45 protein-coding genes and 1 riboswitch (1 of these 46 running past the window's edge) are annotated in these 57,671 nt (G+C 47.1%); of the genes, 24 read left to right on the forward strand and 21 right to left on the reverse strand.

The window, feature by feature from the left end; genetic code table 11:
- Positions 1–464: 464 nt before the first annotated feature.
- Genes M2137_RS10560 through M2137_RS10575 form a run of 4 tightly spaced genes read left to right on the forward strand, consistent with a single transcriptional unit; the run spans position 465 to position 4,537 of the window.
- Positions 465–1,337, forward strand: a complete 873-nt coding sequence (locus tag M2137_RS10560) for an electron transfer flavoprotein subunit beta/FixA family protein (RefSeq protein ID WP_280766406.1) — start codon at positions 465–467, stop codon at positions 1,335–1,337.
- Between the two features lie 4 nt (positions 1,338–1,341).
- Complete coding sequence (locus M2137_RS10565) at positions 1,342–2,361, forward strand: electron transfer flavoprotein subunit alpha/FixB family protein (RefSeq protein ID WP_280766407.1); 1,020 nt, start codon at positions 1,342–1,344, stop codon at positions 2,359–2,361.
- Positions 2,362–2,405: 44 nt separating this feature from the next.
- Positions 2,406–2,789 (forward strand): four helix bundle protein, encoded by a 384-nt coding sequence (locus M2137_RS10570; RefSeq protein WP_280766408.1) that lies wholly within the window; start codon positions 2,406–2,408, stop codon positions 2,787–2,789.
- Between the two features lie 38 nt (positions 2,790–2,827).
- Positions 2,828–4,537: an acyl-CoA dehydrogenase family protein gene (locus tag M2137_RS10575; protein ID WP_280766409.1), complete on the forward strand. Its 1,710-nt coding sequence runs from the start codon at positions 2,828–2,830 to the stop codon at positions 4,535–4,537.
- A gap of 42 nt (positions 4,538–4,579) precedes the next feature.
- On the opposite strand, the gene M2137_RS10580 is transcribed toward M2137_RS10575, so the two are convergent.
- Positions 4,580–5,875 carry an MATE family efflux transporter gene (locus tag M2137_RS10580; RefSeq protein ID WP_280766410.1) on the reverse strand — a complete coding sequence of 432 codons (1,296 nt, stop codon included), beginning with the start codon at positions 5,873–5,875 and terminating at the stop codon, positions 4,580–4,582.
- A gap of 276 nt (positions 5,876–6,151) precedes the next feature.
- Between M2137_RS10580 and M2137_RS10585 the strand changes: the two genes are divergently transcribed.
- Both M2137_RS10585 and M2137_RS10590 read left to right on the forward strand, forming a co-directional pair.
- Positions 6,152–7,429, forward strand: coding sequence for a DNA recombination protein RmuC (locus M2137_RS10585; RefSeq protein WP_280766411.1), 1,278 nt, complete (start codon positions 6,152–6,154; stop codon positions 7,427–7,429).
- Between the two features lie 33 nt (positions 7,430–7,462).
- Positions 7,463–8,722 (forward strand): porin, encoded by a 1,260-nt coding sequence (locus M2137_RS10590; protein WP_280766412.1) that lies wholly within the window; start codon positions 7,463–7,465, stop codon positions 8,720–8,722.
- A gap of 196 nt (positions 8,723–8,918) precedes the next feature.
- Here the strand turns inward: M2137_RS10590 and dinB are convergent, their stop codons facing one another.
- From dinB to M2137_RS10605, 3 genes are read right to left on the reverse strand one after another with little or no spacing between them, the layout of a single operon-like run.
- Entirely contained in the window at positions 8,919–9,989 is a 1,071-nt protein-coding gene (gene dinB, locus M2137_RS10595) for a DNA polymerase IV (protein WP_280766413.1), read from the reverse strand.
- Positions 9,990–9,998: 9 nt separating this feature from the next.
- Entirely contained in the window at positions 9,999–11,357 is a 1,359-nt protein-coding gene (locus M2137_RS10600; RefSeq protein ID WP_280766474.1) for a C1 family peptidase, read from the reverse strand.
- A 52-nt stretch (positions 11,358–11,409) separates the two neighbouring features.
- Entirely contained in the window at positions 11,410–12,729 is a 1,320-nt protein-coding gene (locus M2137_RS10605) for a SpoIID/LytB domain-containing protein (protein WP_280766414.1), read from the reverse strand.
- Positions 12,730–13,143: 414 nt separating this feature from the next.
- Here M2137_RS10605 and M2137_RS10610 point away from each other — a divergent pair, with 414 nt between their 5' ends.
- Positions 13,144–13,710, forward strand: coding sequence for a 30S ribosomal protein S16 (locus M2137_RS10610; RefSeq protein ID WP_280766415.1), 567 nt, complete (start codon positions 13,144–13,146; stop codon positions 13,708–13,710).
- 131 nt (positions 13,711–13,841) lie between these two features.
- Here the strand turns inward: M2137_RS10610 and M2137_RS10615 are convergent, their stop codons facing one another.
- The 7 genes from M2137_RS10615 to M2137_RS10645 form a co-directional block, all read right to left on the reverse strand.
- Positions 13,842–15,875 carry a DUF2264 domain-containing protein gene (locus M2137_RS10615; protein ID WP_280766416.1) on the reverse strand — a complete coding sequence of 678 codons (2,034 nt, stop codon included), beginning with the start codon at positions 15,873–15,875 and terminating at the stop codon, positions 13,842–13,844.
- A gap of 78 nt (positions 15,876–15,953) precedes the next feature.
- Positions 15,954–16,649, reverse strand: coding sequence for a porin family protein (locus tag M2137_RS10620; protein ID WP_280766417.1), 696 nt, complete (start codon positions 16,647–16,649; stop codon positions 15,954–15,956).
- The gene (locus M2137_RS10625) at positions 16,646–18,451 is read right to left on the reverse strand and encodes a LysM peptidoglycan-binding domain-containing protein (protein ID WP_280766418.1); all 1,806 of its coding nucleotides are present in this window, start codon (positions 18,449–18,451) and stop codon (positions 16,646–16,648) included. The genes M2137_RS10620 and M2137_RS10625 overlap by 4 nt, the downstream gene beginning before the upstream one ends.
- Positions 18,452–18,608: 157 nt before the next feature.
- Positions 18,609–19,058 (reverse strand): hypothetical protein, encoded by a 450-nt coding sequence (locus tag M2137_RS10630; RefSeq protein ID WP_280766419.1) that lies wholly within the window; start codon positions 19,056–19,058, stop codon positions 18,609–18,611.
- A gap of 3 nt (positions 19,059–19,061) precedes the next feature.
- Entirely contained in the window at positions 19,062–19,460 is a 399-nt protein-coding gene (locus M2137_RS10635; RefSeq protein WP_280766420.1) for a helix-turn-helix transcriptional regulator, read from the reverse strand.
- Positions 19,447–19,938 (reverse strand): hypothetical protein, encoded by a 492-nt coding sequence (locus M2137_RS10640; protein ID WP_280766421.1) that lies wholly within the window; start codon positions 19,936–19,938, stop codon positions 19,447–19,449. The genes M2137_RS10635 and M2137_RS10640 overlap by 14 nt, the downstream gene beginning before the upstream one ends.
- A 171-nt stretch (positions 19,939–20,109) precedes the next feature.
- The gene (locus M2137_RS10645; protein WP_280766422.1) at positions 20,110–20,724 is read right to left on the reverse strand and encodes an HU family DNA-binding protein; all 615 of its coding nucleotides are present in this window, start codon (positions 20,722–20,724) and stop codon (positions 20,110–20,112) included.
- A gap of 288 nt (positions 20,725–21,012) precedes the next feature.
- Between M2137_RS10645 and M2137_RS10650 the strand changes: the two genes are divergently transcribed.
- From M2137_RS10650 to priA, 4 genes are read left to right on the forward strand one after another with little or no spacing between them, the layout of a single operon-like run.
- Positions 21,013–22,374, forward strand: a complete 1,362-nt coding sequence (locus M2137_RS10650) for a gliding motility-associated C-terminal domain-containing protein (protein ID WP_280766423.1) — start codon at positions 21,013–21,015, stop codon at positions 22,372–22,374.
- A gap of 8 nt (positions 22,375–22,382) precedes the next feature.
- The gene (locus tag M2137_RS10655) at positions 22,383–23,342 is read left to right on the forward strand and encodes a lytic transglycosylase domain-containing protein (RefSeq protein ID WP_280766475.1); all 960 of its coding nucleotides are present in this window, start codon (positions 22,383–22,385) and stop codon (positions 23,340–23,342) included.
- Positions 23,343–23,372: 30 nt separating this feature from the next.
- Positions 23,373–26,210, forward strand: coding sequence for an excinuclease ABC subunit UvrA (uvrA, locus tag M2137_RS10660; protein WP_280766424.1), 2,838 nt, complete (start codon positions 23,373–23,375; stop codon positions 26,208–26,210).
- Between the two features lie 4 nt (positions 26,211–26,214).
- Positions 26,215–28,680 (forward strand): primosomal protein N', encoded by a 2,466-nt coding sequence (priA, locus tag M2137_RS10665; protein WP_280766425.1) that lies wholly within the window; start codon positions 26,215–26,217, stop codon positions 28,678–28,680.
- Between the two features lie 7 nt (positions 28,681–28,687).
- On the opposite strand, the gene M2137_RS10670 is transcribed toward priA, so the two are convergent.
- Complete coding sequence (locus M2137_RS10670) at positions 28,688–29,425, reverse strand: hypothetical protein (RefSeq protein WP_280766426.1); 738 nt, start codon at positions 29,423–29,425, stop codon at positions 28,688–28,690.
- 123 nt (positions 29,426–29,548) lie between these two features.
- Between M2137_RS10670 and M2137_RS10675 the strand changes: the two genes are divergently transcribed.
- From M2137_RS10675 to M2137_RS10690, 4 genes are all read left to right on the forward strand, one after another.
- Positions 29,549–30,034 carry a low molecular weight protein-tyrosine-phosphatase gene (locus M2137_RS10675; RefSeq protein WP_280766427.1) on the forward strand — a complete coding sequence of 162 codons (486 nt, stop codon included), beginning with the start codon at positions 29,549–29,551 and terminating at the stop codon, positions 30,032–30,034.
- Positions 30,035–30,158: 124 nt separating this feature from the next.
- Positions 30,159–30,431, forward strand: a riboswitch (cobalamin riboswitch).
- A 35-nt stretch (positions 30,432–30,466) separates the two neighbouring features.
- On the forward strand, positions 30,467–32,473 hold the full coding sequence (locus M2137_RS10680) for a TonB-dependent receptor (RefSeq protein ID WP_280766428.1): 2,007 nt from the start codon (positions 30,467–30,469) through the stop codon (positions 32,471–32,473).
- Between the two features lie 29 nt (positions 32,474–32,502).
- Positions 32,503–34,164: a DUF5074 domain-containing protein gene (locus M2137_RS10685; RefSeq protein ID WP_280766429.1), complete on the forward strand. Its 1,662-nt coding sequence runs from the start codon at positions 32,503–32,505 to the stop codon at positions 34,162–34,164.
- A gap of 7 nt (positions 34,165–34,171) precedes the next feature.
- The gene (locus M2137_RS10690) at positions 34,172–35,290 is read left to right on the forward strand and encodes an ABC transporter substrate-binding protein (protein ID WP_280766430.1); all 1,119 of its coding nucleotides are present in this window, start codon (positions 34,172–34,174) and stop codon (positions 35,288–35,290) included.
- A gap of 6 nt (positions 35,291–35,296) precedes the next feature.
- Here M2137_RS10690 and lpxB read toward each other — a convergent pair whose 3' ends face one another.
- Together lpxB and surE are read right to left on the reverse strand one after the other, a co-directional pair.
- Entirely contained in the window at positions 35,297–36,436 is a 1,140-nt protein-coding gene (lpxB, locus tag M2137_RS10695; protein ID WP_280766431.1) for a lipid-A-disaccharide synthase, read from the reverse strand.
- 33 nt (positions 36,437–36,469) lie between these two features.
- Complete coding sequence (surE, locus tag M2137_RS10700; RefSeq protein WP_280766432.1) at positions 36,470–37,234, reverse strand: 5'/3'-nucleotidase SurE; 765 nt, start codon at positions 37,232–37,234, stop codon at positions 36,470–36,472.
- A gap of 370 nt (positions 37,235–37,604) precedes the next feature.
- Between surE and M2137_RS10705 the strand changes: the two genes are divergently transcribed.
- The 7 genes from M2137_RS10705 (at position 37,605) to M2137_RS10735 (ending at position 47,742) form a co-directional block, all read left to right on the forward strand.
- Entirely contained in the window at positions 37,605–37,952 is a 348-nt protein-coding gene (locus M2137_RS10705) for a helix-turn-helix domain-containing protein (protein WP_280766433.1), read from the forward strand.
- 493 nt (positions 37,953–38,445) lie between these two features.
- Positions 38,446–39,699 carry a 6-bladed beta-propeller gene (locus M2137_RS10710; protein ID WP_280766434.1) on the forward strand — a complete coding sequence of 418 codons (1,254 nt, stop codon included), beginning with the start codon at positions 38,446–38,448 and terminating at the stop codon, positions 39,697–39,699.
- Positions 39,700–39,869: 170 nt separating this feature from the next.
- The gene (locus tag M2137_RS10715; RefSeq protein ID WP_280766435.1) at positions 39,870–40,856 is read left to right on the forward strand and encodes a DUF4221 family protein; all 987 of its coding nucleotides are present in this window, start codon (positions 39,870–39,872) and stop codon (positions 40,854–40,856) included.
- Positions 40,857–41,029: 173 nt separating this feature from the next.
- On the forward strand, positions 41,030–42,046 hold the full coding sequence (locus M2137_RS10720; protein WP_280766436.1) for a 6-bladed beta-propeller: 1,017 nt from the start codon (positions 41,030–41,032) through the stop codon (positions 42,044–42,046).
- 24 nt (positions 42,047–42,070) lie between these two features.
- Positions 42,071–43,261 (forward strand): 6-bladed beta-propeller, encoded by a 1,191-nt coding sequence (locus M2137_RS10725; RefSeq protein WP_280766437.1) that lies wholly within the window; start codon positions 42,071–42,073, stop codon positions 43,259–43,261.
- A gap of 774 nt (positions 43,262–44,035) precedes the next feature.
- Entirely contained in the window at positions 44,036–45,229 is a 1,194-nt protein-coding gene (locus tag M2137_RS10730; RefSeq protein ID WP_280766438.1) for a 6-bladed beta-propeller, read from the forward strand.
- A gap of 323 nt (positions 45,230–45,552) precedes the next feature.
- Positions 45,553–47,742, forward strand: a complete 2,190-nt coding sequence (locus M2137_RS10735) for a glutamine synthetase III (protein ID WP_280766439.1) — start codon at positions 45,553–45,555, stop codon at positions 47,740–47,742.
- 1 nt (position 47,743) lies between these two features.
- Here the strand turns inward: M2137_RS10735 and M2137_RS10740 are convergent, their stop codons facing one another.
- Both M2137_RS10740 and M2137_RS10745 read right to left on the reverse strand, forming a co-directional pair.
- Positions 47,744–48,691, reverse strand: coding sequence for a TPM domain-containing protein (locus tag M2137_RS10740; RefSeq protein ID WP_280766440.1), 948 nt, complete (start codon positions 48,689–48,691; stop codon positions 47,744–47,746).
- Between the two features lie 8 nt (positions 48,692–48,699).
- Complete coding sequence (locus M2137_RS10745; protein WP_280766441.1) at positions 48,700–49,290, reverse strand: LemA family protein; 591 nt, start codon at positions 49,288–49,290, stop codon at positions 48,700–48,702.
- A 119-nt stretch (positions 49,291–49,409) separates the two neighbouring features.
- Between M2137_RS10745 and trmB the strand changes: the two genes are divergently transcribed.
- Positions 49,410–50,171 carry a tRNA (guanosine(46)-N7)-methyltransferase TrmB gene (gene trmB / locus M2137_RS10750; protein ID WP_280766442.1) on the forward strand — a complete coding sequence of 254 codons (762 nt, stop codon included), beginning with the start codon at positions 49,410–49,412 and terminating at the stop codon, positions 50,169–50,171.
- A gap of 30 nt (positions 50,172–50,201) precedes the next feature.
- Complete coding sequence (locus tag M2137_RS10755; RefSeq protein WP_280766443.1) at positions 50,202–51,308, forward strand: Mrp/NBP35 family ATP-binding protein; 1,107 nt, start codon at positions 50,202–50,204, stop codon at positions 51,306–51,308.
- Between the two features lie 86 nt (positions 51,309–51,394).
- Here the strand turns inward: M2137_RS10755 and M2137_RS10760 are convergent, their stop codons facing one another.
- From M2137_RS10760 to M2137_RS10780, 5 genes are all read right to left on the reverse strand, one after another.
- A complete protein-coding gene (locus tag M2137_RS10760) occupies positions 51,395–52,735 on the reverse strand; it encodes an MATE family efflux transporter (protein WP_280766444.1) in 1,341 nt (446 codons plus the stop codon).
- Between the two features lie 30 nt (positions 52,736–52,765).
- A complete protein-coding gene (locus tag M2137_RS10765; RefSeq protein ID WP_280766445.1) occupies positions 52,766–53,782 on the reverse strand; it encodes an ABC transporter ATP-binding protein in 1,017 nt (338 codons plus the stop codon).
- A gap of 5 nt (positions 53,783–53,787) precedes the next feature.
- Positions 53,788–54,822, reverse strand: coding sequence for an iron ABC transporter permease (locus M2137_RS10770; RefSeq protein ID WP_280766446.1), 1,035 nt, complete (start codon positions 54,820–54,822; stop codon positions 53,788–53,790).
- A gap of 40 nt (positions 54,823–54,862) precedes the next feature.
- Positions 54,863–55,417: a DUF4468 domain-containing protein gene (locus M2137_RS10775; protein WP_280766447.1), complete on the reverse strand. Its 555-nt coding sequence runs from the start codon at positions 55,415–55,417 to the stop codon at positions 54,863–54,865.
- A gap of 92 nt (positions 55,418–55,509) precedes the next feature.
- On the reverse strand, positions 55,510–57,671 hold the 3' portion of the coding sequence (locus M2137_RS10780) for a glycoside hydrolase family 95 protein (protein WP_280766448.1). The gene runs 271 nt beyond the window's last position; the window shows 2,162 of its 2,433 coding nt (coding positions 272–2,433); its start codon lies off the right edge, out of view — the gene reads right to left on this strand; it ends in the stop codon at positions 55,510–55,512.

Consider the following 57,671-nt stretch of genomic DNA (forward strand, 5'->3'; position numbering starts at 1 on the left):
TACAAGTTCAAGTCCGTTGACTCAGAAAATATCTGTAACTAACTATATTTCAAATGTTTCAAAGAACGATTGCGAGTTTTTAGTGGACACTAATGTTATCTAATATAAAAAAGACCCCCAACTTACGATTTGTAATTTTCGCGGGAGTTTGCGCGCAAAAAGGCGGGACTTTTTTCACAAACTCCCGGGAGAAACACTTTTTAACGTATGGATTTGTTACAAAAACGGCCATTTTGCTTACAATCCACTTTTTGAGATTTCCCGTTATCTCTATTTAACAAATAGCCGGAATAGCCTCAAATGGCGATTGTCTGCTCAAAAAAGCTAAAAGTGTGCAGAAACTGTTTAAAAGCTCTTTTGATTCTTGGAATGTTTGATTACTTTTGCACGCGAACTAAATGAAAAGAATCATCATAACCAATAGGTGAAAAACACGTGATGACAACTACTTTAAAATAATTTATATGAGTTTAAAAATTATTGTACTTGCAAAACAGGTTCCAGACACACGTAATGTGGGAAAGGATGCGATGAAGGCCGACGGTACGGTAAACCGTGCAGCTCTGCCCGCTATTTTCAATCCGGAAGACCTGAATGCATTGGAACAGGCTCTACGCTTGAAAGATGCTTACCCCGGGACAACGATCACCCTGTTAACCATGGGGCCGGGACGTGCTGCTGAAATTATCCGTGAGGGGTTATACCGCGGAGCTGACGGCGGTTATTTGTTGACAGACCGCGCCTTTGCCGGAGCAGACACCCTGGCAACCTCTTACGCGCTGTCTATGGCCATCCGTAAGATCGGCGATTACGATCTGATCATCTGCGGCCGCCAGGCTATCGATGGCGACACGGCTCAGGTAGGCCCTCAGGTGGCTGAAAAGCTGGGATTGACACAGATCACCTATGCAGAAGAGATACAGAAGGCGGAAAAGGGCATGATCACCATCAAACGTCGTTTGGAACGCGGTGTAGAGATTGTCGAAGGTAAACTGCCATTGGTAGTGACCGTAAACGGTTCGGCTCCCGATTGTCGTCCGCGTAATGCCAAATTCGTACAGCAATTCAAGCATGCGAAAACAGTGACCGAGAAACAGGAAGCCGATGCCGACTACCTGAACTTGTACGACAGTCGTCCTTACCTGAATCTGACGGAATGGGGTGTGGCCGATGTGAATGCAGACACAACGCTTTGTGGTCTATCTGGATCACCGACGAAGGTAAAGAAGATCGAGAGTGTTGTTTTCCAGGCAAAAGAAAACATGACGCTTGAACCTACTGACGAGGCGATCGACGGATTGATGAGAGAATTAATATTGAACCACACGATTGGATAATAATATGAATAATTTATTTGTATACTGTGAAATAGAAGACGGCATCGTTGCCGACGTAAGTTTGGAGTTATTGACCAAAGGACGTGGTTTGGCAACGACACTGGGCTGCCAGCTGGAAGCGGTAGCCGTAGGTCATCAATTAGACGGAATAGCCGCGCAGGTATTCCCTTACGGTGTGGATGTGTTGCATCTGTTTGATGATGCGCGTTTGGCACCCTATACTTCTCTGCCGCATACTTCCGTATTGGTTACTCTTTTCAAAGAAGAAAAGCCGCAAATAGCCCTGATGGGCGCTACCAGCATCGGTCGCGACCTCGGCCCACGCGTCTCTTCTGCCCTGGGTAGCGGATTGACTGCCGACTGCACCTCACTCGAGATCGGTGATCACGAGGAGAAGAAAGAAAACAAAGTGTATAAAGACCTGTTGTATCAGATACGTCCTGCTTTCGGTGGGAATATCGTAGCGACGATCATCAACCCGGAATGTCGCCCGCAGATGGCAACCGTGCGCGAAGGGGTGATGAAGAAAGAGATCGTCAGCGCGGACTACAAAGGCGAAGTAAAGAAACACGAAGTGGCCAAGTATGTTAGCGATACGGACTTTGTTGTGGCTGTAATCGATCGTCAGATGGAGAAAAGCAAGACAAACATCAAAGGCTCTCCGATCATTGTAGCCGGAGGATATGGTGTGGGTTCAAAAGAAAACTTCCAGTTGCTTTACGACCTGGCTGCGACTATCGGTGGCGAAGTAGGTGCTTCGCGTGCGGCTGTCGATGCCGGATACTCGGAACATGAGCGTCAGATCGGACAGACAGGGGTAACCGTTCGTCCGAAACTCTATATCGCCTGTGGTATCTCAGGCCAGATTCAACACATCGCAGGAATGCAGGAAAGCTCGATCATTATCTCTGTAAACAATGATCCGAACGCTCCGATCAACGCCATCGCCGATTATGTTATCACCGGCACAGTCGAAGAGGTGCTTCCTAAGATGATTAAGTATTATAAGAAAAACAGTAAATAAACCAGTAGTCAGAGTAGTCAAAGAAGTTAAGTAGTCAAGTAGAAATGTACACACAGTCTTTCGAACATGTTGTAGCCTGGCAGAAAGCACATGAATATGTACTTGCCATTTATCGAATAACAAGAAAATATCCAAAAGAAGAGATATTTTGCCTTGTTAATCAGATGAGACGTGCTGCAGCATCCATTACAGCAAATTTCGCTGAAGGCTATGCTCGAATTGGCCATAAAGAAAAGCTACGTTTCTACAATATATCACAAGGCTCTTTAGAAGAAACTCGGAACTTCGTTATCCTGTCAAAGGATTTAGGATATATATCAAGCGAAGAAAAAGAAACCCTAAGCAAACAAGCGGCAGAAGTTAGCCGTTTACTTAATGCTTACTGCCAGGGACTAATAAACAGCAAAGAGGATACGCAAACTACTTAACTACTTTGACTCCTTTAACTACTATAACTACTAAAAAAATGGCTAACTATTTTCAAGATACTCCTGGATATAAGCATCACCTTCATCACCCGTTGATGAAGCGGATCGTAGAGTTGAAAGAACGCAACTATACGGATAAAGATAAATTTGACTACGCGCCTTTCGATTTCGAGGATGCGATGGACAGCTACGAAAAGGTATTGGAGATTGTCGGAGAGATCTGCGACGAGATTGTTGCTCCTAACGCGGAAGGTGTCGACCACGAAGGGCCTACGGTAAATAATGGGCGCGTAACATACGCCTCCGGCACACAGCGCAACCTGGATGCCGTACGCAAAGCCGGCCTGATGGGTATGGCTATGCCTCGCCGTTATGGCGGTTTGAACTTCCCGATCGTTCCTTACATCATGGCTGCCGATATGGTTTCCCGGGCGGATGCCGGGTTCGAAAACCTCTGGGGTTTGCAGGATTGTGCCGAAACGCTTTATGAATTCGGTAACGACGACCAGCGCGAACGCTATATCCCCCGTATCTGCGGTGGCGAAACGATGTCGATGGACCTGACCGAACCGGATGCCGGTTCCGACCTCCAGTCGGTGATGCTGAAAGCTACTTATAGTGAAAAGGATCAATGCTGGTACCTGAACGGTGTGAAACGCTTTATCACCAACGGCGATGCCGATGTACATCTGGTACTGGCTCGTTCGGAAGATGGCACACGCGATGGCCGTGGCCTTTCTATGTTTATCTATGATAAACGTAATGGTGGCGTGAACGTACGTCGTATCGAGAACAAGATGGGGATCAAAGGATCGCCTACCTGCGAACTCGTCTACAAGAATGCAAAAGCAGAACTCTGCGGCGAACGCAAATTGGGGCTTATCAAATATGTAATGGCGTTGATGAACGGTGCCCGCCTGGGTATCATGGCGCAATCGGTAGGTCTTTGCGAAGCCGCTTACCGCGAAGGATATAACTATGCGATCGAACGCAAACAGTTCGGCAAAGCAATTATCGAATTCCCGGCTGTTTACGAAATGGTGGCTCTGATGCGTGCGAAAGCCGATGCTTCCCGCTCTATGTTATACGAGACTGCCCGTTTCGTGGATGTATACAAAGCATTGGAAGACATTGCCCGCGAACGCAAATTGGAACCGGAAGAACGTCAGGAACTGAAGAAATACAGCAAACTGGCGGATGCCTTCACCCCGATGGGTAAAGGCATGACTTCGGAATATGCCAACCAGAATGCCTACGATGCCATCCAGATACATGGTGGTTCCGGCTTCATGAAAGACTATGCCTGCGAACGTTTATACCGCGACGCACGTATCACCAATATATACGAAGGAACAACCCAGTTGCAGGTGGTAGCGGCTATTCGCTACGTGACCACCGGTCTTTACCTGCAGCAACTTCGCGAATACGAAGGATTGGAATACAAGCCTGAACTGGAAATGATGCGTCAGAAGCTGATCGACATGACCAACAAATACGAAGAACTGGTGAAGATGATTACGGAGATGAAAGACCAGGAGGTATTGGATTTCCATGCGCGTCGTCTGGTTGAAACAGCCGCACATTGTGTATTTGGTTATTTGTTATTGCAAGACACGCAGAAAGACGAATCGTTCCGCCGCTCGGCTGAAGTGTATATCACCTACGGACAGGCTGAAGTAAATAAGGCTTATTCGTATATTACCAACTTCGATTGCGGTAGCTTAGGCTATTTCAAGCCAAGTATGTAAAGAAGACCTGAAAGAAGAGACTCCATAAAGGCCTCAAAGAGATCAAACTCTTTGGGGCTTTTTCTTTTTCCACATAAAGGTCTGCATGATTCCCCGGAGAGAAAGATAAACAAGGAAGGCCAGCCAAAGCGCATGATTACCCAGCTGCGGAGCAAGCAGGTAATATAAAAGAAAGAAACTCACCGACGCAACCAGCATGGCATAGAGCATCAACCGCGATTCCGTCGCGCCAATCAATATGCCATCCCACAGGAAAGCAGCAAAGCCGGCAAGCGGAACAGCCAATACCCAATAGAAATAATCCATCGATGCATCGATCACCACCTTTTCATTGGTGAGCAATCCAAGGAAACCCCTGCCCCCTACTCCATACAAGAAGGTAAACAAGAGCGACAAAGAGATGCCCCAGACAAACAGCTGACGGATCATTTTCTGCAACGCAATCCGGTTCTTCGCACCGATATAAAGCCCCGTAAGCGCCTCGCCCGCGTAGGCGAAGCCATCCATAAAATAGGAGAAGAGCGTAAACAATTGCATCAATAAGGTATTCACCGCCAAGACTACATCGCCCTGCCGGGCGCCCGTCGAGGTAAAGAAGGTGGTCACAGCAATCAGGCAAAGCGTACGGAAAAAGATATCACTGTTCAGTTTAAAGAAGCGTTTCATTTCCGATCGCTGCCAGATCTGGCGCCATTGTATGCGCAAGCGCAAACGCTTATAATAGTGAAGCCACAATCCAATCGCCATAACGAAACCGCTATATTGAGCAATCAACGTACCCAGAGCCACCCCTTCGATCCCCATCTCCAGGCCAAAAACGAGCCAGAGGCTCACCAAGATATTGACCACATTCTGCGTAATGGCAATGATCATCGGGAAACGCGCGTTCTGCATACCGATAAACCAACCGGACAATCCGTACAATCCCAAGACCGCCGGGGCGCCCCACACACAGATACGGAAATAGAGTGAAGCCATCCGCTCCACCTCCTCGCTGGTGGTCAACAAAGCGAAAGCAGCCTTTTGTATCGGATATTGCAACAGAATCAGCGCAAGGGCAATCAGCATCCCAACACCCACCGCACGCAACAATACGCGAACCACCTCATCCAGGTCGCGCTTTCCCAACGCCTGCGAGGTCAATCCGCTTGTGCCCATCCGCAGAAAACCAAACATCCAGTAGATAATATTAAACAGCATCCCCCCTACGGCAATAGCGCCAATATAGGAAGCTGCCCCCAGATGGCCGACAATAGCCACATCGATCAGCCCCAGGAGCGGAACCGTAATGTTCGACACAATGGCCGGTAATGCCAGATTTAGTATTTTCTTGTTCATTTTTTGTCTGCGTTCTGTTTCAATAAAAAAAGCAAAGGTCGCCGGATTCACATCCAACGACCTTTTTAACACTAACCCTTAACTTTAACCAATGAAAAACAATAATTTTTATTTTCGTTTTGTGAAAATTCAAATCGTCTAAATTAGACTATGCAAACATAAGGATTCTTTTGAGAATATCCAAAACAGCCTGCTCCAAAAGGCTCTATTTAACTTATTTTAATAAGTCCGAAGCCACACAAAAAGCCTATCTTTACAAACAAAAATAAGTAATTCATGGATGGCATCATAATCGGACTATTGGCTATCGCTATTGTCCTTTTGGTGGTTTTAATTATCAGGTCTTTCAGATCCAACCGCACCGATATGGATCGGATATTCCGGGAAATTCAAGTTTCTTTCGACCGCATCGAAAAGAATTTCCGGGAAGATTTCAGCCTGAATCGCGAAGAGAGCCGCCTCTCCGGCAAAGAAAACCGTGAGGAACTGGCTCGTTCGTTGCATGCGTTCCAGGAAACATTCGAGAAAGGCATTGCCTCATTCAATAACCTCCAACGGGAGAAGTTCAGCTCATTAGACGAGCGCCAACGACAATTGATTGAGAACACAGAGAAACGCCTGGAAGAGATACGCGTCACGGTGGATGAGAAACTGCAGAAGACCCTGAACGAACGTATCACCCAATCCTTCCAATTGGTAACCGAACAGCTCGAAAGCGTACAGAAAGGGCTCGGCGAAATGCAGACACTGGCGCAGGATGTCGGCGGTTTAAAGCGAGTACTTAGTAATGTCAAGACCCGCGGCAACATCGGAGAGATACAGCTGAGCTTGTTGCTCGAACAGCTTCTCGCACCCGAACAATACGAAGCCAACGTGCGCACACGCAAAGGATCGGACACCGTGGTTGAATTTGCCGTGAAGCTTCCCGGTCGCGACGATGGGCAATCGTTCGTTTACCTTCCGATCGATGCGAAGTTTCCGAAAGAGGTGTACGAACAACTGCAGGACGCCTACGACCTGGGCGACGCGAAGGCCATCGAAACAGCCGGTAAACAATTGGAGACGACCATCAAGAAGATGGCCAAAGATATTTCCGAAAAATACCTGGAGCCGCCGGTCACCACCGATTTCGGCATCATGTTCCTCCCGTTTGAAGGCATCTATGCCGAAGTGATCCGCCGCTCCTCCCTTATGGAAGAGCTGCAACGCAAACATAAGATCGTCGTGACAGGCCCGACAACGCTGGCCGCCATCCTCAACAGCCTGCAAATGGGCTTCCGCACCTTAGCCATCGAACGCCATTCGGGAGAGGTATGGCGCATACTGGGTGCCGTGAAGAAAGAATTTGAAAACTTCGGCGGTATGTTGCAAAGTGCCCAAAAGAAGATCACCTCCGCCAGCGGCGACCTGGAAAAGGTATTGGGCGTACGCACCCGGGCGATCCAACGTACCCTACGCGATGTCGATACCTTGAGCGCACAGGAAGCCCGCCTGATCCTGCCGGAAATAAACACCCTCGATACGGAAGAGGAAGAAGAATTCCCCGAAACATAATTTTTCTGACAACTAACAACAAATGATTATCCTATGAAACAGATACTTACAGCCTTTCTATATTTTTGCTTCCTTGGTGGATTACAGGCACAGGAGCAATCAACCGGGGAGATCACCGCCCTGAAACAGAAAGTAGCCTCTTTGGAAAAAGAGGCGGCTCAGAAGAAAAAACTATCGGTTTCTGGTTATATCCAGGGACAATTCCAGTGGGGCGAAGAGGCCGCTTCGCTGAAAGTCGGCTCAGCCAACGAGAACAAAGACGAATCGTTTAACCGGATCGGTATTCGCCGCGGACGCGTGAAGCTGACCTATACGGAAGGCATTGCCTCCGGTGTTTTTCATATCGACGTGACAGAGAAGGGCTTTGCATTTAAGGATCTATACCTAAATCTAACAGATCCCTGGTGGCAGAGCAATCAATTGCGCGTCGGAGTGTTCGACCAACCATTTGGTTATGAAATTGGCTATTCATCGTCGCGCCGTGAATCGCCGGAACGTTCTACGGTGTTTCAACGCCTGTTCCCCGATGCACGCGACCTGGGGGTGATGCTTTCGTTGCAACCGGAGAAGACATCCCCACTCGCATTTCTGAAACTCGATGCCGGATTGTTTGCCGGCAACGGTGTCAAATTAGATACCGACAGTCGGAAAGACTTCATTGCCCACCTGTCGGCCAATCAATACATCACGATGAATCTCTCGGTCGGTCTGGGAGTTTCTCTGTATGAAGGCTCTGTTTATCAGGGGACAGAGAATGTTTACACCATGGAAGAAGAGGCTTTTGTATTGTCTGCCGCCCCATCCAACAAAGGGAAGTATGCCCGCCGCGAATATGTCGGGCTGGATGCGCAACTGGCTCTATTGACCACCCTGGGAACCACCTCCCTGCGGGCAGAATATCTCTGGGGAAAACAGCCGGGAACCGAGGCCAGTTCAAAAAGTCCCAATGCTTCCTCGCTACCTCAAACCGATACCTACATCCGTCCGTTCAGCGGATGGTACCTGATGTTCGTGCAAAAAATAGGTATTTCGCCTTTCTCTTTCGTCCTGAAATACGACGCCTATGACCCGAACACCCGGATATCGGGGGATGCTATCGGCCAACATTATACCGGGATTGCCGACCTGAAGCAAAGCACATGGGGCATTGGCGGGATTTGGGATATCACCTCCGCTTTACGCCTGCAGGCCTATCATGAGTTCAACCGCAACGAAACCTCTTCGCAATTAGCCGATTGGCGCGAGCAGGTAGCCGACGATGTGTTTACACTCCGCCTGCAATATAAGTTTTAATCGTACCACCTTTTCGAGGCCGAATTTTAAATGCAAACATTATTTTAACACGTTGATTTTCCACAAAATCGCTGGGTTTCAAAACGGTTGACAATTGTCGTTTAATCGGTTGATAATTATCGTTCAATTGATTGACAATTGTCAACCAATTAAACGACAATTGTCAATCAGTGGAAAACCCAGCGATTTTTTGTCACTATTCCTCGAAGTTTATTTCTAATTGCAACGGATCCTCCTTCTCGGGATCTTCTATATTGCTGACGGAAAGACCCATCAGGCGGATATTCTTTTCGCCTATATCGGTTTGGTTCAGGATCTCTTTGGCGCTGTCTAAGAAGAAACGGAAGTTGTTGATGCGCTGCGGGAAGGTGCGGCTGCGGGTGATAATCTCGAAATCGGCAAATTTGATCTTCAGGGTGATGGTGCGACCAAAGAACTCTTTGGCTTCGATGCGTTCCCACACACGGCGGGCAATATGATACAGCTCGATCGTCAGGCGGGTGGATTTGCCCAGATCTGTTTCGAAGGTGTTCTCGGCTCCGACCGATTTGCGTATGCGTTCGGGCGTAACCGGCCGCTCATCAATCGCTCTCGCATTTAGGTAATAAAAGCTACCGGCCTTTCCGAAATGACGGATCAGTTCGGCTTCGGAATGTCGTTTCAGGTCGGCTCCCGTATGGATGCCTAAGCGGTGCATTTTGTCCGCCGTGATACGACCTACGCCAAAGAAACGTTCGACATTGAGCTTCTCCACAAAACTCTCCGCCTCTGCCGGGGTGATGACAAACAAGCCGTCCGGCTTATTATAATCGGAAGCGATCTTCACCAGAAACTTATTGAAAGAAACACCGGCTGAGGCTGTCAGTCCGGTGGTTTCTTTGATTTTTTGTTTGATCTCTTTCGCGATAAATGTGGCGGAGGGGATAAGCGGATGATCGGTCACATCCAGGAAGGCCTCGTCTAAGGAGAGCGGTTCAACCAGATCGGTATAGGTGAGAAACACCTCCATGATCTGCTGGGAGACCTCTTGGTAGGTCTCAAAGTGAGGCTCGACAAAGATCAGGTCGGGGCATTTGCGTTTGGCTGTGACCGAAGGCAGAGCGGAACGGACACCGAAAGCGCGTGCTTCATAACTGGCGGCGGCCACTACACCACGCGCCTCCGCATGCCCTACCGCAATAGGTTTCCCCCTGAGCGAAGGGTTATCCCGTTGTTCTATGGAGGCATAAAATGCATCCATATCAATATGGATAATCTTCCGGATCACAAAAGGGATTTACATTTCATCGGCAAACATCGGATCCCAGGCAGGCAGACGTACCGGTTTCTGTTGCATCACCTCTTTTACCTTTTCGGTGATGTATTTCTTGTCGACTACCAGGCGGAACATATATTCGTCGAACCATTCATCAGTCATGATCACATGGCCATTGTTGGCGCCCGGTCCCCAACTGTTTTCCACCATCCATTTGCGGGGAACACCATTTTCGTCGAGGTCGACCGCCATCAGGGTCATCGCGTGCGACGAACCGCTGGCAAAGGTTTCGATGCGTTGTTTCTTATCCATACCGAAGGTGGTACCCATCAAAGAGCCGTAGTCGAAATAGTTTACATCCAACAGGCCTCGGTCACGGTCGAAAAACTTACCCACATCGCAGGAGAAGTACATCATGGTGCTGTCCTTGATCGATGCGATCGCCATCTGTTTGATATCTTCGATCGGCAGGTTCACGTATGTCCAGTTCTTACCGTCGTAGCGGTGGCGGTCATAATCTATTTCATACAGTTTGTAGAACTCCCGCGTCGGATCGTTCATCAGCATCACATACTTATCGGCGATATCGTCGCCAATGTATTCCTGAAAGAAAGAGAGCGGCGTATACTGTTTCGTTTCCACCGGTTCACCTTTCGCATTGCGGCGCGTCCAGGTAAATTCCGTAGGCGGTTCACCCAGGTTCAGGGCCAGCATGCGATAGATTGTTTTCAACATCCCGGTTTTCTCTTTTTCCAAAGCAGTCTCTTTGCCTCCTTTGGCGGCCTGGTCGCGCAGTTGTAATCCGAACTCTTTCAGTTTCAAACCGATCAGGTTCGACATGCGACTGGTACTTTCGCTGCTGTTGGTCTCCACCATTACCTCCTGGGGCACCGCGCCATATTTGGTCAGGATATCGAATACGCCGGTGAATTGCCCGCCGTCGCTGAGCACGTTTTTAAACAACCACTCCACCTTGCGGTCATCCATCGGAAGCGTACGCGTATCAATCACGCCTTGCAGGAAGAGGTTCGATTTCTCCAACTGATCCCAGAAGAAAGAGTAGTTCGTTGAGAAGGTGAAAGCACCCATATTGTATTGGGCAATCATCTCCGCGCGGAACACATTTAATCCGGTAAACAACCAGCAACGGCCGGATGATTTCTGGTTCGTGATGCCTTTGCTGTTCACGCGATGCGAGAAATAGGTGTCGAAATTATTTTTACTGTCGTTGTTGATAGCCAGCCGGTTGATATCATTATTGCTGATTGCATTACGAATCGCCTTGTCGGAAGGTGTCTCCACATACGACTGTTGGATCTCTTTCAGCATCTCCGGTGTGATCGCTCCTTTTGTGTTCTGGGCAGAAACGGTTGCCCCCATTGTCAAAGCCAGGAATAACAGCCCGGCATTTCTTGTTACTTTGTTCATCTTTTCAATAGCGTTTAGTAAGTCTTATTCCTTTATAATAGTGTTTTAATATCTCGACATACGTGAATCCCTGTGCGCTCATCATCGCCGCCCCGATCTGACAAAGCCCCACGCCATGCCCCCAACCGGCTCCTTTCAGACGGAATCGTCCGGGAGCACCATCGGTCACCTCCAGGCGGTCGACCACAAAGGCAGAGCTATACAAATGGCTTTCGGACAATACACGGCGGATCTCTAATTCTTTTCCGATAACGACAGAACGGTCGCTCCCAACAATTTTCAATTCTTCTATCCGTCCCGACGCCCCTCGCTTCAGCGGGATCAGGTCGAGTATGGCACCCAATTGGAAGTCATTGCCCTTTTCAGCCAATAAACGGCTTATTTCTTCTTGTGTATAGGTTACCTCCCAACGGTAAAAGTCGGAGGTTTCCTGGTCGTAATCATTGAGCACCTCCCGCAGAATCTTTTTGTCTGTCGTATGACAAAAAGCCTCCGGACTGCTTTCGATCCACTGCCGGGCCGCCTCTTCGAGGCGAAGATCAGGTATTTTTTCTTCCGGAATTGTGTCACGCACAGCCGCCAGATAGGGATAGGCAACCGGCTCCCAACAGGTTTCAAACACTTCGGTCACCCCGCCACAGCATTTAGAGAAGCGAGCATCGCAGAGTAGTCCGTTGTGGGCAAGTACCTCGCCACGCGTCTCCCGTACGGCCGTTTCCGCCAAAGGGGTCGAGGCGCGGGTGATTCCCTGGTAACGTTGACAATGATCGTCGGCACAAACGTCGAACAATAGATGATCCTCCCGGTCATACCAGCGAATGAAACGATCCTGATCCTGAAGCGTATTTTGATAAGGCGCTGCGGATTCCTGCAGGGCGGCGTTCTTTTGCAGTTGCGCCAACAGCCAGCTGCGCGAGATAACGGCATGGGCCTTCAATAATTCTTTGGAGCTGGTCGCACTCATCTCCGAAGAGATCACGCAGACAAGGTATTCTTCTATGTTGATCTCATTGATCACGACGATCCCCTCATCGGTGGCAACCAGATCTAATCCGCCCCGGAACCGCTGGTTTTCCCTACGTTCCCAATGGAAATCTTTGCCAATAACCACGTCATTCAGTTCAAAAAAGGCCTCCGGCGAAGCCGGTTCGAAGTAAATATCCGTGTGTTTCCTGCCCTGGTAAAATATGCGGTTATCGATAAACAACACCCGCTGTTCTCCGGTCAGGAATTCACCCGTCACTGTGTTGATATAAGAAGAATGGAAAGAAAAGGAGATCTCTTTTCCGATGAGTAATCCCACATTGATACTTGGCGCTTTCATTACTTCGTTTTTTTATGGTTTTCAACTTCGCCTTACATTCGCTCCAACTATCAAAATGTCAGGATATTCAGCCCGTCCCTCACTTAAAATAGCATAGCGAATGACAAACTTACGCAAAAACTTCGAAAAAAACAAGATAAATGTCAGTACGATTTAAACACGGAGACACGAAAAAGACAGAATACGGAGGGCATAGAGAAGCGATATAGTGCTTCCCCTCTGTGAGCTCTGTCTTTCAACTACATTCTCCGCGTTCTTTGTGTTTAATTAGAATTTAGGATAAGCGTAAGGGGAAGAAAAATAGGCTCATTCCTTTATTTTCAGATAAAAAACTAAAAGTAAAGAGATTATCTAATAACTTTTTTCTTATCTTTGCACCCGCTAATACAAACAGCGTAAATTAATTATTCAAACATGGCAACAAAATTAAGATTGCAAAGACGCGGTCGTAAAAACTATGCTTTTTACCAGATCGTTGTCGCAGACAGCAGGGCTCCACGTGATGGAAAGTTTATTGAAAGGGTAGGTTCTTATAATCCGAACACTAATCCTGCTACAATAGATTTGAATTTCGAAAGAGCTTTGTATTGGTTACAAGTAGGGGCACAACCTACTGACACAGTTCGTAATATTCTTTCTAACGAAGGTGTATTGCTGAAAAAACATCTTTTGGAAGGAGTGAAAAAAGGTGCGTTCGACGAAGCGGCTGCAGAACAGAAGTTCCAGGCTTGGTTACGCGACAAACAATCTGCTACTCAGGCTATCAAAGACAAAGAGCGCGAAGCTGCGAAAGCAGATGCAAAAGCTCGTTTGCAAGCTGAGCAGGAGGTAAACAAAGCAAAAGCAGAAGAAGTAGCTAAGAAGAAAGCCGAATTAGCGGCTGCAGCTGCTGAAGCGGAGGCTGAAGCAACCGAAGAAGAGGCTCCGGCTGAAGCAGAGGTTGTAGCAGAAGAAGCTCCTGCTGCAGAAGGCGCAGAGTAATTCTCCGGCTTTCCTTCAAAAGAAAAGATAAAAGGGATGGTATCGCACGATACCATCCCTTTTTGTTTTGAACAGGGAAACAACGTTCGCTTCCGAAAGGGAGCAATTCGCTGATTTAGAGATTTCCCGGTTCAGAACACAACTCGTTTCGTTGTCCCATCACGAAAGACAATATCCACCTGTTTCTTGTCGGAAGAGACAGTCACCTGCTTCACCGGATTCAATTCTTTGGTTGAGAATTTCTTATCACCTTTCTTCCATAATTGCAGCGTCACGTAGATAGCCTCCTGTTCGATCCGATCGGTAGCCATCAGGGTGGCGCAGCGGTCGCTCACCGGATGCAGTCCTTCGGGATAAACAGCTACGGTCTCCTGCCATCCCGACAGGGGGACCAATGCCAGCTGATAGGCACCATTCGCAATGATATGCGCATCGTGTTCCTTCACCTTTTGATTCTTCTCCGTAATTGTCTCTCCCAATTCGGGCAGGGAGTAATGCCCCAAACGAATATCGGTTGCCACAGGAGTCGTCACCTTATCCACACGCAACACACCATCCGGAAGCGGGATATCCGCCAGCTGGAAACGTATTTCCCTGTTCGTTTCCAATACAGCATCCCGACGGTATATGCCGTCTTCAAAGCTCTTGAATGTATACAGACGAAGCACTTCCCATGCCCCTTTGCCGTTTCGGATAGCATAATTCATCGATACCTCACCGTCTTTGCCATCGGCCATCCAGGGAAATTCCGTGTTGTAGGCCAGTTTATTATAATTTTCGCTGCTGCGGAATTTCTGCCAGTCGCGCGCCACCGTTTCATGACACCAGGAGCGCATCTCCGCGCCACCCGAGTTAGGATAGTTGGTAATCATCAGGTTGGTAGCCGGTTGGAACTTATTATACACCTCGCCCGATTTCAGTTCGTCTTCCCAAGCGCCGTTGTTTTCCTTCGCAGTCCAGAAAATATTATCCTCCGGCAGAAGAAGTGCCAGAAACACCTTGCCACACCAGTACACACTTCCGCGACAGCTATAGATCTGGGTTGCCGGCTCAAATGCCTTATAAAAGCCCAGGGTCGGCACATGATCCTCCATCATATCCGGGTTTTGCAGGAATTGCAATAGGGTACTCGAAGCAATGCGGCGCATCCAACCATAGTTGATCGTGACAGGATCGTCGAAATAACCCAACAGAGCAAGGGGAACTACCGAGGCAAAGCGGTAGGGAATGCTGCGCCCCCACATATTCATCTGCCCATCGCAGTTGAACATATAGGGATAGTTATCAACAATATCCCTCAGGTTCGACATAAATCGCCGGGCGTATTCGGGATAATACTTCTTGCCATACAGTTTCGACCATACCGGACCATACATCTGAAAAGCCCACATACTATAATAATCGTACGCCGGCGCATCGTTATACCATCCTTCGCCCCGATAAAAAGCCAATGCCTTATCCAAGTTTTCGATCAATCGCTCTTCGTTCACCTCATAGCCCTGGTCTTTGAAGAAGCTTAGGACAAAGATGTTGAAAAAGCGCCAGTTGGAATCGACCGTTGGTCCATCGCCATAGCTGATCATCGTAGCGGCAAGCGCGTCTTTCTGCTCACGGGTCAACGGCTCCCATAATATATCGGGGATCACCGAGAGCGAAATAGCCAACGCACCGAACTCAACCAGTATCTGGCTCGGACCTCCGTTGGGTGCCCGATGACGGATAAAGCTCGGACTATCCGGATCGATCAGGTTCAACAGCTGATGACGATAATAATCGGCTACCTTGACATTGTTCAAAACCAGATCGGGTCTCTCCCGCAAAAGCGGGGCAGCCACAAACAGGGTTCGGCAGAGTCCTTCCAATTTCTCGGTCGCCACCTGCCCTTCGTTTTGCGGATAGGTCTTGTCGTGTTGCTTGGGAAATTTCATCGGATCATCCAAGTTATGGATATAGCCAAACGCCCCTTCCAAGAGATATTCCGCCGCATCGACCCAGTGCCGACGCGTCATGCCTGTCTCTGGACTAAGGGTATAGTCCGGCTGTTGTAACTGAAACGTGTTTTCAACGTTTGGAGATTGAAGCGCAGCCGGTTTGTTGTTACAGGAGGTAACACAAACAGCGAGAGCAAAGCCCGTGAGGGCTGCCATAAATGATTTAGAGTTCATAAAAATAAGTTATTAGAGTAATATGTCACTCCCAACGGAGCATATAAAAAGAAAAATAACAGTCTTCAGCCTATTTCGCTATTTTTTCTTGAAATTGAACAGATAGCTCATCTTCACAGAGATGGTTTGCATATTGGATTTACTGAAATAATCGGCTTTCGAGTTGCCGTACATATTCCATAACCCGAAATAATAACGCCCTTCCAACAGGAAAGAACCGATAGGCGTGCGAAACTCGACACCGGGACCGGCGCATATTCCCCAATCAAATTTGTTTTCAAGAGGCATATCATGCTGAGCATTTGCCCCGCCATTGGGTTTTTGTCCTTTCAGCCTGCGACAGGTGGTTTCGCTGATAGCATAACCAAATTTAGGTCCCAGATTAAGTATAAACCGAACATTTTTACCGCCGAAATAGATATGTGTCAGGAGGGGCAATTCAACGTAGTTGATCGTACGCGCGTAATGATAGCGAAGCGAACTCTCCGAATCCGGATTAATCAGAGGCAATTCCTCCTGCCAACCCTGTTGGGCATAATTGACTTCAATGATCAGTCCGAGGTTTTTCTCCGTGATCCACCGCATCGTAAGCCCGCCATGCAGACCCAGAAGCATCGTCTGGTCGACCCGCGGAACAAAACCAACATTGGAAAGGCTGGCTCCTCCGCCCACACCCAGGGAAAACTCCCGACGGAAAGGCTCCTGAGCCTCAACAGTTAAAGCAAGGAGTAATCCTATTATGCTTATCAACAGATATCTGTATTTCTTCATCATCGTATGTTGTTGCGAACAACTGTGTAGTCGTCGCGGTATTGCACAATAAAGACATTGGTATTGATAAATCCTCCCCAGTTGTTTACCCGCTCGAAATTGAATCCGGTCTGCAGGCTCTTATGATCGAATTTATCCAGATTGGTCTCGAAGTTGGCTCCGTATTGACGCAAGGCATCAAAGAAGAACATCGCCGTATCAAAGCCCAATATACCATATTTGGGAAAAGAATTTATTAAGTTTTTGCTAAACTTATTCTTATAATTGGAATAGAACGATTGCACATCCTGCGACAGATTGTCGGCATAAAAGAAGCTATATATATAGGTATTCAAGGCATATAAGTCATCCAACGCATGCTGCGTATAGGTTTGCCATTCCGGATAACCAAACAGGTTGATGCTATAAGGAGGATGATCGTTATAGGGTATTTCCGACAACATACGCAAATGGGAACGAACATTGTTCAGCGCCTCCAACGAAGAAGAGGTCGGCAATACAATATTCCGGCGTTCGGAATCGAGTAGAGACTGAATATCATCCACAAAAGTCTCCCGTGTGAAGCTCAACTCTTTGTGCGGAATATTACGTTGCTCCATCTCACCTTTAAAGGCCTGTATGAATTCCGTTTTCTCGTCTTTGTCGCCTATTTTCAAAATAATAATATTGTCATTGGTAAACAGGTCGCACCCTGCTTTCGCCGCATTGGCATACAGATAGGAATGAGGTGTGTTTACCTGGTAGGCATAGGCATTAGAAAGCACATCGTCGTTGCGTGAGGTAAAAGGAATAACATATTTGATTTGCTTTTCCTGTGCAAACTCCGAAATACGGTGTATCTGATCATTCTGCACGGCACCGATAATAAGATTCGCCTCCTGCAAGGCCGGTTCATTCAGAATCTGATTAACCTTCACCAAGCCGTCGCCCGTATCATACACAGATAATTCCAGCGAACAACCTCTGTTCTTCAAGCTGTCGACAGCAAGCAACAAGCCTTCATAATATTCCACAAAACGGGGAATAGCCTGCCGGTCGGTGGTTGAGAAAGGAAGCAACAGGGCTACTTTCATCAGATCAACCCGTTCCACCGGCTTTGTTTCAGTCAACAAGGCATTGACCTCGCGCTCGCTCATGGGACGACTCACCTCTTCGGTCACTATCTCCTCAGACTGCATCGGGATCTTAAGCACCATACCCTCCTTTAATCCATCTTTTAGCTGTGGGTTCAAGCGGATAAGTTCCGCCGAAGAGATATTGAATTTGCGGGAAATGCGGTAAATGGTTTGCCAGCGCTCTACCTTATATTCAAGCTCTTTCCGCACGGTTTTCACCTCCGTTGTCGGCAGTTCTTCGATACGTGTAGCCGGAATACGAATGGTTTGCCCATACTTAAGTACAGTCAATCCCGGGTTAGCCCGAACGATATCCGGCGCCTGCACTTTGTAGCGTTTGGACAAAGAATAAAGCGTCTCTTTCGGTTGGATCGTATGGTAGATATACATGTCGGAATCATCGGCCTCAACAGGATTGACTGCCACATCGCGCTGGGGAACTTTCAACACATCTCCCGCGCGGATGCCCTCTTTGCTTCCCGGGTTCAATCGGTATATATCATCCTGACTCACACCATACATCGTTGCTATGGAATAAACGGTTTGCCCACGCTCAATGGTATGATAGAATATATCATCTCCCTGCACGTTCGACGCGATAGCTTGTCCGTTATTGTTGACCTGTGCCTGTAGCCCGGATAGAGCCGTAATAAGTAGAATTATACATAAAAAAAGACTATGCCTGTTCATCTGCAGATTGGAATAATTTGCAGGCAAAGATAGTGTATGTCGGTATAAAATGCTAATCTTTCCGGGTGAAAATAGAGTGTCTCGAACAATCTATAAAGCTGTATTTTAACAAATCCAACACCAAGAAACCACCCAAAAGAATCCACTTATAACCTCCTTAATCAGCTTCTTTTATTTTTGATTGAATTTCCATAAAAGGGATTATAGCACTCCTATATGGTGTATCTTTTAGTTTTTCAAATAAAAGTCCTCGTATCGTGTCAAAATTACTTTGCATCAAATAGAGTCTTATATCTTCAATATATGGTTCCACCTTTTCCAAGTCAACAGCCTTTTCTTGAAATACTATTTTAAAAATTATTTCAAACCTGGCTTTTGCCAATAAAGAATCAATCTCCTGACCACGTATAGCCACATCAGTTCGCAAGTTTAAAAGACTATCCTTTTTCGACAATAGTAAAGAATTCTCCAAAGAGAAATTGTACCTCTTTATTTTGTTTTCATCTTCTGTATCAGACAATTTCACAATACAACTTTTTATATCAACAATCTGATAAGAATGATCTTTAAATACATCAAGCCTGTTTTCAAATGTATTATTAGTCATAATTTAGTTGTTAAAATTTAAGCGGATACTATTTGATCTGGGTTCAAATTTGTTCAAATTCTTTACTCTATACGTAGGGTTAACCGAAGTTATAATAATCGGAGGTGCAACATCCTTTTGGAGCGTATCCGATGATTTGTTTATGATATTTATACCTAAAGCATCTTCTATATCAAACAATGTCTCCGTCTCAAAATTGTGATCTCCGCTCAACCACCTCGTTATAGTGGAAGGTGTTTTATGCATAAGCCTGGCAAGATCCTTTTTGCCTAAGCCTTTTTGATCCATCCCTTCAACAATCATATTCACAATCTGAATACGCTTAGCTACTCTTTTTACATCTCTTTCGGGTATGTTTTCCACAATCTCCTTCAGAGATATTTTTTTCTTATTCGTCTGCATAATCATCAATAATCAGGTCTCCTTCAAAACCGTTATCAGTAAAACTCAAATATCCATCTCTCATCGCCTTAGTGATCATTCCGGATATTTTTATCAATAGTTTCGCATGATAGGACAAAGTCAAATCTTCCTGCCACGTGACAGTATTTTTGGAGCCTCCACCTCCTAAAACGACAGCAACCTTTCCGTAACTAATGCAAAACAAACGAAGTCTTTTCCCGGGAAGGTCAAAAAATTCCGCCACACCATCACCGGGTTTACCTTCTTTATCCTTAAACGGAATCTTATTCCATGAAACTTCTGTATTTATGGCCTTCAACTTACTCACAATATACTTGACCTCAGAAGTAAACGCTTCATAATATTCGGATACAAATTGTTCAAACACAGTATCCTCCTCCCCTTCCAGTTTTATCGTATATATTTGAGTGTATTGCCCACTGAATACATCATCTAACTTCACAATCTCAAATCTCATGAAACAAAGTTTGGTTTTAGGTATAAATCATGTCAAATTTCGCTTATAAGTGAAATACAAGGCAAATATACAGCCAAATTCGCCTACAAGCAACTATTTTAAGTTAAATATTCAAATCATCCCCTACCGAATCGTTCTTCATAAAAACCAATCCACCGTTCAATCCAAAGCCTATTCCTCTGCCAACACATACATTTTATGGGTTCCACTACCTTTTCGGACGACTAAGCCTTCCTGTTCGAAGACAGACAGATCTTTGCGACTCTGATAGCGGGAGCAGTTATTGAGCCCGGCATATTTCCTTTCACTGATGAAACCGGTTTTTTTCAGGTGATTCAATAGGCGTTGCTTACGATAAACAAAGGATGGAACTGCTTGATTCGGAGTTATTTTCATCAACTCCATATTCCGGTTGATCTGTTCCAACAGCCGCCTGTTACTTTTGAAATTGATCCGATCGACTGTCAATCGGGTAGTTTTCTTCACCTCTTCCGCTTCTTCCTCATGCTCTTCTTCCATGAGCTGGCTCCGCAAGGATAGGGAAAAAGTACCTATTCCATCCAATTCAACATTATACCCGTCGGTCAGCGACTGTCGAATAAACCGGCCGGTTGCATCCAGTACCGCTTTCACCTGGGCGGAATTAACACCTAATTCACGCAGGTTATCACACAGATCCGATAACCGAAATGTTCCTTTACTGATTATTCTTCCATGTAATTGATAAGATGTTTCTTCACCACCCGGAGCAGGTGGGTTTTCGTAGACTCCAAATTTGATTTTCATAATTAATTCTATTTCTCATAGTTAGTAATTTCCTCATCGTTAAGCTGGTGGTCGACCATGCTCGACCAGTTGGCTCACCATGCTCAGCCAATTGGCTCACCATGGTCGACCAGTTGGTCGAGCATGGTCAGCCAACAAATACCCGGTAAACATACAAAAATAAATTCAGACATTTAACAGGATCTATATACAAATACACGAAAAAATTACGTTTACATTCTACCCGCCTTTCTTTGTGAGGCATGGGATTTTAGTTATTGAAATGTGTTGATAAAAGGTTATCTTTGTATGGTTTTAAGAAGAACACTCACTTTGAAAGCGAATAAAGCGCATATGCGGATGAAAGAATATCGGAAGTGGACAACCATGGTCTGTTTTCTGTTGATTGCATGGGGTCTGTCGGCTCAATACGCGGTGCAGGGAGGCAAAGGCAGTCCGTTGATGGCAAAAAACGATACATCGAATGATATACAGGTTTGGATGGTCTATAGCATGGAGGGAGTAGAGATTAGTTATACCTCGTCGTCGGCCTCTCACCAGTGGTATCGCTACAAGACAAAAGCGCTCGAAGCAGAACCCGTCAACAGTACGCAGCAAGGCAACACCTCCGTGATTACAAACCTCGAAGAGGGATGGGGATATTATGTGGATGATCCGGGAACGATGAAGAAATATGTATGGCTGATCGATTATAGCAGGTATGAATTCACCCTGGATGCCTTGATTGTAACCGGGGGCGTCGATCCCTGCCGCAACATATCTTTGAACACAACCACCGAAGTGCCCCTGATGGCCTACACCACCCCTACCGGCGGAAGGCAGTGGCTGGATCGCTCGTTTGACATATCCTACCAGACCCTGCAATGGGACGGTGGAAGTAAGATGTTTAGCCACCGGCTGGTCGACACAACGGTGGTAAACAGTGTTCCTTTTCCGATCACGCTGAAAGCGCCCCTGGTGGATACCGATTATGTGTTGCGTGGCGATCAGTATGCCCGCCATTTCGACCGGGAGAAACAGATGCATTCGGAAGTGTACACAACAGTTGCTGTCGAAGCACATGCCGATACGACACTGATTGTCGATCCCTTCTCCACAGGCGGCAGCGGGCTATCGGCTCCGGCCACCATTCTTTTCCGCGGATATGCCAACGAACCGGTGGCTGCCGGTTATACCTGGATCATTTATCGCGCCGATGACACGAATGGGGCAGAGAATCCGCTGGTGCGCTACCGGGGAGAAGAGATGGAATATACCTTTACGCAGGCCGGCCGATATATGGTTGAATTGGAAGTAGTCGACCGGCAGGTGGCTTGCATTAATAAAGAGGTGAGCTTCGATATTCAGATATCCGATTCCTACCTGACCGTACCCAATGCCTTTTCACCGGGCACAACGCCGGGCATCAATGATATTTTCAAGGTTTCCTATCGCTCCCTGATACGGTTCAACGGATGGATCTATAACCGTTGGGGCGTGGAGCAGTTCCGCTGGTCTGATCCTTCGCAGGGATGGGACGGCAAGAAGGGTGGCAAGTATGTGCCTCCCGGTGTTTATTTTTATGTAATCGAAGCCGAAGGATCGGATGGTATCAAATATAAAAGGGCCGGCGATATCAATATCCTCCGCTCCAAAACAACGCAAGAATAAAGAAAATGATGAAAAGAATATATATACTGGGGCTTATATTGGTAACAGGGCTACTCGTTTGGTTCAGCCTTGGCAACCATGATGCCCAACAGGTGAGAGAAGACCGACCTGTTGTTTCGTCGATGACCGTTACGCCGGAGGTACCCACTTCCGTGCATTTTTGTGAGAAAGAATACGACCTGACGCGCTACGACCGGCACGAAGGGATCGACCGGGAGTTGTCGAGCTTCACCTATTTCCACTCCACTACCCTATTGCTTTTCAAACGGGCTAACCGCTATTTCCCGGTGATCGAACCGATTCTGAAGGCGCAGGGTGTGCCCGATGATTTCAAATACCTGGCAGTGATCGAAAGCAGTCTGGATCCGCGCGTGTCGTCACCTGCAAGAGCCGTTGGCATGTGGCAGTTTCTGGAAACGACCGGAAAGCAGTATGGATTGACCATTACAACGACGGTCGACGAACGATGCCATGTGGAAAAGGCAACTCTGGCCGCTTGCAAATACCTGAAAGATGCCTACGCGAAATATGGAGACTGGGCAACCGTGGCCTCTTCCTATAATGCGGGCATGGGGCGTATCACAGGTGAACTGCAGAAACAGTTCGTCGATCATTCCATGGATCTCTGGGTGGTGGAAGAGACCACCCGCTATGCCTACCGGATCATGGCCATCAAACTGATCTTTGAGAATCCCTACCGGTATGGGTTTGTACTTCGCGCGCAGGATCTCTACAAGCCGATCGAATGTGAAGAGGTTGCAGTCACAGCCGATATCCTGGACCTGGCGGACTGGGCAAAGAAGCGTGGGGTGACATACGCCGACCTGAAACGCTTTAACCCCTGGCTGCGCGACCGCAAATTGCAAACCGGAGGCCGGAAATATACGCTGCAGGTTCCGAAACAGGAAGAGATGTATTACCATACGCCCAATACCATTGTACATAACCCGAAATGGGTGGTGCGATAGCGTCTGATTGTAAAAATAGTATAAAGATTAATGGATAACAAAGAGCAAATCGAAGGCGGCCAGATCGTGGTGCTTGGCGCCCGTGTGCATAACCTGAAAAATATCGATATAGAAATCCCCCGCAACCGGCTGACGGTGATTACCGGTATGAGCGGTAGCGGCAAGTCTTCCCTGGCTTTCGACACCATCTTTGCCGAAGGACAGCGGCGCTATGTGGAGACCTTCTCCGCCTATGCCCGCAATTTCCTGGGAAACATCGAACGGCCGGATGTGGATAAGATATCCGGATTGAGTCCGGTGATCTCCATCGAACAGAAGACAACCAACCGTAATCCGCGCTCTACCGTAGGCACAACGACCGAAGTGTACGACTTTTTTCGCTTGTTGTATGCCCGCGCCGGAGAGGCCTACTCCTATCTGAGCGGCGAGAAAATGGTGAAATATACCGAAGAGCAGATCCTACAGCTTATACTCGACGAATACGAAGGCGAAAAGATTTATCTGTTGGCGCCGCTGGTGCGCAACCGCAAAGGGCATTACAAAGAGGTGTTCGAGCAGGTGCGCAAGAAGGGCTACCTGAATGTGCGGGTCGACGGCGAACTGAAAGAGGTGTATCACGGCATGAAACTCGACCGATACAAAATGCACAGTATAGAGGTCGTTATCGACAAGATGAAAGTCACCCAGTCAGACGAACGCCGCCTGAAAGAGAGTCTTCGGATCGCCATGAAGCAGGGCGACGGACTGATTATGATATTGGATGGCGAAGTAGGCGAAGTACGCCATTACAGCCGACGACTGATGGATCCGACCACCGGGCTATCCTATACGGAACCGGCGCCGCATAACTTCTCTTTCAACTCGCCGCAGGGCGCCTGCCCGCGCTGCAAAGGGCTGGGACAGGTGAATATCCTCGATATGGACAAGATCGTTCCGGACAAAAACGTCAGCATCTACAACGGTGGTATATCGGCTTTGGGCAAATACCGCAACGCGCTTATCTTTTGGCAGATCGAGGCTTTGTGTGAGAAACATGGCGTAACCATCAAGACGCCGGTGAAAGATATCCCGGAAGAGGCATTGGAGGAGATCATGAACGGAACTGATGAGCGATTGACCATCAAGAATGCGTCGCTGGGCAGTTCCAACTATTTCCTCACCTACGAAGGGGTAGCCAAATATATCATGATGCAACAGGAGAGCGAAGCCTCCGCCACGGCGCAGAAATGGGCCGGACAATTCATCAAACTATCCACCTGCCCCGAGTGCGACGGGCAACGATTGAACCAGGAGGCACGGCATTACCGCATCGCCGGCAAGAATATTGCCGAACTGGCGGAGATGGATATTTCCGAACTCTACGAATGGCTCGATGGCGTAGAGGAGAAATTAGATGATAAACAACGGGCTATTGCCGTAGAGATACTGAAAGAAATACGTTCCCGCCTAAGCTTCCTGTTGGATGTGGGCTTGGATTACCTGGCGATGAACCGTGCATCAGCCACCCTATCGGGCGGCGAAAGCCAGCGCATCCGCTTAGCCACTCAGATCGGAAGCCAACTAGTCAATGTACTTTATATATTGGATGAGCCCAGCATCGGGCTGCATCAGCGCGACAATATGCGCCTGATCCACTCCCTGAAGCAATTGCGTGACACGGGAAATACTGTGGTGGTCGTAGAGCATGATAAAGAAATGATGCTTCATTCCGACTACGTGGTGGATATGGGACCTTTTGCCGGACGCAAAGGGGGCGAGGTGGTTTTCGCGGGTACTCCCCAAGAGATGCTTCAGGCCGATACGCTCACCTCCGCCTATCTGAACGGGAAACAGGAGATTATTGTTCCCACGGAGCGACGGAAAGGGAACGGGAAGTGTATTAAAATCAAAGGGGCATCGGGCAATAACCTGCAACATGTCGACGTTTCTTTCCCTTTGGGCACGTTTATCTGTGTGACTGGCGTGTCGGGAAGTGGTAAGTCTTCCCTGATCAATCATACCCTGCAACCGATACTCAGCCAGCACTTTTACCGCTCATTAGAGGATCCTCTCCCTTATGATTCCATCGAAGGCATTGATTATGTCGATAAGATAGTCAACGTCGACCAGTCGCCTATCGGGCGTTCGCCGCGCAGCAATCCCGCCACCTATACGGGTGTGTTCTCGGATATCCGCAACCTGTTTGTCGAATTACCGGAGTCGAAGATACGGGGATATAAACCCGGCCGCTTCTCTTTCAATGTATCCGGCGGGCGTTGTGAAACATGTAAGGGCAACGGCTACAAAGCGATCGAGATGAATTTCCTGCCCGATGTATTGGTGCCTTGCGAGGATTGTCACGGCAAGCGCTATAACCGCGAGACACTGGAGGTTCGTTTCCGCGGCAAATCGATTGCCGACATTTTGGATATGACCATCAATATGGCGGTGGAGTTCTTCGAAAATCAGCCCAATATTCTGAATAAGATCAAGGTATTGCAGGATGTAGGCCTGGGATATATCAAGCTTGGACAGCCATCGACCACCCTGTCGGGCGGCGAAAGCCAGCGTGTCAAATTGGCCACCGAACTGGCGAAACGCGATACCGGCAAGACCTTGTATGTATTAGACGAGCCGACGACCGGTCTTCACTTCGAAGATATCCGCGTATTGCTTGGCGTATTGAACCGTCTGGTCGAGAAGGGAAATACCATCCTGGTGATTGAACACAACCTGGATGTAATAAAAAGCGCCGATTGGCTCATCGATATGGGACCGGAAGGCGGACGCCGCGGAGGAAAACTATTGTTTGCCGGGACGCCCGAAGAGCTGGCGGCAAGCGGTGTTGGCTTTACCTCCGGTTTTCTGAAAGACGAATTGAAAGGATAATAACATGAAGTTCGCGGATGTCATCCTGCCTCTTCCCCTGGAACAAAAATACACCTACCGGATACCGCCCGACCTGGAAAAGGCGGTGGTGCCGGGAAGCCGGGTCATTGTTCACTTCGGACGCAAGCGCTATTATACCGCGATCGTATTAGAGATACATACCCGCCAACCCGATTCGGCCTACGAAACCAAAGAGATCTTTGCCCTGTTGGATCCGACGCCCATCCTGCGCCGCCCGCAACTGCGCTTCTGGCAATGGGTTTCCTCCTACTATCTCTGTGCGTTAGGCGATGTATACAAAGCGGCGCTTCCTTCGGGATTGAAGTTAGAGAGCGAGACCGCCGTGACCTATAATGAAGATTTTGAAGCCGATGCCCCTTTGCGTCCGAACGAACAATCGGTATTGGATGCCTTTGCCGGCGTAATCAAACTAACCGTTTCCGAACTGGAACGAAAGACGGGATTGCGGAATATCATGCCGGTCATCACCACCCTGATCTCGAAAGGTGCGGTGATGGTCAATGAAGAGCTTAAAAAGAAATTCGTTCCGAAGAAGCAGGCTTTCATTCGCTTAGCAGCCGACTACAAAGAGGAAGAGCGCCTGAAAGCCGCCTTTGACGAACTGAAACGGGCCAAAAAGCAGGAGATGTTATTGATTGCCTTCCTGGAACTCAGCCATACGCTTCACCCTACCCTGGCAAAAGAGGTGTCGCGCAAGGAATTATTGGCATACACCCACTCCTCTCCCGCCCTATTGGACGGGCTTATCAAGCGGTGCATCCTGGAGAGTTATGAGAAAGAGGTGGGGCGCCTGCAGGCATCGGTCACGAGAACTCACCCTCTTTCCGCCCTCTCTCCGAAACAAGAACTGGCTTACGATGCCATTCATCAATGTTTCAAAGAAAAGGATGTCTGCCTGTTACATGGAGTCACCTCGAGCGGCAAGACGGAGATCTACGTACACATGATCAAAGACGCGTTGGCGTTGGGGCGGCAGGTGCTCTATCTGTTGCCGGAGATAGCCATTACGACGCAGATAACAGAACGGCTGGCACGGCTTTTCGGCGACAAATTGGTGGTGTATCATTCGAAATTCACCGACAACGAACGGGTAGAGATATGGAATCGTCTATTGCATAACAAAGAACCGATCGTGGTGCTTGGTGTCCGTTCCTCGCTTTTCCTGCCCTTCCACGACCTGGGCTTGGTGATTGTCGACGAGGAACACGAGCCCAGCTACAAGCAGCAGGAACCGGCTCCCCGCTACCATGCCCGCAACGCAGCGATGGTGCTTGCCGGTATGCACGGAGGCAAAACCCTTTTAGGGTCGGCGACTCCTTCGATCGACTCCTACTTCAACGCCACAACAGGCAAATATGGTCTGGTGGAACTGACCGAACGCTTTGGCGATTGCCGGATGCCCGATATCCTCACCGCCGACCTGAAAGAGTTGCGTCGCAAGAAGATAATGCCGAAAGAATCCCTTTTCTCTCCATTATTGATAAAACAGATCGAAACGGCCTTGGGCGATGGCGAGCAGGCAATCTTGTTCCAAAACCGCCGAGGATTCGCACCGCAGATTGAGTGTAAGGATTGTGGCTGGGTGCCCCATTGCGAACATTGCGACGTAAGCCTTACTTATCATAAGTTCAGAAATGTATTGGTTTGCCATTATTGTGGATTTACGCAGTATGCTCCTTCGGAGTGTCCCGCCTGCAAAGGCAAAGATTTGCGCATGCTGGGATTTGGCACCGAAAAGGTAGAAGAGGAGATTGCGGCGCTGTTTCCGGCAGCCCATGTAGAGCGTCTGGATACCGATACGGCACGCACCCGTTCGGCCTACGAGCGTATCCTGGGTGATTTCGAGAAAGGGAAGACGCAAATACTGATCGGAACGCAGATGATATCCAAAGGATTAGATTTTGGCAATGTGAGCGTGGTCGGCATACTGAACGCAGACAACCTGATGAACTTCCCCGATTTCCGAGCCCACGAACGCGCCTTCCAATTGATGCTCCAGGTGAGTGGTCGTGCCGGGCGCCGCGAGAAACAGGGAACGGTCGTCTTGCAAACCTCCCAACCCGAACATCCGATTATCCGGATGGTGCAACAAAACGACTACAAAGGCATGGTCGACCTGCAACAGGCCGAACGGAGTATGTTCCGCTATCCGCCTTATTACCGCCTGATTGTGATGGTATTGCGTTCACGCAACGAGCAGGTATTGCGCGAGCTCTCCACCCTCTATGCCGACAAACTGCGCACCTACCTGGGCGAACGCGTACTCGGCCCCGTCACCCCCGTCATTACCCGCATACAGACACTGCACATCCGGCAGATCGTGCTGAAATTGGAGGTGACAGCCGCCGTTGCCCCTGTGCGCGAATTGCTGGCCAAGGTACATAAAGAAATGGAGGATCAACCGGCTTTTCGCCAGCTCATCCTCCACTATGATGTCGATCCGCTGTAGAAACGGATTAGAATTCGATCCCGAATTTAAAGGTTAATCCGCCGATGTTTTTGGTATCATACCAGGAACTGCTACCTGTATAGAAATAAAACTCCGCCATTTGCAGATTGTATCCGGTCGACAGATAGAGCGCCAGGTTGCGTCTGAGGGCAAATCGCGCACCAACCGTAGGAGAAAAATAGAAACCTCCCGGCTCATCATCATCAACAATAGCGGAGACCCCTATACGAACGCTGGCAAAGGGAGCTATCCGTCCCTTGATAATATTCGCCCTTCCTTCGACAAAAACCGGTACGGTCGCTACATCATAATCACCATGGAAGTGAATACCCATTCCTCCACCGACAAAGAAATGTTCATTGAACTGATATCCATGACTGGTATTGATTTCTATACCATCCGACCCGTAATCGCCTAAACCGGCAATATAACCCATATCCACAAAGCCGCGATATCCCCGGATATCACTAACCGGTTTCTTCGTAGAAACGCGCACGGTGCGCTCTCTTCGGGCAGTAGTAGGCAGAATTTCTTTGGTGATTTTTTCTACTTCGTCCATCTTGTAGACGAAAATGCTTCCGTCAGCCGTTTGGATTTTCAAGGACTCATCAGGCACCTGTTCAATCACAATGCCTTTGATGATGCTTCCATTTTTCAGGTAAACGGTTTCTCTTACTGTTTGTTGGGAAAAGGCTGTAGTCACGCATGCTATAAGCAATGCAAACACAAAAAATACTTTTTTCATACGTTAGTTTATTAAGATGTGTAGCTAATTCGATCTGAAATTTCGCGTAAAGATAAGAAAAGGAAGGAGAAAGCGGGTATCCACAGAAAATAATTACTTTTGCAGCCAATAAACGTGTGCATCATGAAACAAGAAAAAATAAGACTCCTATTTGTGTGTATGGGTAATATCTGCCGGTCGCCATCGGCAGAGGCGGTGATGAAAAAGATGGTGGAAGACAAGCGGTTGGATGATCGGATCGAGATCGACTCGGCCGGCATCATCGGCTATCATGCCGGGGAACGGGCCGATTCGCGGATGCGGGCGCATGCTTCCCGCCGGGGTTATCGCCTGGAGTCCCTTTCACGCCCGGTGGTGACGGATGATTTTTATAACTTCGATATGATTATCGGGATGGATGACCAAAATATTTCCGACCTCAAACGGAAAGCGCCCGATTGGGAGTCGGTTGAGAAAATTCATAAAATGACCGATTTCTCCCGTAACAAAACCTACGACCATGTTCCCGACCCCTATTATGGCGGAGATGCCGGTTTCGAACTGGTGCTCGACCTATTGGAAGATGCCTGCGAAGGCTTATTGGAATACATCCTGTCGGAGAAAAAGTAAACCCTCCTCAAAAAGCAGGTGATAAAAGGATATACTACGCCAAATACGGAAATGCTTTGTTGAATATTTTGAAATCTCTTTGGAATAATCTTCAGGAAATAGATTCACAGATCAGAAAATTTGTATCTTTGCCACCGATTATGGTGTAACGCCTTCCATCCGGGAGGTGTTAGTAAAAGGGAATCCGGTGCAAATCCGGAGCTGTACCCGTAGCTGTAAGTTCTTAAATACCCCGGCAAATCTTTTGCCACTGATCTTTATTTAATAGAAAAGTGAAAATGGAAAATGGAAAATAATTTTCAATTTTCAACTATCAATTTTCAATTAAACAAAGGTTGGGAAGGCGCCGGTGAAGGTAGAACGAGCCAGAAAACCTGCCATGGTTGGAATTATGCAATACCTCGGGTGAAGGTGTTGGTAAACCAAAAAAGTATGCTTCATTTATTTACACGTCGTGTGTTTTGCCTGTTGGCTTGTGGCCTGGGGAGTATTTACGGATTGTACGCGCAGCAAACCGACACAACCGTTGTGCGAAATCTTTCCGAAGTGGAAGTAGTAGAAAAGCTACGTCCTTCGGTAACTCGTCAGGGGGCGCCTTTGCAGATCATAAATCGCACGGATATCGAGCGGCTGGGCATGCAGGATCTTTCGGAAGCCGTGAAGCGCTTCTCCGGAGTGACGCTCAACGATTATGGCGGCATCGGCGGATTGAAGACCGTTTCGGTACGCAGTCTCGGCGCCAAACATACGGCGGTGAGCTACGACGGGGTGACCGTTACGGACGCGCAAAACGGGCAGATTGACATCGGGCGTTATTCCTTAGATAATGTCGATGCCGTTTCCATCTCGATCGGTCAGACCGATGATATGTTCCAAACCGCCCGTATCTATGCCTCTGCCGGAGCTTTAAACATTCAAACAGCCAAACCAAAGTTCGACAAGAAGCCTTTCCGTCTGGAGGGAATCGTCAAAGGAGGTTCGTTCGGTTTGTTTAATCCGGTGCTTCGTTACGACCAGAAGTTGTCAGACACCTATTCCGCTTCGCTCTATGCCGACTGGCTGCGGGCGGATGGACAGTATCCCTACACCTTCACAAACGGCGATATCGTGACCGAAGAGAAGCGAAGAAACAGCGACATCAGAAGCTGGCGAACGGAGTTAAACCTCTATGCCGACTGGAAAACGAAAGGGAACCTGCGACTGAAAGGGTATTGGTTCGACTCCCGACGGGGTTTGCCCGGTTCGGTCATCCTTTACAATGATTATCACAAAGAGCGATTGCAGGAGCGTAACGGTTTTCTCCAGGCATTATACGAAAACAATTTCACCGATAAGCTGTCATTGAAAGCGCAAGCGAAGTTCGATTATTCCCGGACGCGCTACCAGGATTTCCATAGCAAATATATCGATGGAGAGCAAAGGGATGTGTATACCCAACGGGAATATTACGCATCTGCCGCCTTATTATACAAGCCGATAGAGAACCTCTCCTTTTCGCTGGCGGAAGACGCCTTCTTTAATACGTTGGACGCCACCACGCCCAAATGCGTTTTCCCGGAAAGAATCTCCTCCTTGACGGCCCTGGCGGCACAATACAAAGACAATCGATTGACCGCTACGGCGAGCCTCCTGGGGACTTTTATCACGGAAGAGATCACCGAAGGCGATCCGGCCGACGACCGCAAGCGGCTCTCCCCGGCTTTCAGCCTCTCCTACCGACTATTCAGCGATCAGAATCTGCGCCTGCGCCTTTCTTATAAAGATATATTCCGGATGCCGACCTTCAATGATCTCTATTACGACCGCATCGGCAACCGCGACCTCGACCCGGAAAAGGCACAGCAATACAATGTCGGATTGACCTGGAGCCATCGCTTTCCCTCGCTCGGACTGGACTATATAAGCCTGACGGCCGACGGCTATTACAATCGGGTGAAAGACAAAATCGTCGCCATTCCAACCATGTTCATCTGGAAGATGATGAATATGGGAGAGGTTGAGATCAAAGGACTGGATGTAAACCTCTCCACCCGTTTCGCCTTGCCACTTGCGATGTTCTTCCAGGTCGACGGTTCCTATTCCTGGCAATATGCCATTGATGTGACCGATAAGCAATCGAAAACCTACAAAAGCCAATTGCCTTACACGCCAAAGCATGCCGGTTCGGCTTCTGTTTCGTTGGAAAACAGGTGGGTCAATGTGAGCTGGACGCTTACCGCCGTGGGGGAACGCTACGCACTTCCACAGAATATGGAGAGTAACCGGATGGAAAAATATACCGAACAGCAATTATCTTTCAACCGAACGTTCACCTTTGCCAAATCCTCTTTGCGGTTGCAAGCGGAGGTGGTCAATCTGACGGATATCACATACGATGTGATCCGCTATTATCCCATGCCGGGGCGTTCGTTCAGAGCCAGTATAAAATATATCTACTAACAAATACATTTACTTAAAACAACAAAGAAATGAAAAGATTTTTTTATGTCTTTACAGTCTGCCTATTTGCGGCAGTATCTTTTACATCATGTGATGAAGATGATGAGATTTTTATTCCAACCGAAGTGGTTTCCAATCTGACGTTTACAGATGAGGATATGGATCCGTATAAAATTGGCGGTACATTGATCTGGGATCTTCCGGCTTCGGAAGAGAATATCACTGACTATGTGATCTACCTGAGCGAAACAGCTACCGGCAGAGACCAGAAGATCGGTGAGGTAATGTTTGGGGCAAGTTCTTTAGCGGGAAAGGCTTCATTAAAGATACCCAACGGCACAGACCTGAAAGCCTATCTGGTGGTAGTGACTAAAAATACGATGGGTGAGTCGGCCAATGTGGCAAGTATGGAGATAACGGATAATACCGGAGACCTGATTGTGAATGAATTAGCTTTCACCGATTCCGATCCGCTATCGAAAACCATGGGTGGAACCCTGACATGGAAATTGCCTAATCCGGAGGCGTATGTAACAGGATACGCGATCTATGTCGCTGATGAAGCAGCCCGGAAAGGTACGAAAATCGGTGAAGTGGCAGCAGGGATTTCTTCTTTTGAAGTGCCTGTTGGAACACCTTACAAGCCTTTCATACAGGTCATTGTTATAAAGAATAATGTTGAGTCAGCCCTGTTTGCCGCCTTGCCTGTAGCAGATTACGCGAAGCTTTCTACCGGTTTGTTTATTTTGAACGGCGGAAACCAGAATGAAAATAATGCTTGTATTAGTTATTATGACATTGCGACAGGCAAGTTGACCCAAGAGGTTTATAAAACAGCTAACGGAAGTGGCTTAGGTGATTCCGCAGAACAGCTATTGATTTACGGCGGTAAGATGTATGTAACTGTGACCGGATCCAATCGTATTGCCATATTAAACCTGGATGGGAAACTGATCAAAAGCATCGAACCCAAAGAAGACGGAGCACCCATGAACCCGCGTGCTATGGTAGCCGATAACGGGAAGGTATACATCAGCTACTATTATGGACATGCCGTAGCGGCCTTGGATACGCTTTCGTTGGAAGTGACAGAGAAAGTGGGCGTAGGACGTTATCCGGAACATCTGGCTGTGGCAAACGGAAAGATCTATGTATCAAACTCCGGCGGATTGGATTATCCCAATTACGGTAAGACCGTATCGGTTATCGACCAAAGTAGTTTCAAGGTAGATAAAGAGATAGAGGTATTGATCAATCCGGGAAAAATCGTTGCCGATAGCCAGGGTGATGTGTATGTGATCTCATTAGGCAACTATGGTGATATCAAGAATACCCTGCAGCGTATCGATGGCAAAACCGGCGAAGTGACGGTAGTTGATAAAGCCACCTATATGACGTTGGTAAACGATAACCTGTACACAGCTTACGCACAATGGGGAGATGCGAATATCACCTATAAGAAATATGACGCATTGACGGAAAAGTTTGTTGATGAGAATATCATTAAAGATGGAACAAATATCACCTCTCCTTATGCCATAGCGGTTGATCCATTGACGGAAGATTTCTATATTGCAGAATCAAGCTGGGGAAGCACCAGCTCCCTCTATGTTTTCTCTGCGGACGGAAAACTGAAAGGTCAGGCGATCGAAACCGGCGGTTACGGCGCCAAATGTTTATTCTTTAATTAATAATAAGATGAAAAACCTTCTTCCATTCTTTTTTATACTGTTATTAGCCTCGTGTCATACCGGCAATAGGCGATCGGCATTGCCCGAAGTATTGGCCACCGATTCGATCCGTTATGCACGTGGCATAGAGATCAACCGCTATGAAGAGTTTACAACCGTAGAGGTAAACGATCCGTGGGAGAAGGGACATCTGTTGCAACGATATATACTGGTAGGACGCGACAAACCACTTCCCGGCAATCTGCCCGCCGGGACAGTGGTCCGCGTTCCAATCCAACGGGTGGTGGTCTACACCTCCGTGCATGCTTCTATCCTGGATATGCTGGGGGAAACCCACCGTATTGTTGGGGTTTGTGAACCTCGTTACATGGATACGCCCGCCATTCAGGAGGGATTGCGCCGGGGAAGGATTGCCGACCTGGGTGAGTCGTCTGCTCCCAATGTGGAGAAAATGATTGAGATAGGAACGGAACTTGTGATTGCCTCCCCTTTTCAGAATGGCAGCTATGGCGCTGTCGAAAAGATGGGAATCCCTATTATCGAAGGCGCTGACTATATGGAATCGCTCCCGCTCGGACGGACGGAGTGGATCCGTTTCTATGGCCTTCTTTGTGATAAAGAGGCATTGGCCGACTCGCTCTTCGAGGCCACCGAGAAACGCTACCTCGACCTGAAAGCATTGACAGCATCTGTTGCCCATCGACCCTCCGTGATTTCCGAAAAACGCTTCGGCTCGACCTGGCACATGCCGGCGGGCGATAGCTACATAGCCCACCTCTTTGCCGACGCGGGAGCCGACTATCTCTTCAAAGAACTGCCCGGAGCGGGAAGCAGGCCGTTGGCCTTCGAAACGGTATTGGAACAGGGGATGCATGCTGATTTCTGGCTACTCAAATACAACCAACCAACCGATATGACCTATAGCGAGCTGCGCTCGGAATATACGCCATACGAGCAATTCGATGCGTTCAGTAAAAAGAATGTGTATGGCTGCAATACCGGCCGGGTGCCTTACTATGAAGAATTCCCTCTACATCCCGATTACCTTTTAGCCGACTATGTAAGTATTTTCCATCCCGAATTGCTTCCGGGACACGAACGACGCTATTATTTCCAAATGAAGTAGGAAAGATTAGTTTTTCTCCAGCGATTCGACGATCAGCTTGGCTGCCCGTTGAGAAGCACCGGGAGCGCCCAGAGCGCGAACCACCTCTTCGTAGTCGAAGATCATCTGGTTGCGGTAATCCGTGTCATTGATCAAACGGTCGAGTTCCTGACGGATCCGCTCCAGTTTGAAGCCCTTGCCAAACAGCTCTTTTACGACCGTCTTCCCGGCAATCAGGTTGACCAATGAGATATAATCGACACCAAAGAAACGATGGAATACGAAACTGACCAGATGACCTACCGGCGTATAATAGCATACCACCTGGGGAACCAAGAATAAAGCGGTCTCCAATGTAGCCGTTCCGGAGGTTACCAGGGTGGCACAACTGTGTTGGAGCAAGGTGTAGGTCTGGTTGAATAGGATTTTTACATTCGGATAACTCCTTGTGTATTGCAGATAATAGTCCGGAGAGATGCCCGGCGCACCGGCGATCAACACCTGGTGATCGGGATAATTGGCAGCCACCTTCAGCATGGTTGGCAGATTATCTTTGATCTCCTGCTTACGGCTACCCGCCAAAAGGGCGATGATCTTTTTATCGGATAGTTGCTCTTTCTGCAGGAATTCCTCTTTGCCGATCGATTCATTTTCGATATATCGGGCAATCTCGTCCACTGAAGGATTGCCAACATAGTCGATCGCATAATTCAATGATTGATAGAATTCGGTCTCAAAAGGCAGGATGCAAAACATACGGTCGATATAACGGCGAATATCTTTGATCCGGTATTTCTTCCAGGCCCATATCTTGGGAGAGATATAATAGTAGACAGGGATGTTGAGTTTCTTCTTGACATATTTAGCTATCTTCAGGTTGAATCCAGGATAATCGATCAAAATAACCACATCGGGACGGTAGGCAGCGATATCTTCCCGGCACATCTTCATATTGTTCAGTATGGTTCGCGCATGCAGTAATACGGGAATGAAGCCCATATAGGCCATTTCCCGGTAATGTTTCACCAACGTTCCGCCAACAGCCTGCATTCGATCGCCTCCAAAGAAGCGGAATTCAGCTTCGGAATCATTGTCCTTCAACGCGGCCATTAGATTGGCTGCATGTATGTCTCCGGATGCTTCGCCTGCTATTAAATAGTATTTCATAAGCCATAATCAATGGAAACCCTACACCGGATACTATCCGAAAAGCTCCCGTAAACGGTTCATATAATCGTAATCAGTCACATCTATTTTACATGGAACAAGAGAAGCATACCCACTATCCAACGCCAAGGTGTCGTTTTCGGGATGTATGGGCTTACGATTCTCAAAGTCACCCGTCAGCCAAAATACGGTTTCGCCACGCGGTGCTTCGCTTCGCATAAATTCTTTTCCCCATTTACCGTCGGCCTGACGACATATTTTCAACCCATGTACCTGAGGCATTTTCGGCACATTCAGGTTGAGATAAGTGCCCTGCGGCAATCCCTCTTTCAGGATCCGGCGGGCAACCATGCGTGCCAGGCGGCAAGATTCCGTGAAATCAGCATCATCCGAATGATCGAGCAAAGAGACACCCAAAGAGGGCACATCGAATATACATCCTTCGATGGCTGCGCCCATCGTGCCTGAATAGTTCACCGCAATAGCCATATTCCCACCGTGATTGATGCCGGAGACAAGCAGATCGGGCTTGCGTTCGGCCACCTCGTTGATGGCCAACTTCACACAGTCGACCGGCGTGCCCGAGCAGCTGTAAACTGTTAGTCCGTTTTCTTTCTTTACCAGTTTGTATTTGAGCGGGAAATGAGCCGTAATAGCGCTACTCATGCCTGAACGCGGACTATCCGGTGCAAAAACAAGGATATCTCCCAAATCCCTGAGGCATTCAATTAATTCATTGATCCCTTTCGCACTAACACCATCATCATTTGTCACTAAAATAAGCGGTCGCACATTCATCTTTTTAATCTTCTTTTTATAAACAACAGGAAAACGCTTTTGTTTGCCAATGCTGTCACAAATGTAATTAAAAGTTTTAGCAACTCCGGCTATTATCACTAAATCTTACTATTGAAGCACTCTTAATGTGAATCCAAGACAAATTACTTTGCACTGCAAATCATTTTGTTCTGCGTATCGGTTTTGCTGCATGGCGTACCATTTCACATAATAACCGGTAAAACAGGGCTTCGTCAGATCGAGGAAGAGACTGATTCACAAATTCATTGCACATTGTCCATTGTATTGTCTACATGTAAAAAAAAGTAAAAAATCAGATCGTACCTATCTTAGAGAATGTTTAACAAAAAGGGTATATATCATGAGCGAAATGTTACAAGTAAAAAAACTGCGTCATTGGCTGGAAAATGACAAAGCCTATCTTAGAAAAGATTTGCGTCTGACAGATGCCTCGGAAGTAATTCCCGTCAACCGGACCTACCTGTCACGTATATTCAATAACCACTTTAAATGTTCCTTTAGCGCCTGCCTGTTAAAATACAGGTTGGAAGAGAGCAAACGTTTATTGGTTGAGCATCCGGAAATGATGGTACGGGAAGTGGCTCTCCAATCCGGGTTCCGCACCCAGGCAACCTTCTTTCACGCCTTCCGTCAATACGAACAAACCACACCGGCTCAATACCGCCGAAGCCATTTCCAACGCATGAATCGAATTTGACGCTTCATTATTAGTCTAAACACACACAAAAGCTATTAAAAACAGGGGATTCACGAGAGAAAGCACAAATAGAGCTTCTCTCTATCCTCTGTTTTTTTGCATCCATTATGCATTACATTTAGCCCTGCTACAAAAGAAATCCTTCCTCACCTCCTCCTCTTTGATTTGAAAGAGCCATTTTGATTCAACATAAATAACCTCAGTCAATTACATTTTTTTCGTATATCCTTTGTTTATAATCTAAAAGTATATATATTGCGAAAGGCTGTTATTGTAATGCAATTGACAGGCAGCATTTAAACTTGTACGATTGAAATTTATGATCAATACGGGCAAAAATACTCTTACAGAAGAAATGTGCTGGGGCAAAGTGGCTTTGCTGGAGAATAATGATACAGTGCCTGTTCCCATATTTGAGACTGCCCGATTCATGCATTTTAAAGAGCCGGGCGGTTTCCACATATGAAAATCAGGTATAACAAACAGAAAGATAATGCAAAATAAATGCGTGTACATATTCCTTTCTATCTTCTTTTTGTTTTCATGTGCAGAAAAGGGAAAAGATTTTTCGAGAGATAAGAATGTGATCCGACTTCCTGAAAAGGTAACGATTCAGGAGGTTAATCTCAGCAGTGTTGCGTCTGGATTGAAATATGTGGCTTTAGAAACGAATGATTCTGTTTTAGTTTCTTCAATAACAAAAATCATGTATGAGAATGGGCGAATTGTACTTGTCGACAAAGATCATAACTGTTTTCTTTTTGATGAGGATGGACGTTTTGTTTCAAAAGTAGGCAGAAAGGGGAATGGTCCTAACGAATATATGTATATACGAAGTATAGATATTATTCCTGATAGAAATGTTCTGTTTACATACGATCATATGTTACAAAAATTGTTGTTTTATGACCTGGAAAAGGGGGATGTTGTAAATGTTTATAAAATGCCTAATATCCAAGAAAAAGACGAGGAGAGAGGTGTTGATATAAGAAGTATTCTCTATTTATTTAATGGTTATTACTATGTGGATGTCGTTTCTTGGTTTGATTTGTCATTTAAAGGAATTGTTTTTAAAATAGAGGATGATATTGATATCGATAAACAATACCATCTGGATGTGAAATATCCCAAGACGCCAAAATCTTTATCACTTACACACGAAGTTGGAATCATGTTCCGTGGCGAGAGTGAACTCAGATGTTATAAACATATATCTGATACTATTTTCTCCATAGATAACAATTTGAACCTTTATTCTGCATACGTTTTCAAAATGGGCAAATACAAAGCAACTTATTCTTATATGTTTGATAAGGTACATAATATGGAGATGAAGTATGTTTTCCCAGTAAATATAATGGAATCATCCAATTATCTTTTTATTGAGTACTTTTTTGGCAACCATGCTCCGGAGCCATTTGAATACATACATGTAAACGACCGGGGTGAAAAAGGAATTGCAATAAATCGTAAGGGGTATTGTTTGTGGGATAAATCAACAGGCGAATCCATTTTTTTGAAACAACCCATTAAAGGTAAGCCGGGCTTTAAGAATGATTTGGACGGAGGCGCTATTATCTGGCCACATTATATTTCGCGGAATAAAGAAATAGTTGCTTTTTGTGATGCAGATAAATTCCAGGAAACTTTGACCGACCCATCAAATTCTCCTCCTTTCGTATCTGCTTTAATACAAAAAGTTCAACCAGACGACAACCCGGTAGTGATCATTGGTAAATTGAAATAATAACAATATAGAATCATGAAACAGGCTATCTTATTAACTAATTTGCTATTGCTTTTCATTTTTACAGGGTGTGTATCCAAAGGGAATGTTAAAGGAAAAGAACTTGAAGTCAACACTGTTGTTATTCCCTTACCCGAGGATGTACTGTTTCTCCCGGCTATTTGCAGAATATGACTCAACCCTTTTTGTTTCATGAAAACAAGAAAGACTATATGCTTGTTTATAATCATAAAATACACGCGTTGGATCTGTTTAATATAACTGACAAAAAAGTAGAACAGATTACTTTAGAGCGAGAGGGACCTAATGGAATCACATCACCAAGAAGTATAGCCTATTTCAAAGGAAGATTCCTTGTTGGAACAATGAGTGACAAATATTACCTTGTAAATAGAAAAGGAGAAGTCATGTCGACCCATACACTTCCTTCTTTTTCCTCCATTTATGCAAAAGAATACAATCGCATGAAAAGCCCCGGGATAATTATGAATTTGTTTACATTTCATGCTTTTAACCCGGAATCCGGTGAGGTTGCTATCGTATTTTATCCTACAGAAATGAACGAGTCCCCTGTTAAACGTCCCTATATCATCGTTGTCTATTCTCTTGAAACAGAAAAAATAGAAGAGATAGAAATACCTTATTCGAAAGAGTTCTCGTCAAAAACGAAGTGGGGAATATTAAACGATCTGAATATTTGTTTCCATCAGGATTTATTGATCCTGAATAATCCGGCTTCATCCAACATCTATACTTACAACCGAAAGACAAAAGAGTATATGGAACATTCTGTTCCTTCCAGCTATGTTGACAACAAAATAACGTTGACCGAAAGACCTTCAGAAGAGGAAAACGCATTCCCTAATAAAGGCTTCTATTATCCGGTACAATATGATTCTTTCCGAAATATTTATTGGCGGGTACAAGCTGGTCCGGCAGAACGTCCGACAAGTTTTGACCGTATATTCAGTATTTCCCAAATCTCGACAGATTTCAATACACACAAAGAGGTAAAATTGCCCGACGAGCGTGAAGAGACTCACTCTATCCTACTCATCGGAAAAGATAATCTGTATTTGAACTATGCATTCGAAATGGCAGATGAAGAACTCTGGTTGTTTGAGATTCCTTTGAAGAGTTTTGATAGAAATAAATAGATTTGATGTATTTAAAATCGTAACCATTAAAAGCCACATACCATAAGTATTAGAACGATACGAAAGGTGAGGTGATTTTAATATTATCTAACATGATGAAGTATATTCTGAGTATATCTCTTATTCTCCTTTTTCTCGGTTTGTTTTCATGTAAGCAAACACCAAGTGACGACATGATAACAATTGATCCGGGAAAATTCACACATAGCAATCTTAAACTTTCTGACTATGTGGATGAAATTAACTATATAAAGTTGTCTTCAGATGTGATTTTCGGTTCGATATACAACGTGGAATTGTCTAACGAATTCGTCTTTGTCGGTACGGATCAGGGACTTTTGGTTTTTGATTATAGCGGAGATTATATAAAGAAGATAGGCGGTATTGGAAATGGCCCGTCTGAATACAACAACAGTATCGACTTTACAACTGACAATCAGACAAAAAGGATCTATTTGAGAGATTTTCCATATATCAAAATATTTTCTTTTGAAGGAGAATATATGGGCTCCATAAAAACAGAAGGAGGACACATTAAAACTATTTACAGAGAGGGCAATTTGTTTTTAATACCTCTTGTGGCTGCATCCAGGCAAAAAATACCTCATTTGTGGACAGTGATCGATTTAAATGGGAATGTATTGTTTGAAAAAGAAAACACTGAAATTCACTTTGAAGGAGAAGGATTTAACTACCGAGGGAATTATGCTTACAGGAATAGTGATTTTGTCGGTTATTGGAATCATTACAGCGATACGATTTATCGGATCAGCGACAGAAACAACTTACCTCATTTTGTCTGGTCTAAAGGGAGCTACCGCCTAACTACTGAAAAAAACATCATTGAAAGAGACGCCAATTGTATACGGATGCATACCGTGTTTGAAACAAAAAACATTCTATACATATACTACAAGAAAGACACAAAATCATATATATGCATCTACGATAAAGTAAACGGTCTGTTCTTGAATGAAGAAATGGGTAGTTCCATAAAAGCAGGAATCCATAATGACATTGATGGAGGCATCCCTTTTTTGCCGCAATATTTGGCAAGCATCAATCAGGACGATTATTTTATTGAATCTGTTTATCCTGAGGAAGTCACTGAACAGGGATCAGCAGGAGAGTTGAAAGATATATCTCCGGATGACAATCAGGTATTAGTTTTGACAAAACTAAAAAAATGAACAATTAATAAATCCATAATAAATATGAAATTGTTTTTGTTTTCCATCATTTTGTCCGTGTTGTCTTTCCCTTTACAGGCACAAGATCTGATTCACATAAGCTTGGCGAAGGCAAAGTTTGGACAGGTAAAGGCAGAAAATATCTTCGAAGAGATTGAAATTATTCCCTTGGAAACACATAAAGATGCCCTTTTAAACACACAGAAAACAGCCTATTATGTGACTGATAAATATATCATTGCCACAGCTTTCCTGCAGAAGACCTATCTGTTTGACAGAAAGACAGGTGCTTTTATCCGTGAAGTGAGTGGATTGGGACAGGGACCTGATGAATATGCCGGCTGGATATATCACAGTTACGGCCTTGACGAGGAACATAATATATTATTTGCAACCGATAGCCCCCAGGCAGAAGTATGGAAATGTATCGATATAGAAACAAATAAGGTGGCATCAACCATCAGGAGACCCTTGCCGGGGAATAATGAAGAAAGTTTCGTAGCCTATGCTCCTTGGCTTTTACAGGAAGGGATGTATATGAGTTACTGCAACAACCGAAGCGGGAAGGATAAAACCCGGCTCGTTCTCTACGACAAGGAAGGGAATGTCCTTAAAAAATATCCTAACTACATGGAGTATAAGAGAGAAGGCTCTACTTCATATCCCTATAATAACGGGCTGTTTTATTCTTTCAACGGACAGAACTTTTTTAAAGAATACAATTACAACGATACCGTTTTTTGCGTCACTGAAGAAAATATGTCGCCTCATATTGTTTTTGACTTAGGCAACAAACAACCCTCTTATTATCATCAGAATGATGCTGATTACAACAAAGAGAAGTACCTTATAAATTTTGTGAATGAATCTGATTCGTTTGTGTTCTTTTGCTTTTCCTATTTCACGGAAACAACCGGGTTGTCGGGATTTGTGACTGGGAAAAACGTATCTGTTCATACCGGCTATTATGATAAAAAGAGCAAGCAGGCGTATATCTCATCAACTTCCGACTTTAAGAAGCCCAGATATCTGATCGATGGCATTCCTGTAGGTTTTTACCCCAAATACATAAACAAGAATAAAGAGGTTATCGCTCAGATTGACCCGGAAGAATTAGTCGAATATCGTGACAAGATTGCGCCCAAATACAAAGGTCGATTGCAAGATATCCAGGAAGATGATAACCCTATCATCATTATTGCCCAAATAAAGTAGAGCAATATAAAACAAAGTGGTTCATATAACTACTATCTCCTAAAATAATGAATTTCTAAGTGTTTGCGAAGATCTGCGAATAATGTAATAATTGAAGGTCTGTAGAGATAAATGGCCGAAGGCCACCCTGGGCTAAGTCTTCGTTCCTCCGGAACTCGGCCTTGCAGGCCTACGGTAGCCTTCAGCCACATAAATGAAAATCTTCAATTTCTTTCCTCTTTGAAGAAATCACTAACTATTCCCCTCTTTTGTGGAGAGGGGGCAGGGGGAGAGGTGCTCTTCCTCCCGAATTGTTAAAAACTCGATTGTAAGCAAACACCCCCTTTTGCTTACAAATCCATACGTTAAAAAGTGTTTCTCCCGGGAGTTTCTCTCCAAAGTCCCGCTTTTTTGCGCGCAAAGTCCTGTCGAAATTACAAATCGTAAATTGAGGGTTTCATCGAAAACGAGCAGTTTAACATTCGTTCACGCACTCTGCTTTACAAAAACGGCTCAAGGGATTGACTCAAATTAAACTCCTCCTGGACTTTGGATAAACCGAAGGTCGCCGTTCACGGCAATAGCCACGAAAGAGACATGCAAAAAAGGGGAAACATCCCCACGACTTCGTCATTTCGTCACTCTAATTACCTGATTTTCTTGTTTTATTTCTATAATTATATAATATGTAGATACAAAATTGCTATATTCGCCATAGGAGAGTATACGAGTTGCTAAGAGCAACAAAGAGTAGTATTGAAAAATGTTTAATATTTTAAACGATAAAAAATAAAAATGGTTTCAACTACAATAAAACGAGTATTTTTCTTCATTTTTTGTACACTTTTAATCGGCTGTGTAATAGAAAAGGGAGAAAAAAATGTGATATCGATCGACATTAGCAAAGATTATTCAGCAAAAGAGATCGATTTGCGTGAGATAGCCGATGTTTCGTATGTGCGGTTTGAACGGAGTAATGAGAGTTTGTTTGGCGGTTTTGTTGCCTGTATAACAGATCAGACAATTGTTATTTATAGTCATCGAACATACGACTATTTATTTTTTACATATGATGGGAAACTAAAATCTAAATTTAACCGTCGTGGGAATGGACCGGAGGAATATATAGCTGCCACATCTGCTGTCTATGATGAGGCAAAAAATGAACTTTTCGTATTGGACGCATCAAAGAAGAAACTTTTTGTCTATTCGTCTGTGGGTGAATGTAAACGGGTTTTCTCTTTGCCTTCGGATGCCTCGTTGGGTGTTTTGTTCGATTGTGATGAAAATTCACTTTTGTTATATGATGGTGCAAAAAATAATTATAGAATCCGGAACATTCAAGCTGAAGCAAAAGGGAGTGAGAAAGTGGAATCTATTGGAAATTCATTTGAACACCCGTTTTGTCGTATATCTAAGCAGAATGGTCTTGTTATGGAATATATCTTGGTTCCAGAGAATTTTGATATAGCCCTTGGTGTAATAGAATCATCTATCGGAATAGTGCCGGCAAGAAAAAATAATATTATCAATTATCGAGATGGTTTTTTACTATATCACCAAGAGACCGACACGATGTTTTATTATCGAAAAGACCAACCCCTGGAACCTGTTTTCGCACGATCGCCTTCTATGAACGATCAGCAAAAGACCTATCTAAACACCTTGTTTGAAGGTGGATGTTATGAGTTCATCCAAACCATAACATTGCAGCTCCCTTTCAAATACAATCAATTAGTAAGAGACAAACGAGATGGTAGTATATACCAACAAAAGATTGTATTTGATGAGTTTCAAGATGAAATTGCATTCACTCCAAGCGTTATAACCACCACAAGAAATGCACAGGTAGGCGTTTTACAATATGATGTGGTTACCTTAAAGGACGCTTTAGATGAAGGAAAGCTTAACGGACGATTGAAAGAAATCGTTCAGGATATGGACGAAGAGGAAAACGATTTATTATTTTTATTACGATTTAAAGATTAAAAATCACTACTGTCCGACATGCCTTATATGACCATGAAACAATTCGTTCTAATTATTTCTCTTTTGTGTGTTTTCTATGCAAAAGGACAGGAGTTTACGATTAAAGTACCGGACGATAATCCTATTCTTGTGTTTCTTGAGTAACAAAGTCCCAAGCAAAACCAATATATAACCCTCTTTTAAACGAATACAGGCCTGCCAATCACCTTGTATATGGGAATTATAATATAGACAAAAGACGAATACTAATCGCCTGAGCCGACGCTATATTCCATAATTATTTTGTTACTTTGCATCGGTTAAACATTCAATACAAAAGGAATATGTCAACTTCCCGTTTTTTAGCTGTCGAAAAGGCGTCCAACCGCAAGCCTGTTCCAGCGGTCACTCCCGACCAAAAAGTGTCTGAATACTACGGATGTAAAGTTTTCAACCGCAAAGCGCAAAAGAAATATCTTTCGAAAGAGACCTACGGCGCCTTGACACGATCCATCGACCAGGGTACACCAATCGACCGGGAAATTGCCAACCACGTAGCGGCCGGTATGCGCATGTGGGCGTTGGAGCGGGGAGTTACACATTATACCCACTGGTTCCAGCCATTGACCGACGGAACGGCTGAAAAGCACGACGCCTTTGTGGAACTTGATGGCAACGGAGGCATGATCGAAGAGTTCAGCGGCAAACTATTAGTGCAGCAGGAACCCGATGCTTCGAGCTTCCCCAGCGGCGGATTGCGCAACACCTTCGAAGCGCGGGGTTATTCCGCCTGGGATCCTTCCTCGCCTGCTTTTATCGTAGACGACACTCTTTGTATTCCAACCGTATTTATAGCCTATACCGGAGAAGCGCTCGACTATAAGACGCCATTGATCCGTTCGGTGGAGGCACTCAATAAGGCCGCCATCCAGGTGTGCCATTATTTCAACGAAGATGTCCGGAAGGTAACCACCTTCCTTGGCTGGGAACAGGAATACTTCTTAGTCGACGAAGACCTCTATTCGGCACGCCCCGACCTATCGCTGACCGAGCGTACGCTGCTGGGACACGAAAGTGCGAAAAACCAACAGCTCGACGATCACTATTTCGGTTCTATCCCGACACGTGTACAGGAGTTTATGAAAGACCTGGAGGTGGAATGTTACAAGCTGGGTATTCCGGTGAAGACACGCCATAACGAAGTGGCACCCAATCAGTTTGAGTTGGCGCCTATATATGAAGAATGTAATCTGGCAAACGACCATAACCAATTGTTGATGTCGGTGATGAAACGTATTGCCCGCCATCATAATTTCCGGGTACTGCTTCATGAGAAACCTTTCATGGGCGTAAACGGATCGGGCAAGCATTGCAACTGGTCGATGGCAACCGATACAGGCATCAACCTGCTGTCGCCGGGTAAAGACCGGGAAGACAACCTGCAGTTTATCACCTTTGTGGTGAATACGCTGATGGCGGTCTACAAATACAACGGACTGTTGAAGGCCAGTATCGCTTCGGCCTCCAACGCCTATCGCCTGGGAGCCAACGAGGCGCCTCCGGCTATTATCTCGTCGTTCTTAGGCAAACAGATCAGTGAAATCCTTGATAAATTCGAAAATAGTTCGATTGAAGACGCCATTGTGGTCGACAAGAAGAAACGCCTCTCGCTGGGATTCGGGCAGATACCCGAACTATTGCTCGACAATACCGACCGCAACCGTACCTCGCCGTTTGCCTTCACCGGTAACCGGTTTGAATTCCGCGCGCCGGGTTCGTCGGCCAACTGCGGCAGCCCGATGCTGGCGCTCAACTCGGCCGTTGCCTGGCAGCTCAATCAGTTTGTAAAAGATGTGGAGGCGCGTCGTAAAAAAGGCGAGAGCAAAGAGGTGGCCATTTTCGAAGTATTGAAAGGATACCTGAAAGAATCGAAACCGATCCGCTTCGACGGCAACGGATACAGCGACGAATGGGTGGAAGAGGCTGGCAAACGCGGACTGGACTGCGAAAGCAGCGTGCCCAAGCAATATGACGCCTACCTCCGCCCCGAAACTGTGCGTATGTTCGAAGAGACGGGCGTGATGATGCAAAAAGAACTGGAAGCCCGCAACGAGGTGAAATGGGAAATGTATATTAAAAAGGTACAGATCGAAGCCCGCGTATTGGGCGACCTATCGCTCAACCATATCATTCCGGTGGTGATACGCTACCAAACAGTCTTATTAGAAAATCTTACCCGCCTGAAAGAGACATTCGATGAAGCGGAATACAAAGAATTGTCTGCCGAACCGCAACGACTGACTCGCAAGATTGCCCAGCATATATGCGCGGTGACCAAACTGGTTGATGAGATGGTAGAGGCGCGTAAGTGTGCTAACCGGATCACCGATCATCGCGAGAAGGCGATTGCCTACCATGACACGGTAGCCCCTTACCTGGATGAAATACGCGACCATATCGACCACCTGGAACTGATGGTCGACAACCAGATGTGGCCGTTGCCGAAATATAGGGAGTTGTTATTTATGAGGTAGGCTAAAACCTACTGATTGATCCGCCACCACCAGAGCGTCCGCCGCCCCAGGAGCCACCACCACCGCCAAAACCGCCCCCACGGCTGCCGCCGAAGCCGCCGCTTCCTCCACCCACGATGATGGGTCCGGAGCTGCGATGCAACCGGCTGATCGTATGGTTCTCGTTTTCGGAATGCCCGCAATTGGAACAACGGTAGACATCGACTGCTAATCCTGCCGCCTGATAGGTAGCCGCTCGCAGGGTTTCCCGCTTCACATACCGGAGTGTTTTCTTTCCACAACGCGGACAGGTACGTCTGCGCCGCTTCCACGCATAGGCAAACACAGCAAAGACAAGGATCAACAGCGGAAATACAAAAATGAGAAAGATAACGAGAAACATCTCGCCCAAATCCTCCTCATCGCCACCTACCATCTCGCTACGCTCCAGATCGCTGGCCAACAGATAGTCGCGCACAGCCATCACACCGTTCAATAGGCCGGCACTATACTCACCCGCACGCAGATCGTCCATCATATATTGCTGCTGGATGCGCTTGCATATCGCATCGGGCAATACGCCCTCCAGCCCGTAGCCCGTTTCAAAAACAACGGATCGTTGCGCCGGTTCGGTGATTAGTTGTATCAACAACCCGTTGTCCTCTCCCTTCTTCCCTATCCCCCATTCCTTGAACAGGTCGGTAGCAAACTGGCGGGCATCGTTCCCGCCGATGCTTTCCAACGCAACAACAGCCACCTCTACCCCCAGGCTGTCTTCCAATTGTCGCAAGGTGCGATTGATAGCCTGCACATCCGTCGCGGAAAGGATCTCGTCCGGATTGCTCACATAGCTATTACGATCGGTCAATTTGGTGTTGGGAACCGTTTTTACCGTATAGTCGGTTGCCATAGCAACAGGCAACGACAATACCAATAACAGGATAAAGGATATGAGCCTTGTCTTATTCATCGGTCGTTTTAGAATTGTACCACAGGGGCTTTTTCGGCACCCGTCTCAGCCGAGAAATAGGCTTTGGGGAAGAAGCCAAACATGCCGGCAAATATATTATTCGGGAAACGACGGATATTCGTGTTATAACCCTGCGCCGTTTCGTTGAAACGTTGGCGTTCTACGGCAATACGGTTTTCTGTTCCTTCCAGTTGAGCCTGTAGTTCCAGGAAGTTCTGGTTGGCTTTCAATTCGGGATAGCGTTCGACTACCACCATCAAACGCGACAGAGCACTGCTTAATTCGCTTTGAGTCGATTGGAATTTTTCTAAAGTCTCTGGGGTCAGGTTGTTCGGATCGATCTTGGTCTGTGTAGCTGCTGCACGCGCATTCACCACGCCTTCGAGCGTTTCCTGTTCGTGGCTGGCATAGCCTTTGACGGTATTCACCAGATTGGGGATCAGATCCAGGCGACGCTGGTATTGGTTTTCCACCTGGCTCCAGGCGGTTTTCACCTGTTCTTCTTGCGTAACCATATTGTTATACACCCCTTTTCCCCACATAAACACTACGATTACCAGTATGACCGGAATCGCAATCCATAAAATCTTCTTTGACATATTCTTAGTATTTTAGTTAATAATGCACACTTTCAAATACAAAGCTACAAAAAAAACAGTTACGCAATGGATTATGTTGCGAGCTTGGCTCTTGATTCGACTTTCACTATCTTTGCACCATGGGAAAAAATAAATTGGCAAAATTTGACGACATGGCGGGTTATCCGCATGTATTTGAATATCCTTTCGGCCGGTTGCAGGAGGAAGGCTTTGAGATGAAAGGGCGCTGGAACGAGTTGTTTTTCAAGAACGACAAGCCTATTGTCCTGGAACTGGGATGCGGCAAAGGCGAATATACGGTCGGCCTGGGACGCCTCTTTCCGGATAAGAATTTCATTGGAATCGATATCAAAGGCGCCCGTATGTGGAGCGGTGCCAAGGAATCGTTGGAAGCCGGCATGACAAATGTGGCTTTTCTGCGTACCCATATCGAACTGCTTACCCATTTCTTCGCACCGGGCGAAGTGGCCGAGATATGGCTTACCTTCCCTGATCCGCAGATGAAGAAGGTAAACAAGCGGTTGACTTCCACCCGTTTTATGAAACTCTACCGCGAGGTATTGGCTGAAAAAGGGATTATTCACCTGAAAACCGACAGCCAATTCATGTACACTTATACGCAAGAGATGGTCAAGGCAAACAACTATCCCCTGCTTTTCGCAACAGACGACCTCTATCATTCCGACTTCGCTGACGATGCCATCCTGTCTATCCAGACCTATTACGAGCAACAATGGCTCGACCGTGGGCTTAACATCACCTATACCCAGTTTGTTTGTGAAGAAAGGGCGACACTCATCGAGCCGGATGTTGAAATAGAATATGACAGTTACCGGAGCTTCAACCGCAGTAAACGGAGCGCGTTGGCTTCGGGCAAGTAAAACAATAGGAATAAAAAACACAGTAATAATATGACTCTCTATCCGCAATTAATACTGGATACGCTCAGCAAAGTGCGCTATCCGGGTACAGGCAAAGACCTGGTTTCCGCCGGCATGGTGGAAGATGATATCCGCATCGATGGTAATAAAGTAAGCTTCTCGCTCCTGTTCGACAGACCGAACGACCCGTTTATCAAATCGGTAGTAAAGGCTGCCGAATCGGCTATCCTGGCATACGTGGGCGAGGAGGTTGATATCAAAGGAAACATCAGCGTGGTCAGCCGTCAACTGCAACGTCCGGAGCCGGACAAACTGCTTCCGCAGGTGAAACATATCATTGCCGTTTCTTCCGGAAAGGGAGGGGTAGGCAAAAGCACGGTGGCAGCCAATTTAGCCGTTGCCCTGGCTGGCTTGGGTTATAAAGTAGGACTGCTTGATGCCGATATCTTCGGTCCTTCACAGCCTAAAATGTTTCAGGTCGAGGAGGCACGCCCCTATATGGTTGAAGTCGGCGGGCGCGAACTGATCGAACCGGCCGAAAACTATGGCGTCAAATTGCTTTCCATCGGTTTCTTTGTCAATAAAGAAGACGCTGTACTCTGGCGTGGAGCGATGGCAAGCAACGCGTTGAAGCAGCTTATCGGCGATGCCAACTGGGGAGAACTGGACTACTTCCTGATCGACCTACCCCCGGGCACCAGCGATATTCACCTAACAATGGTACAAACCCTGGCGATTACCGGCGCAGTGGTGGTTACGACTCCGCAGGAGGTGGCTCTGGCCGATGCCCGCAAAGGAATCAGTATGTTCCAGGGCGAGAAGGTGGGTGTGCCCGTGTTGGGATTGATCGAAAATATGGCGTGGTTCACACCGGCGGAGTTGCCGGAGAATAAGTATTATCTCTTTGGCAAAGAGGGCGGCAAACGCCTGGCGGAAGAGCTGCAGGTTCCTCTGCTGGGACAAATACCTATTGTGCAGAGTATATGCGAAGGCGGCGATCAGGGTGAGCCCGTGGCGCTCAATCCCGACAGCATGACGGGCAATGCCTTCCGACAATTGGCCGAACAGGTGGTCGAACAGGTTGAACGCCGGGAAAGCGAATTGCCGCCGACACAGCGCGTGCATGTTTCAAAGTAAATGAAGAATTGGAGCGAAGCGGAAATCGCTTAGCCGAAGGTGTAGAGCAATAAAGAATAAAGAGGGCATTAAGGAATGGAAAAACCTTAATGCCTTTTTATATGATGCCAAAGGAGTAGCCAAGCCGTTGTCACAGCGGCCAGGTCAGACAGCGGCCCCGCCAGCCATACCCCATCCAATCCCAAAAACGGAGGCAACAAAAGCAATACCGGTATCAGAAAGAGCACCTGGCGACTCAGACTCAGAAACATTGCTTTCCAGGCAACGCCAATGCTCTGGAAGAACTGGGTAATAGCCACCTGAGAACCGACAGGCAGGAATAACAACAGCGACAAACGCAATCCATTGCTCGAGATGGCGGTCATCTCGGCATCATTGGTAAAAGCTCGCACCAGTGTTTCGGGGAAGAGGGTACTGCAAAGGAAGCCCGTTCCGGTAATAATAGTGGCAGTGATAATGACCAAACGCAGGGTCTCCATCACCCGCTTCCGGTGGCCTGCTCCCCAATTATAGCCGACAATAGGCTGCATACCCTGGGCAACACCCATCGTCAGCATAATCAACAGCATACCTATGCTCGAGATGATACCGTTTGCCCCGATGGCCAGGTCGCCCCCATAGGTCTTGAGGGAATGATTCATAATGACATTCACTAAGCTGGCAGCCAGCTGCATGGTGAAGGGCGACATACCTATCGACAGAATACCCCAGACAACCGGCATCTGAAGTCGGAAGGTATGGGGACGGAAATGCACCAACGAGTTCTTGTTCAGGAAGTGGCTCATTACGAAAACGGAGCTGACCAGCATAGAGATAACCGTCGCAATGGCAGCTCCGCGTATGCCCATATCGAAGCCAAAGATGAAAATAGCATCCAGGACTACATTCAAAAAGGCACCAATCAGCATAGCCGTCATCGATTTCTTCGGATAACCCGAAGCACGCATAACGCTGCTGAAATTAAAATTCAGGGGAGCAAAGATATTTCCCGGAATAGCGATGTATAGATAATCCTTGGCATACGGGATGGTTTGTTCACTTCCGCCAAAAGCAATCAACAGTTCATCCATCCAGATCAAACAGGGAACGATCGTCAACAGGGAGAAAAGAACCGTCAGGGTCAGGGCATTACCCAATACCTTCTCCGCCATATCATGCTCCTTACGGCCCAAATAAATGGAGATGCGCGTAGCCGCCCCGACTCCGACCAGCATACCGAACGCCTGCAGGAAGATAAGGATCGGAAAGGTAAGCGTCAAGCCGGAGATGGCCATCGCCCCTACTCCCTGCCCGATAAAGATGCGGTCGACAATGTTATACAAGGCATTGACCATTGTTCCTATAACAGCGGGAATGGCATAACGCAGTAAAAGACGGGATATCTTTTCTGTTTCGAGTCGTTGTGTTATCTGATTCGTTTCAATCATGGCGGTACCCTATACGTAAGCGGCCGCAAGTTACGAAATAGTCGGGAGGTGCGAAATAGATACCAGTAGTTGATCCACGCTTTTCACCTCTTCACGCTGTCCGTCCGGATGGGTGAGAACGATATCTTCGGGCGACAGACAGTCGATATTCAATTGGCCTTTTGTCACGGCAGAAGGTTTATATCCGTTGCGCACCAAGGCGTTCCCCACCCAATAAGCCGTAAGCGGATCGCCCGCCACGCCAACAGGATGCGTAGGTAGTTCGGTATGCAACTTGCCGGTTGAAGGGTCAAAAAGAATACCCTCCTTCCGGAAAAAAGATTCAAACGAATGGTTCAGGATCAGATCCTCAGGCGTTCCACACGCCATCGGGCGCCCTTTCTCCTGCAACCAGAGACGATCGCCCATCTGAATGGCCAGATCCAGGTCGTGGGTAGACAACAAAATGGATTTTCCCTGCTCTTTGGCTAACCTGCGCAGCAGCGTCATCGTCTCGATACGGCTGGTTACATCCAGAAAAGCAGTCGGTTCGTCCAATAGGATAATAGGGCATTGCTGCGCCAAAGCCTTCGCGATCATTGCCTTTTGCCGCTCGCCATCGCTGAGTTCGGACACAAAATTCTCCCGTTTATGCGCAATGCCGACTGCCTCCAGCGACTCTTCCACAATCCGATGATCCGACGGTCGCAACCGTCCGAAGAAACCAGTATAGGGATGCCGCCCCAAAGCGACCAGGTCGTACACCGTAATCCCGCCTGCATTCGTCTTCTCTGTCAAGACAACACCCACCGTCAGGGAGAAATCTGTTTGCGAATAGCCCTGAAGCGGCTTGCCCAACAGGCGTATCTCTCCTTGCAAAGGAGACTGGAAACCGCAGAGCGTACGCAACAACGTGGATTTACCGGCGCCATTCAAGCCGAGCAGACAGGTCACCTCATGGGCATTCATCCGCAGGTTCAATGCCTCATGCACCACCTTCCGGCGACCGCCTTTCAGGCGATATCCGATGCTTAAGCCAATGGTTTCTATGACTGCCGTCTGTTTCATCACCTTCAATTGAAATACTGAATATTCTTACGGTTCACGATCACATAGATAATCACCGGAGCGCCCAGGATAGGCGTGACGGCATTGAGTGGAAGAATCGCATTCGATCCCGGCACCACCATCATCATATTGCACAGTAAAGCCACGCAAGATCCCGCCAATAGGGTGACCGGCACCAGCATCTTATGGTTGGACGACCCGATCATCAAGCGGGCAATATGCGGCACCGCCAAACCGATAAACGAGATTGGACCACAAAAAGCCGTAGCCGTAGCCGTTAATAGTCCGGTACAGATCAGGATCAATGCCCGCGTCTGCTTGATCTTGATGCCCAGGTTTGCCGCGTATTGTTCGCCCAGAAGCAAGGCATTCAACGGCTTGATCAATATGATAGCAAAGAGCAAACCAACACCGGATATGATAGCAAAGACCGGCAACTGATCTACCGATACGCCGGAGAAGTTCCCCATGCCCCACATCACATAGGTATGAACCTTATCGGCTGCCGCGTAATAATTCAGGATAGAGATCACCGAGGAGGCCAGATAACCCACCATAATACCGATAATCAATAGCATCACATTGCTGCGCACTTTAGAAGAAAAATAGATGATAATCGCCAATACCAGAAAGGCGCCTGCGAAAGCAGCCAGGATAATCGCTATATAACCGCCGGTAGTCCAACCGGTCAGTTGCTTCAGGCTTCCACCCAGGTAGAGCATCACGATCGCCACGCCCAGGTTTGCCCCGTCACTGATACCTAAGATAGAAGGACCGGCGAGGGGATTGCGGAACAGCGTCTGCAACAAAAGTCCGCTGGTTGCCAATGAAGCGCCTGCCAACAGGGCGGTGCAAGCCTGCGGTAACCGAGCCTGCAACACAATACTTTGCCAGGCAGCCCGTTCCGACTCCTTGCCGAACAGAATAGAAAATACCTCATCGATAGGAATTGCCACCGAACCGTAGGCAAGGCTTCCGGCAAACAAGACCAGGAGAAGCACCACCCAGAAGGTGTACATATAAAGTGGTTTCCTGTTCATGGCGCGGTAGCGGTAGGTTCAGTCATGCGGATCGATCCCGTTATTTCACTTCGTCGTAGATCAGTCCCATCAGTTTATCCGCAAAGTAATAGGTAGCTTCACAGAACAATAACGGGTTCTTTATGATATCCACCCGGTTCCCTTTTCCTTCGTTGAGGATCACGCTTTCAGCCGGATAGCTCTTGACGCTCCGAGCCTTAGTCGGGTTATACTGATAGGAGATATCCGAGATATCAATTGTATACCGGTTGTCATAGCACTGGATACGTACCCGAAACTTCATCATGGTGCTCTCACGCTCCGACAACCATAATTCCACTTTGGAACTGATCAAAATTGATCCCTTATTCTTATTGGCAGATACATTGGAGTAGACAAAATCAGTTCCATAGTTATCATGCGCCCAAGCATTGATAATGGCAAACAGGCGCCCTTTGGATATGGTTCGCAGACTAACATCATCACTATAACATATTTTCCCATTCTTCACAGGAGAGCATGTGTACTCCTCTTCCATAGATCCAAGCCCCCGCTCCCCGGCAGATAATACAGCCGGCAGAAAAACCAGGAGAAACAGGCAAAAATACTTTTTCATAGACCTTTTCCGTTTTAATTGAGGAACAAAGATAACCACTCTGAAAAGATTTTATCCCATTTCACAAAGATAAAATGCATCCGAAAAACAGGTCAGAACAATAGGACTACCTCTTCTCCCTCCTGCAGATCAATAGTTAACGTGGAGTCGACAATAGACATAGAGACTATTTTATTATTCTTTTTGATGATCAGATTTTCGGAATCGGCCGGGATCTTAATCGCGAACCGCCCAGACACAATGGCTTTCAGGCTGGCCGTAGTCAGCTTTCCTTCCGCCCACTCGGCAGCAACTTCACCTCCGCCTCTTACTTTCAGTCCTCGGAAGCTGCCGGAAGGCCAGGCAGTCGGCAATGCCGGAAGTATCTCGACCAGACCCGACTGGCTCTGCAATAACATCTCCGCGATGCCCGCGCAACCACCAAAATTGCCATCGATCTGGAAAGGAGGATGCGCACAGAAGAGATTCGGATAGGTACCCCCTCCGTTGGTCATATTCGTGCCCCGGTCGACGCAAGGCTGCAAAAGCTCTGTCAAAAGCTTGAAAGCATGGTTGCCATCATGCAGACGTGCCCAGAAATTCATCTTCCACGCCATCGACCAACCGGTACTCTTATCGCCCCGCGCCTCGAGCGAGCGACGGGCGGCTTCCGCCAGTTCAGGGGTTTTCAGAACAGATATCTCATTGCCCGGATGCAAGCCATAGAGGTGCGACACGTGGCGATGCTGGGGCTCCGCCTCTTTATAGGGAGCCAGCCATTCCATGATACGCCCGTCGGGGCCAATCGTCGTCGGCATCAACCGTTCGCGTTTGGCCTTCAGCGTTTTCGAAAACTCTTCGTCGACCCTTAATAGCGAAGCCGCCTCTATGGTGTTGGTAAAGAGTTCGCGCAGGATCTGGTTGTCCATAGTCGATCCGGCCACAATACTTACCCGTCGTCCATTCTCCATGATAAAAGCATTTTCGGGCGAGGTGGTCGGTGCGGTCACGAGGTAACCATTGCGCGGATCCTCCACCAGCATATCGACAAAAAACAAGGCTGCCTCTTTCATGACCGGATAGACATCGGTCAGGTACTCCTTGTCGAGCGTATAGAGATAATGTTCATACAGATGCTGGCACAACCAGGCCGCCGACGTATTGGTAGCTCCCCAGGAGGGATGCTCGCCAGGCGCCGTAAACTCCCATACATTCCCCAGGATATGCGTCACCCAGCCACGCGCGTTATAAAACACCTTGGCCGTGCGTCGTCCGCTTCGTACCTGTTGTTTGGTCCATTCAACCAGCGGCAGATGCAACTCCGAGAGGTTGGTTACTTCGGCCGGCCAATGATTCATTTGCAGATTAATATTCAAATGATAATCGCCATTCCAGGGGGTGCGGATCCTGTTCGTCCAGAGTCCTTGCAGGTTAGGCGGCAATAATCCCGGACGGGTAGAAGAGATCAACAGATAGCGTCCGAACTGAAAATAGAGCGTAGCCAGAGAAACATCCTGTCCGTCAACGGCAAAACGAGAAAGGCGTTCGTCGATCGGCATCTCTTCCCGTCCGGAGAGCCCCAGGTCAAGCTCCACCCGATCGAAGAGTTCTGCATACTTCTCCGTATGCGAATCGCGCAACGGCTGATAGGCCATAGCCTCCGCCCTATCGAGCATTGCGGTGGTCTGATTGATAAAATCATATTCTCTGAAATAATCGGTGCCCATACTCACCAACAGAATAACTTCCGTAGCATCGGCTATCTCCAGGCGGTCGGCCGCCGGCGTAAGGGTTCCACCCTGCGGCATCAATACCCTGACACGCGCTTCAAAGGGCATACCTTTGTATTCCAAGGTATCGACACCGTCGGATAGGCGTCCTTTCAACACGAGGTCTCTGCCGTCGGTCGTGACCGTGACACATTCAGGACGATTCATACTCAGTCCAAACCGCAAGGCCTTCTCCCGATCGGCCGTGAGTCGCACGATGCCCACATCTTCCGAGAAAGAGGTAAAATACTCCCGGTTATAACGGATATCACCTTTCATAAATGATAACGTAGAGACCGCCTCTTCGAGGTTGAGCGAACGCCGGTATTCCGAAACCGGAGCCCCCGCATCGGGATAGGAAAAATCAAGGTTGAGATAGCCTACAAGCTGCGAGCTTCCGTAAGGGGCATAGGCTCCGTTGCCATGGGCGCTACCCTGCCCACCACAGACAAAGGTGTCGTACATCAGTTGCTGCGCTTCGTCGTTACGTCCTTCAAACAATAGTT

It is taken from the genome of Parabacteroides sp. PFB2-10 (genome assembly GCF_029893085.1).
Lineage (GTDB): Bacteria > Bacteroidota > Bacteroidia > Bacteroidales > Tannerellaceae > QVMG01.

What these genes read in the sequence shown, in the direction of transcription:
- M2137_RS10560 (WP_280766406.1), top strand. Translation starts at nt 465, where the DNA reads ATGAGTTTAAAAATTATTGTACTTGCAAAACAGGTTCCAGACACACGT.
- M2137_RS10565 (WP_280766407.1), top strand. Translation starts at nt 1,342, where the DNA reads ATGAATAATTTATTTGTATACTGTGAAATAGAAGACGGCATCGTTGCC.
- M2137_RS10570 (WP_280766408.1), top strand. Translation starts at nt 2,406, where the DNA reads ATGTACACACAGTCTTTCGAACATGTTGTAGCCTGGCAGAAAGCACAT.
- M2137_RS10575 (WP_280766409.1), top strand. Translation starts at nt 2,828, where the DNA reads ATGGCTAACTATTTTCAAGATACTCCTGGATATAAGCATCACCTTCAT.
- M2137_RS10580 (WP_280766410.1), bottom strand. Translation starts at nt 5,875, where the DNA reads ATGAACAAGAAAATACTAAATCTGGCATTACCGGCCATTGTGTCGAAC.
- M2137_RS10585 (WP_280766411.1), top strand. Translation starts at nt 6,152, where the DNA reads ATGGATGGCATCATAATCGGACTATTGGCTATCGCTATTGTCCTTTTG.
- M2137_RS10590 (WP_280766412.1), top strand. Translation starts at nt 7,463, where the DNA reads ATGAAACAGATACTTACAGCCTTTCTATATTTTTGCTTCCTTGGTGGA.
- M2137_RS10600 (WP_280766474.1), bottom strand. Translation starts at nt 11,357, where the DNA reads ATGGGGGCAACCGTTTCTGCCCAGAACACAAAAGGAGCGATCACACCG.
- M2137_RS10605 (WP_280766414.1), bottom strand. Translation starts at nt 12,729, where the DNA reads ATGAAAGCGCCAAGTATCAATGTGGGATTACTCATCGGAAAAGAGATC.
- M2137_RS10610 (WP_280766415.1), top strand. Translation starts at nt 13,144, where the DNA reads ATGGCAACAAAATTAAGATTGCAAAGACGCGGTCGTAAAAACTATGCT.
- M2137_RS10615 (WP_280766416.1), bottom strand. Translation starts at nt 15,875, where the DNA reads ATGAACTCTAAATCATTTATGGCAGCCCTCACGGGCTTTGCTCTCGCT.
- M2137_RS10620 (WP_280766417.1), bottom strand. Translation starts at nt 16,649, where the DNA reads ATGATGAAGAAATACAGATATCTGTTGATAAGCATAATAGGATTACTC.
- M2137_RS10625 (WP_280766418.1), bottom strand. Translation starts at nt 18,451, where the DNA reads ATGAACAGGCATAGTCTTTTTTTATGTATAATTCTACTTATTACGGCT.
- M2137_RS10630 (WP_280766419.1), bottom strand. Translation starts at nt 19,058, where the DNA reads ATGACTAATAATACATTTGAAAACAGGCTTGATGTATTTAAAGATCAT.
- M2137_RS10635 (WP_280766420.1), bottom strand. Translation starts at nt 19,460, where the DNA reads ATGCAGACGAATAAGAAAAAAATATCTCTGAAGGAGATTGTGGAAAAC.
- M2137_RS10640 (WP_280766421.1), bottom strand. Translation starts at nt 19,938, where the DNA reads ATGAGATTTGAGATTGTGAAGTTAGATGATGTATTCAGTGGGCAATAC.
- M2137_RS10645 (WP_280766422.1), bottom strand. Translation starts at nt 20,724, where the DNA reads ATGAAAATCAAATTTGGAGTCTACGAAAACCCACCTGCTCCGGGTGGT.
- M2137_RS10650 (WP_280766423.1), top strand. Translation starts at nt 21,013, where the DNA reads ATGGTTTTAAGAAGAACACTCACTTTGAAAGCGAATAAAGCGCATATG.
- M2137_RS10655 (WP_280766475.1), top strand. Translation starts at nt 22,383, where the DNA reads ATGAAAAGAATATATATACTGGGGCTTATATTGGTAACAGGGCTACTC.
- uvrA (WP_280766424.1), top strand. Translation starts at nt 23,373, where the DNA reads ATGGATAACAAAGAGCAAATCGAAGGCGGCCAGATCGTGGTGCTTGGC.
- priA (WP_280766425.1), top strand. Translation starts at nt 26,215, where the DNA reads ATGAAGTTCGCGGATGTCATCCTGCCTCTTCCCCTGGAACAAAAATAC.
- M2137_RS10670 (WP_280766426.1), bottom strand. Translation starts at nt 29,425, where the DNA reads ATGAAAAAAGTATTTTTTGTGTTTGCATTGCTTATAGCATGCGTGACT.
- M2137_RS10675 (WP_280766427.1), top strand. Translation starts at nt 29,549, where the DNA reads ATGAAACAAGAAAAAATAAGACTCCTATTTGTGTGTATGGGTAATATC.
- M2137_RS10680 (WP_280766428.1), top strand. Translation starts at nt 30,467, where the DNA reads ATGCTTCATTTATTTACACGTCGTGTGTTTTGCCTGTTGGCTTGTGGC.
- M2137_RS10685 (WP_280766429.1), top strand. Translation starts at nt 32,503, where the DNA reads ATGAAAAGATTTTTTTATGTCTTTACAGTCTGCCTATTTGCGGCAGTA.
- M2137_RS10690 (WP_280766430.1), top strand. Translation starts at nt 34,172, where the DNA reads ATGAAAAACCTTCTTCCATTCTTTTTTATACTGTTATTAGCCTCGTGT.
- lpxB (WP_280766431.1), bottom strand. Translation starts at nt 36,436, where the DNA reads ATGAAATACTATTTAATAGCAGGCGAAGCATCCGGAGACATACATGCA.
- surE (WP_280766432.1), bottom strand. Translation starts at nt 37,234, where the DNA reads ATGAATGTGCGACCGCTTATTTTAGTGACAAATGATGATGGTGTTAGT.
- M2137_RS10705 (WP_280766433.1), top strand. Translation starts at nt 37,605, where the DNA reads ATGTTACAAGTAAAAAAACTGCGTCATTGGCTGGAAAATGACAAAGCC.
- M2137_RS10710 (WP_280766434.1), top strand. Translation starts at nt 38,446, where the DNA reads ATGCAAAATAAATGCGTGTACATATTCCTTTCTATCTTCTTTTTGTTT.
- M2137_RS10715 (WP_280766435.1), top strand. Translation starts at nt 39,870, where the DNA reads ATGACTCAACCCTTTTTGTTTCATGAAAACAAGAAAGACTATATGCTT.
- M2137_RS10720 (WP_280766436.1), top strand. Translation starts at nt 41,030, where the DNA reads ATGATAACAATTGATCCGGGAAAATTCACACATAGCAATCTTAAACTT.
- M2137_RS10725 (WP_280766437.1), top strand. Translation starts at nt 42,071, where the DNA reads ATGAAATTGTTTTTGTTTTCCATCATTTTGTCCGTGTTGTCTTTCCCT.
- M2137_RS10730 (WP_280766438.1), top strand. Translation starts at nt 44,036, where the DNA reads ATGGTTTCAACTACAATAAAACGAGTATTTTTCTTCATTTTTTGTACA.
- M2137_RS10735 (WP_280766439.1), top strand. Translation starts at nt 45,553, where the DNA reads ATGTCAACTTCCCGTTTTTTAGCTGTCGAAAAGGCGTCCAACCGCAAG.
- M2137_RS10740 (WP_280766440.1), bottom strand. Translation starts at nt 48,691, where the DNA reads ATGAATAAGACAAGGCTCATATCCTTTATCCTGTTATTGGTATTGTCG.
- M2137_RS10745 (WP_280766441.1), bottom strand. Translation starts at nt 49,290, where the DNA reads ATGTCAAAGAAGATTTTATGGATTGCGATTCCGGTCATACTGGTAATC.
- trmB (WP_280766442.1), top strand. Translation starts at nt 49,410, where the DNA reads ATGGGAAAAAATAAATTGGCAAAATTTGACGACATGGCGGGTTATCCG.
- M2137_RS10755 (WP_280766443.1), top strand. Translation starts at nt 50,202, where the DNA reads ATGACTCTCTATCCGCAATTAATACTGGATACGCTCAGCAAAGTGCGC.
- M2137_RS10760 (WP_280766444.1), bottom strand. Translation starts at nt 52,735, where the DNA reads ATGATTGAAACGAATCAGATAACACAACGACTCGAAACAGAAAAGATA.
- M2137_RS10765 (WP_280766445.1), bottom strand. Translation starts at nt 53,782, where the DNA reads ATGAAACAGACGGCAGTCATAGAAACCATTGGCTTAAGCATCGGATAT.
- M2137_RS10770 (WP_280766446.1), bottom strand. Translation starts at nt 54,822, where the DNA reads ATGAACAGGAAACCACTTTATATGTACACCTTCTGGGTGGTGCTTCTC.
- M2137_RS10775 (WP_280766447.1), bottom strand. Translation starts at nt 55,417, where the DNA reads ATGAAAAAGTATTTTTGCCTGTTTCTCCTGGTTTTTCTGCCGGCTGTA.